Here is a 57,671-nt window from a genome sequence, read left to right on the forward strand (position 1 = left end):
CCGAATCCCGAATCCCGAATCCCGAATCCCGAATCCCGAATCCCGAATCCCGAATTTATTTCTTCTGCATCTCTTTCCACCATGATTCGTCAGCCACGATTTGGCCTTCGTCATCAAGTTGTGGATATTCTAGCCCTTTGCGCTTCGCTACCTTTGCTAAGACTGGATGGCCTCGCTCAAACAGAATGCGGTTGATGGTCTCTTTTGGTAGGGCGCTTTCCTCACGTTCGTACATACCAGCGGCTTCACGCTGACGCTGCGCTTCATAAAGAATCACCGCACTGGCGACTGAGACATTCAAAGACTGCACCATACCGATCATTGGAATAATGATGTCTTGGTCTGCGAGTTTCTTTGCTTGCTCTGAAGCGCCAATTTTTTCGCTACCAAGAATGATCGCCGTTGGCTTGGTGTAGTCGATTTCACGAAAGTCGACCGCGGTGTCTGAAAGGTTGGTGACCAGAACTTGCATGCCTTGTGCTTTGAGTTCGGTAATCGCAGTTTCAATCGAATCGTGAGTATCCACTTCAACCCAGTTGCGTGCCCCTGCTGAGGTGTGGGTCAGTGTGCGCATTTTGTCGGGCCAAATCGCATGAACTTTGTGTAAGCCTGTTGCGTCAGCGGTACGGATCACTGCAGAAACGTTGTTCGGCTTATGAACTTCTTCAAGGCACAGGGTGAGGTCGGTTTGGCGTGCTTTTAACACCTGATGGATGCGGTTGTAACGTTCTAAATTCATAATAAATAGGGATATAAAAAAATCGCCACCCAGAGTGTGGGTGGCGATAGAGTTTAGTTCTTTCTTCGTCTGACTCGAGTCGCCTGTGGCATGGTCTTAATCTTACGCATGATGCCAGCAAGGTGAACACGATCTTTGGTGGTTAGCAGAACGGTAACGGTGTACAAGCGACCGTCGCGTTCTTCGGTTGAAAGACCGTGAATGTTCGAACCGGTTTTCGAAATCACATTGGTCAATTCCGCTAACGCACCTTGGTTATTGAGCATATCGACTTTCAGTTCCGCGATGAACTCTTTGTCGTACTCTTCAGACCAAGCGACTGCCATGTATTTGTCCGGCTCTTTCTGGTATCCGCGAACGTTTGGACACGTTTCACGGTGAACCACAAGACCACGACCTGGTGATACGTGAGCAATGATGTGGTCATCCGGTATAGGGTGACAACAATTTGCGAAAGTCAGTAGCAGACCTTCTGCACCACGGATTGGCAGCTTCTTGTTAGATTCGTTTGGAATCGAGCTTGTGGTGGTTAATTCATCAGTGTCACCCAATAAGCGACGTGCGATGACGATACTCATCAATTCACCCAATCCAATGGCTGCTAGCAGATCATCGACGCTTTCTAGGCGCAGATCCGTCAGCACTTCTTGGATGTTTTCTGGGTAGATTGAATCAATCGAATGACGACCTAAAGCGTGATTCAGTAGACGACGGCCTAAGGTAATCGATTCTTCACGACGCATGGTCTTCAATACTTGACGAATCTTAGTGCGAGCGCGAGAAGTCACGACATAGTTCAACCAAGCTGCGTTTGGACGCGCACCTGGTGCACTGATGATTTCTACTGTCTGACCGTTCTTCAGTGCCTTACTTAGTGGGTAAGGGTTACGGTCAACACGAGCACCAACACAAGAGTTACCGACATCAGTATGTACGGCATAAGCAAAGTCGACAGCCGTTGCGCCTAATGGCAGTTCAACGATACGACCTTTTGGTGTGAAGACGTAAATCTCATCTGGGAAAAGATCCGATTTTACGTTTTCAATGAATTCGAATGAGTTACCAGCGCTTTGTTGTAGCTCAAGCAGGCTTTGCATCCAACGCTGAGCTTTCACTTGCGCTGTTGTACCAGACTTGTCGCCCTTGTCTTTGTATGACCAGTGCGCAGCGACACCTTTGTCCGCCATTTGATCCATATCTTCGGTACGGATCTGAACTTCAACTGGCACGCCATGTGGGCCAACCATAGAAGTATGTAGCGATTGGTAGCCGTTCGCTTTCGGTACCGCAATGTAATCTTTCATGCGACCAGGACGGGGCTTATACAAGCTGTGCACTTGGCCTAGAACGCGATAACAAGTATCGGCAGTATCAACAACCACTCGGAAAGCGTAGATATCCATGATGGTGTGGAAACGCTGTTCTTTGGTTTTCATCTTGTTATAGATGGAGAACAGGTTCTTTTCACGACCTAACACGCGCGCATTCAAGCCAACATCTTCGAGTCGACCTTCAATTTCGCTGTGAATACGTTGGATCATCTCTTTACGATTACCACGTGCCGCTCTTACCACTTCTTTTAGAACGCGGTAGCGGTTCGGGTAAAGCGCTTCGAAGCCAAGCTCCTCAAGCTCCGTTTTGATATTGTGAATACCAAGACGGTGAGCCAGTGGCGCGTAGATTTCCAGGGTTTCGCGAGCAATACGGCGTTTTTTATCGGGGCGCAGGGCACCTAACGTGCGCATGTTGTGCGTACGGTCAGCCAGTTTGATCAGGATAACGCGGATGTCTTGCACCATCGCCAGAACCATCTTACGGAAGTTCTCGGCTTGAGCCTCTTTCCTATCGCGGAATTTGAGTTTGTCCAGTTTAGATACACCATCAACCAGCTCAGCGACGGTATTGCCGAATTTCTCTTCGAGATCTTCTTTTGTAACGTCACAGTCTTCGATGACGTCATGCAGCAAAGCAGCTTGGAGGGTTTCGATATCGAGGCGCATTTCGGCCAAGATTCGAGCCACAGCGACTGGGTGGATGATGTATGGTTCACCGCTTGAGCGGGTTTGCCCTTCATGGGCATCTCTTGCTACCACATAAGATTGACGCAGAGCCTCAATTTGAGGCTCTGTTAGGTATTCTTGGGCAACGTCTTTGAGGCTATCGAATAGATACAAATTATAGGCCCGGGAGGTTGTTGAATTCTAAAGTCAGAATTAACGGTTGTGAGCGATGCTGCTTACTGCCGCTAGCTCTGCCGCTTCTTGCTCTTGCTGTTCTTGACGTTCACGAGCGTCTAGAACTTCTTTAGTAATTAAACCTTCTTCGATTTCGCGTAGAGCGATAACCGTTGGCTTATCGTTCTCTTCTGGCACTAGTGCATCTTTACCGCCAGTTTGCATTTGACGAGCGCGGCGAGCCGCAATCAGTACTAGGTCGAAACGGTTGCCAACTTTTTCAACAGCGTCTTGAACAGTTACGCGTGCCATGAGGACTCCAAATAGTTAACTAAATTTTGAATGACGAGAAAGTATACAGTCTCAGCGTAATATTTACTAGCGATAAGACGTGCAACAACAATGACTTTCTATATAAGCAATATAAGCTTCCTTACCGTAATAAAGAAGCGAAAATTTGTGTTTCAGTGCAGAATTACTCTGCTAGAAGCGCGTCAAGCATACCTTTATATTTAGCAGCTTGCTTTTCTTCCTTCAATCTTTCCGCACGTAGAATGGCTTTAAAGTCCATTAATGCAGTATCGAAATCGTCGTTTACGATTACGTAATCGTACTCGTTGTAGTGTGAGATTTCAGATTTTGCTTCTGCCATGCGTTTTGCGATCACTTCTTCGCTGTCTTGACCACGAGTGTTTAGACGGCGTTCTAGCTCACCATTTGATGGTGGTAGGATAAAGATGCTTTTCGCTTCTGACATTTGCTCACGGATTTGACGTGCGCCTTGCCAGTCGATGTCTAGGAAAACGTCGATGCCTTTGTTTAGCGTTTCTTCAATCCATACGCGTGATGTGCCGTAGTAGTTACCAAACACTTCTGCGTATTCTAGGAAGTCGCCTTGTGCAATCAGAGCTTCAAACTCTTCTTTTGCAACGAAATGGTAGTGGATACCGTTTTCTTCGCCAGGGCGCATGCCACGAGTAGTATGAGACACAGACACTTTCATTGCATATGTTGGGTTACGCTCCAACATTGCTGAGATCAAGCTAGATTTACCTGCGCCGCTAGGTGCAGATACGATATAGAGAGTACCTTTGCCCATTGTACTGTTCCACTTTTGGTTGGATTGAGTGAATGCCGAAAGAAGTCTCGACCTTGTTGTCATGCCAATGACGTTTATTCACGAGATTGGTATAACGATAGCACTGGCGTTGATGATTTCCTCATCAAACTGCTTGAGATTGGTGATAAACCCGCCAGAAAAATGGAGGCGAAGAGTATCATGATCTCCCTGAGGTTGCTAGCCGATCTTTTGGATCTTTGAGGTGTGGTATGAATTCGCCTTCTTTATACAGAAACGAAAAAAGGGGAAGCTTTCACTTCCCCAGGCGTGCGACTGACTCACACTTAATTTTCGGAGCAACCACAACCACTTTGGTTACTACTTTTCAGATGACGAGTGCCTATTAGCCTTGCGACTCTAGGTAGTTGATCCATGGACTCACTACTTGTCTCATCGAATCCGATTGTGCTGCTTTCTTCATTGATTTAAGCGCTTGAGTTGGCTGATTCAATTCAAAGAAAGCCATGCCGCGGATGTATTGCAATTCTGCGGCTTGCGAGCGCGATGCATCAGAGGCAGGCGTCGCAGCAAACTTAGAAGCGGCTTGGTATTGCTTCGCTTGAATCATCAAACGGGCAATTTTTAGCTGGCTTTTTGTCTTCGGGGCCAGTTGATAAGCGGTTTGATAGGTATCAATCGCATTATCAAGCTCTTTAGACTGCTGCCAAAATGACGCTAAACGCTCTAAGTTTTCTTGGTTTGTTTCGATATTACCGTTTGCCATTTCATCTTTTAGAATCTTTGCCGCGCGGTAAGGGATCTCTTGATAAGCAAGGAAGTTTACTAGACGTAAGTACTCTTTCTCTTCTTCAAACAAACCCAGTTTATAAGCCATTTCCAAAGCAGAAAGTGCATTCTTGTCTTGGTTCAGCTCCATATAAGTACCAGAAAGTTGCATCCAGTAGCGCTTTTTCTGTGGGTACTTGGTGGTTAGGATCTTAAGAACACTTGCAACGCTCTTCATTTGACCTAGCTCGTAATGAGAAGCCATCAGAAGCATGTACCACGATTCACTTGGATTCTTCGTCATTGCAATTGCTTTTTTAGTTGGTGCGATTGCTTTACGGTAGTCTTCCATTTGAACGTAAGCACTTGCTAGCGTGATGTAAGCGTGTGCTTGTGGCTTTTCTTTCGTTGTTTCAGCTACGGCAAACCACTTTTCCATGGTTTTAACCGATTTCTTAAACTGTTCTTCAGCAAGATATAGCTGAGCAAGGCTGTAACGAACTTGCTGTGCAACGGGTACTGGAAGAGCATCTAGAGAAAGCGCTTCTGCAAAGTACTTAGATGCCTTTACATAGTCGTCTCTCATTGAGTACAAGAAGCCCATCTGTTGCAGCAGTACTGCACGGTCATACTTCTTCGAAGTTTTGCCGAGTGCCTTGTTCAATCTTTCGATTGCATCAGAGTATTTCTCAGTCGCAATCAGTTCTTGAACTTTGTTAACGACTTTAAATGTTTTATCAGAAAGCTGTGGCGAATCTTTGGCAACAACAGGTGTGCTAAGCACACCCATTGTTAACGCAACAGAAGCCAGCAATGTCTTGAGTAATTTCATATTGTGACTCCCTAGTTGGTGGTGAACTCAATTTCTTGAGCCATGCGCGAGGCCACCGGTTGTCCATCAACCATCTTAGGTTTGAAAGTCCATTTTGATACGGTCTTTCTTGCTGCTTTACCCAAACCAAGTCGACGAGGTGTCTCTTTTACTACTTTGATGTCTTCAACCGCGCCGCGAGCGTTAACGGTGAATTCAATCAATACCACGCCTTTCTCTAGACCTGACTTCGCCGCTTTACGAGGCATTTGAGGTTGGAAAGTCGCCAATGGTACTGGACCACCCGATCCCGCTACTGAACCACCGCCCTGAGAGTAGTGACCAAGTACTGAACCACCCGTAACATTAACTGGTAGGTCAAGTTTCGGCATGTCCATTGGGATTTGATCCATCACCGGTTTGACCGTAGACGTCACCTTCATTTCAGGTGGCGGTGGCGGACGTTTCGGTGGTGGTGGTTTTGGTAGTTCGCGCTTTTTCTCCTGTATTTTTTCGTCCGGTTTAATGCGAATGAATTCAACCATACGGAGATCATCATTCGACACTAGCTCGTGGCGCTCTTTGTTTACTAGCTTGTCCATCCCCCAGAACAATCCGAGGGAGACAATGAGCGCCAGTGCAATTGAGGCCAGATACCGCATAGGCTTAATCCTTATTGGTTGCGGCAATGGAGATGCTTTCTACACCTGCCATCTTAATCTGGTCCATAACCTTCACGACTACACCAGCGTTAGCTTCAGTATCCGCTTGGATAACAACCGCACCGTCTGGGCTTTCTGCACGTAGACGTTCGATGTTGGCACGTACTGCATCTACTTCGATGCGACGTTTATCAACCCAAACATCACCCGCAGCGCCGATGGCAACCATGATGTTACCTTTCTTCACGGTTTGCGCTGAGCTTGCCGTAGGGCGATTTACTTCTAGACCGGCTTCTTTAACGAACGATGTTGTTACGATAAAGAAGATCAACATGATGAAGACGATGTCGAGCATCGGTGTCATATCGATAGCAGCTTCATCACTGCTGTCATTGCTATAGCGTCTCTTCATGACCTATACCTCTAATTCCGTTTACTCAGGCAATATGCTTTAGCTTGTCTTCAAGCTTCTGCGTGGTGACTTTGGCTAAATGATCAAGACGAGTACTAAAGAACAGTCCTGATAAAGAAGCCACCATTCCCGCTAATGTTGGGATTGTTGCCTTTGAGATCCCCGAGGCCATTGCTCGAGGGCTTCCTGTACCTGTAACCGCTAAGATATCGAATACTTGAATCATGCCGACAACGGTGCCGAGTAGACCAAGTAGGGGACAAAGTGCAATCAGTACTTTAACGATTGGTAGTCCCTTTTTATTCTCAATATCCTGACGAGAAACGATTTCTTGTCGGATCATCTTAGCGTTCCAGCTTTTATGTTCTGAGCGCTCTTCCCAAAAGCTAACGGCTTTTTTCATTGCTTTTGGAGCGACGGCAGCGAAGTAAAACCAACGTTCTAGCAATACTGCCCACAACATGAAGCTGAGGATAAAGATGACGACAAGCACGTCGCCACCCATTCCCAAGAAGCGCCTAATTGATTCAAGTTCTCCAACTAACCACCACATAACGCCTCCTTAGCTTTCGGCTTTATGCAGTTTTTCCTGATAGCGAGCGATGAAGCCTGCACTCTGTTCTTCAAGAGTTTGAACCAAACGACGACCTTTACTGTGTACGATGGTGTACAGGAACAGTAGAGGAATTGCGACAACCAGACCAAGCATCGTAGTAACAAGTGCTTCTGAGATACCGCCAGCCATTAGCTTCGGATCACCTGTACCAAATAGTGTGATGGCTTGGAACGTACCGATCATACCCATAACTGTACCTAGTAGACCAAGAAGTGGTGCTACAGAAGCGAACAGTTTGATTGAGCTGATAAAGCGTTCAATGCTCGGTGCGTTACGTAGGATGATTTCGTCCAGTTTCGCTTCAAGATCTTCAAGGTTGTCACCTTTATGTTCTTGGTAAGCTTGGATAACTTCACCTAGAGGGTTGCCAGGAATAACAGTGTCGGATTTCGCTTGCTTACGCATCTTGCCACCGATAACCAATAGGCGTAGGTAACAAGCGAGTGCGATCAGTGCACCAACTGCACCCATAGCTAGGATTACGTAGCCAACAATACCACCTTGGTCAATACGTTCCTGAACCGTAGGGCTTTGCACAAGTAGAGACAGAATCACACCACGAGATGGGTCGATAAACAGTGGTTCGTATGTGCCGTCTGCTGCTTCAAAACCGCCAACTAGGCGAGTGATGTTTTTGCTTGGTTGACGTGATAGCTCTTCGAACTTACCAGTTTGAGGTACGTAAGTTACGTATTTGCCATCTGCGATTGCGTTAAACTCACCCACTAGGGTTACGTCACGTACCGCTTCTTTACCTTCACCGTATACAACGGTTGCTTCAGCTGTCGTTGTATCACCTGATGCAACTACCTGTTGTAGGATGGTGTGCCAAAACGCTTCAAGTTCTTGCGTTGATGGCAGTTCTTTACTTTCTGCTAGTTTAGACAGCAGAGCATCACGCTCAGGGAAAAGAACGGCGTTTTGCGAAGCGGCAAATAGACCTTTAAACTCACCAGCATACTGGCGAACCACACCAAACATCTCACCTAAAGTACCTGAACGAACGCGCAGTGTTTCAGTCAGTTCAGTTAGCTGCTTGTCGTTTTCATCAAACGTGGCTTTTAGCTCATCACCAAGTGCTTGTTGCGCTGCAAGTTCTGCACGAGCTTTTTCAAGAAGTGCAGCTTGTTGGTCACGGTTGTTTTTGAACTCAGCTTCACGAGCTTTGTTCTCTTTTGATTCAACGATACTTTCTGATTTTACGTTTTTCAGTAGCTCAGATAGGTTCTGTGGCGCTTCAGCTTGTGCACCAGAAATCATGAATAAGCTCGCTAGCAAACCAGCGGCTAGAGTTTTGAATCCTTTCATTTCTTATTCCTCCCCAGCAAATACAGGCAGTTTGATCAGCGCTGGTGGCGCTTGTTTCTTAGCGATACGAAGGCCTTGCTGTACAGCGATACGGTAGTTTTCAGGTAGTGACTCCCATTGACGGGTTTGTTGATTCCACATACCTGTTTCACCGCCATCCGGAGATTGGAATAGAAGCGCAGTACGACCAATACGTAGGAAGTCGTAAGTCACGGTCTCGCCGTTGCGCTCTAGGCTAGCTTTGTAAGATTCAATCGAGCGAGAGAAGCCTTCTTCGATTTGATACGCTTCCATCACTTTACGGAATTTTTCTGAAGTCGTTACGTCTGCACGGTCCATTAGGTCGCGCAGTTCATTGACCCGCTTGGTACGCTCTTCTTTTTGGAAAGGAAGGTCAAGCACGACGAATTCATCTAGTGCATCGATCATTTTCAGCGTTAAAGGCACAACCTCAGTCGCTGTTTGGTCGATTTGAGCAATCTGGTTGTTTAATGAATCCAATTCGCCTTGTTGCGATTGAACCATACGATTGATTTGCTCGTTGTAGACTTTCATGCTGTCGATTTGGCGAAGCAAGCCTTTGTATTCAGCTAGCATGCTTTCCGCGCTTTCAGCATATCCGTCGATTTTTTGTTGAGAAACTTGTGCAGAGGTGTTGGTTTTTGCTTGAGTAGAAATTACCGAACCTGAATCTGCCGCTATAGAACTAGCACTTACAGACAGCAGTGCAGTGGTAATAGCACTCACGCCAAATCTCTTTAACGTCATAGTAGCATCCTTGTCAGTGTATAAAGTCAGTCGATAAGGGCGCGGGAAAGTCCCGCGCCAAAAAGGGTTTTAGAAGCCGTATTCAAGTTGTAGGTAGTAGAAACGGCCTGTGTTGTCGTGGAATGCGAAGTGGTAGCCTTCTGCTTCATTGTAGAATGGCGCCAATTCGTTAGTTACGTTACGGATACCAACAGCAACTGTTGCGTTTTCGATACCTGTGTACGCAAGCTGCGTGTCCCAAGTTGTAAGGGCATCAACTTCTGAGTGCTCTGCGGTTTCGTAACGAGTGTCGTAAGAGTGTGTGTAGTTCACGATGTTTGTGAACGCAAAATCTTCGTAACCGTAACCAAGCGTTGCTTTACCCTTGAAGCGAGGACCACCGTAGTAAGTACCGATGTAATCTTCTAGGTTGCCATCTGAATCGCTTTGCTTGTACTCGATGTTGTAAGTACCAGCTAGTTTCACTAGGAAGTCACCGTAGCTATCTGTTGATAGGTCGTATTTCACTTCACTATCGATGCCGCTTACTTGTTGCTTAGCAACGTTCACGTACTCATCTAGGATGTAGTCGATATCACCGTTTGCTTTACGAACAACGTTCGGGCTGTTTTCATCGATAAGCTTCTGTGCACCTAGTGTGTCGATCTTGTCATCATTCACGATGTAGAAGTAATCAACTTTTACAGATAGGTCTTCAAGTGGCTCAATAACAGTACCGATGTTAAATGACTGCGCAGTTTCTGCATCTAGGTCTTTGTTACCTTGGCTGATAACTTTGTATTGACCGCGAGTGTCAGTTTGCGGGTCGTAAAGTGTTTGGTAGCTTGTAGATGCGCCCGCGTTAACTTCAGGTAGAGTTGGCGCTTTAAAGCCGTGGCTGTATGAAGCACGGAATAGAACTTCATCCATTGGTTGGTAACGAACTGCCACTTTCGGGCTGAATGCTGAACCAAAGTCGCTGTAGTGCTCCGCACGACCAGCAAGCTGAACTTCAACCTCTTCGATAACCGGTGCAACAAGCTCTACGTAACCTGCAAATACAGTGCGGTCACCATCTGAACTCGTACCACCACTGCCGATGATTTCACCAGCTTCACCTAGCGGATCTGGTGTGTCTGAACCGCCTTCGTAACGGAACTCACCGCCTACAGCAACATAAGCATCACCACCTGATAGCTCGAATACTGGGAAAGATGCACCAGCATTGATAAAACCAAGTTTAGATTCACCCTTACGTTTTGTTTCAACGCGAGCACCATCTAGTGAAGATGATGGGTTATTGGTTACGAATGGGTTGTAAGCACCGCTATCGATCGCCGCTTGGTAGCCTGCGATTGTTAGGTAGTTCTTACCTACGTTTTCAGTTTCTGTGTAGTGGTAACCAGCATCGGCTGTCCAATCTACATCAGTATCAAACCAGTTTGCGTAACCTTCAGCACCAGCAACAATACGGATTGAGTCTGTTGTGATTTCGTTGATACGGTTACCAGCTTCTAGAATACGGTGACGCATAGTTACGTCTTCACCGTACGTGTTATTTGGGTTGTCTTTGGAGATAGTCACGTTTTGGAAGTCAGGCGTCGGTGCCGAGATAGTTTTTGATTCCACTCGGTTAAGACTTAGCTCCGCAAACAAGTTTGTATCTTCGTTTAGCTGGTGGTTAAGGCTAGTTAGGAAGTTGTAACGATCGCTTTCTGGGATCATTGCAATTTCTTCGTTGTAGTTGTAGTTACATTCTGCACTACCACCTGGACATAGTGATTCCCATGTTCCATCTTCTTTGTAAACACGACCTGGTGTACCAGCAGAGCTGCGCCAGTCATAACCACCTTGTGAAGAGTGGTCTGCATTCTTCGTGTTTGGACGATCTTTCATCATGATGTTGCCTTTTTGGACAACGTTTAGAGACGCCATGATGTTTGTTGCGTCATTAAATGTTTTACCGCCAGTTAGTGTAACGTCTAGGTCTTCACCATCGCTGTAAGAGGTTTGGCCGCCATTTAGACGAACATCAAAGCCTTCGTAATCACGCTTAAGGATTACGTTTACTACACCACCGATAGCATCTGAACCATAGATTGCTGATGCGCCATCTTTGAGAACGTCGATACGTTCAACAGCTGAAAGTGGGATTGAGTTTAGGTCAACGAAAGTGTCGTTTAGGTTTTGCGCAAACGCGTAGTTTGCTACACGGCGACCGTTAAGTAGAACTAGAGTACGGCTCGCACCAAGACCACGAAGAGAAACACCAGAAGTACCTGCAGCAAAACTGTTAGTAAATGAGCTGCCGTAGCTGCCTGCACCATTCTGTGTTAGTCCACGTAGGACATCATCCACGCTTACAGCACCCATCTTAGCGATGTCATCTGCTGTATATACGTCTACTGGGTTTGGACCTTCCATGTCCGTAGTGGAGATACGTGAACCTGTTACCTTCATCTTCTGAAGTTGTTCAACTTGCTGCTCTTCTGCCTGTGCTGCTAGAGGTGCCACTGCTGCGGTTCCCAGTGCAAGGCTGATCGCAACAGATAAAGCGGTTGTGTTTTTATACATCCTTGTTGCTCCGATTATTATTATTTCCTATGTGCGGTCATATAAAGACCAATTATGACGTTAATATTTCGTTAACGTTCTGGACATGTATAACCGAGATGAAAAAAGGAAGTCAAACCAGTGGTAAACAGAGATAAAGAAATGTAAAAAAGATGTAAAAAACCAAAAGTGATATGAATCGCAGCACATTTTGCTACGTGGCGTTTATAAACCGAGATCAAATTTTAATAAAACACCGTATTTTGTGTTTCTTGTAAAGATTAATGACTTATCTTGCCTATAGTTTTTAAGTGGGCGATTAGTACTGAAAGTTGGTGTATATGTAGAGAATTATTCTGTTATGAGGTTTTTATGGAATGCTCTGTATGTTAACTCGATCGCATGGGGTGGTATCAGAATATGATACCCACCGTAATAAAAGGGCTCACTCGTATTTTAGGGTCAAATGGAAGTTAGGTTGTTTTGTCTATTTATTCTTCATATTTGCATGTTTATATAGGGTTTTGGCTCTAGAGTGCCTAGATTGATATTCTGTGTGAATTGGTTTTGTGGTTTTTTATAATTATTTACAAAAACATTTCTATTTTTCGACATCGGAAGAAGTTTGTCATGTTTTGGATTCAAACACTTGAAGCTTACTCAGATTCAAGATAAATATGACGCTGAAATTATTGCAGTAGTGGAAAAAACTGGCTTTTGAAATTCAGGGAGTGTGTTTCAACAGCTTTAGTTACTACAGGATAGAAATGCACCATTTTGGGCCGGATTTTTCCTATCCAACCCCGCCTAATAATGGACAGTAGACAAGGAGCAAGTTGTATATGCTGTCGTACTTTTTACGCCGTTTAGCGCTGGTGATCCCAACGTTTCTCGGAATTACCATTCTTATCTTCGCGATCACTCGATTTGTTCCCGGTGGGCCAGTAGAGCGCATGCTGTCACAAATGCAAGCACAAGGTGATGGCGCCGCTTCAATGACCTCAGCTGGTGGTAACACCGCACTTTCTGATGAGCAAATCGCAGAACTTAATGCGTTTTACGGTTTAGATAAACCAGTCATGGAAGCGTATGTTGAGTGGTTAAGTCGCTTGGTTACGCTTGATTTGGGTGAATCTACCCGATACTACGAACCGGTATCTGACATGATTGCCGAGCGTTTACCAGTATCTCTGTTTTATGGCGGAATGACCTTTTTTATCAGTTACTTTATCTCAATTCCGCTTGGTTACTATAAAGCGTTGAAGCATGGCTCCGTGTTTGACTCCGCTTCTTCCATTCTTATCTTCGTTGGCTACGCCTTACCGGGTTATGTGGTTGGTGTTTTGCTGATTACGCTATTCAGTTATCACCTAGAATGGTTCCCAATGGGGGGCTTTGTTGGCGATGATTTTGATGATTACGAAACCTTCTTTGAGCGCGCTAAAGACATTATGTGGCATGCGGTATTGCCTCTGATCTGTTACTTGATTGGTGACTTTGCAACGCTGACGATGACGATGAAAAACAACCTGATGGAAAACTTATCGTCAGATTACATTCGTACTGCGATTGCTAAAGGTTTACCGTTTAAGAAAGCGGTACGTAAGCACGCTTTGCGCAATAGCTTGATTCCTATCGCTTCTCACTTTGGTAATTCACTTTTGTTCTTTATGACAGGTGCGTTCCTTATCGAAGTAATCTTTAACATTGATGGTATCGGTCTGCTTGGTTATGAATCCATCATGGAGCGTGACTACCCTGTAGTAATGGGCATCGTAGCTATCAACGCGGTATTACTGCTGATTGGTAATATCATTTCAGATATCTGTGTTGCTTTAGTCGACCCACGTGTGAAGTTTGGAGCGTAATATGATTAAAGTTAGCCCATTAACTCAAAAGAAAATCCGTCACTTTAAAGAAATCAAACGTGGCTACTGGTCGTTTTTGATCTTATCCACCATGTTGATCCTTTCTCTGTTTGCAGAGCTGTTGATCAACAGTAAAGCTTTAATGGTGAAGTACGATGGTAGTTACTATTTCCCAGTCGTCAGTGATGTACGTTTAGGTAGCGAGTTTGGCCAAGCTTCTTCGAGTGAAGCCGATTATCGAGAGCTGCAGAAAGTATTTGAAGCGGAAGGCGGCGATAACTTCGTGATTCTACCGATTGTTCCTTGGAACCCATACGAGCAAGACTTTAGTGGTGATTTCCCTCCAACGGCACCCGATGCTGAAAATAAACACTACCTAGGTACGGATGTAATCGGTCGTGATATTTTGGCTAGATTGGTTTACGGCTTCCGTACTGCGATGGGATTTGCGCTGCTAACAATGGCAATCTCTTACGCGATTGGTACTGCCGTTGGCTGTGCGATGGGCTTCTGGGGTGGTAAGTTCGACCTGTTTGTTCAACGCTTGATCGAAGTGTGGTCTATGGTGCCGTTCTTGTACGTCATCATGATCTTAGTATCCATTGTGCAACCCACCTTTACCTTGTTCGTCGCCATTAACGTACTGTTTGGTTGGATGGGGATGACTTGGTACATGCGTACCATGACCTATAAAGAATCGGCTCGCGAATATGTGATGGCAGCGCGTGCGCTAGGAGCATCAACAGGTCGTATTCTGTTTAATCATATCCTACCAAACACCATGGTGATGATCGTGACGCTTGCGCCATTTACTATCGCGGCCAATATCACGGCACTGACCGCGCTAGATTACCTAGGCCTTGGTCTGATGCCACCAACACCAAGTTGGGGTGAACTGCTGCAGCAAGGTAAGTCAAACCTAGACTCGCCATGGATTGTGTCTTCAGTAGTGACTTCAATTGTACTGGTACTGGTGATGGTGACCTTTATTGGTGAAGCGATTCGAGCAGCTTTCGACCCGAAAAAATTCACACGCTATGTTTAAGCAAGCATTGTGAGCAAAACATAAAAAAGGGAAGTTTTATGAAAAAATTATTTTTAGCGTCCACGCTGAGCGCCCTAAGTTTTGGTGCGATGTCAGCAACGCTACCGACTGACTTAAACTGGCAAACAAACTGGGATGAGCCGCAATATGGCTCGCCTGAAGCGAAACGTGGTGGTACTTATCGTACTTACATGTCGAGCTTTCCGCAGACACTACGTAGCGTCGGCCCGGATGCGAACTCTGGTTTGCGTTCGTTCATCTTGGACGAGACGCCAGGGTTGGTGGTTCGCCACCCAGACACCCTAGAATTTATCCCTGAACTGGCCAATGAGTGGGCACTAGCCGGTGATAATAAGACGGTTTATTTCAAACTGAACCCAGAAGCGAAATGGTCCGATGGCAAACCAGTCACGGCAGACGATTTTGTTTTCATGCTTAAGTTCTATCGTTCGAAAGACATTCTTGAGCCTTGGTATAACGACTACTACAACAAAACTGTCGCTGATGTGATTAAGTTTGATGATCATACGTTCGCCGTGAAGGCAGCGAAAGAACTTAATCCCGAAGAGTTGTTGTTAAGAATGGGGGCGCTGCGTCCTCGTCCTGCTCATTTCTATGCGAATCCAAAGAAAGATGAGAACGGTGATGGTATTCACGACAACTTTGTCCGCTATTACAATTTCAAGAGCGAGCCTACGACCAGTGCTTACTACCTAGACGATATCAAAAAAGGTAAAAGCGTAACCTTTAAGCACGTCGGTGAGGACTGGTGGGGTTACACCAATAAGTACTACGAGAACCGCTATAACGTAGACAAGATTCGCATCACGGTTATTCGTGATAACGACATCGCCAAGAAGCACTTTGAGAAAGGCAGTTTAGATGCGTTTGGCCTTGTGCTACCAAGTTTATGGCATGACAAGTCCAATACCGCACCTTATCAAAAAGGTTACATTCAGAAGTTTTGGGGTTACAACCAATACCCTGTTGGCGCTGGTGGCGTTTGGATGAACACCGCAATGCCATTATTGGATGATTTAAACATACGTAAGGGTATTACATACGCGATCGATTTTGATGGCATGATCGAAAACATCATGCGCGGTGATTACAGCCGTAAGCCAAACCCAACAGGCTATGGCCACGGTAAATACACACTACCAGATGCGAAAGCACCAAAGTTTGACCCAGAAAAAGCGGCTGAAGCATTTGCAGCAGCTGGTTTCGATAAGATTGGTTCCGATGGTATCCGTGTCAATGACAAAGGCCAGCGTTTGAGCTTTGAGTTGACCTACGCGACACCTGTTCATACGCCACGAATTGCCTTTGTGCGTGAGCAAGCCAAGTTAGCTGGTTTGGATATTGAACTTAAATTGATCGATGGCTCATCGATGTTCAAATATGTACGCGAGAAAAAGCACGATTTAGCGTTTTTAGATATGGGTACGTCTGAGATCCCAACATATTGGGAGTACTTCCACTCAGTAAATGCCAATAAGCCACAAACTAACTCGTTCACAAACTACAGCACACCAGAGCTAGATGAGAAAATCATCGAGTACCGTTTCAATATGGACATGGATAAGAAGATCCAATTGGGTCATGAAATCCAACGCGATATCATTGACGCGCACGTGATTGTTCCGGGTTATATGGTGCCATACGTTCGTTACGGCCACTGGAGCTGGTTGAAACTACCAGAGAAGCCAATGAACCGAATGACAGAAGCGTTGTTCAGTGGTGGCATTATTGGCGATGGTACTTACTGGATTGATAAGGACGCTAAGAAACAAACCCAAAAGGCGATGAAGTCGGGTAAAACCTTTGAACCGGTTGTTGTCGTTGATGACACGTATAAGCTGTAAGGATGTGTTATGGAAAACGATGTAATCCTGAGTGTTAAAGACCTAGAAGTCGAATTCACTACTGATGACGGCCCAGTGAAAGTACTGCATGGCGTGAATTTTGATGTTCGCGCCGGGCGTACCCTTGGCCTTGTAGGCGAATCGGGCAGTGGTAAGAGTGTGACCTCCATGTCCATCATGGGTTTGCTGCCGAAACCTTACGGTAATATCGTCAATGGTGAGGTTGATTACCGCGGTACAAACTTGGTGACACTGCCGGCAGAAGAAATGTATGCCATGCGCGGTGATCGCATTTCAATCATCTTCCAGGATCCAATGACGGCGCTTAACCCAGTGCACTCTATTGGTCGTCAGCTTTGTGAGGTGCTAGAGCTACACCGTCCTGAGTTGGATAAGAAAGAACGTGAAGCTTACGCCATTGAAATGTTGGCGAAAGTGAAAATCCCAATGCCAGAAAAGCGCTTGAATGAGTATCCACACAATCTGTCTGGCGGCATGCGTCAGCGTGTGATGATCGCCATGGCGTTGGCGTGTAAACCCGACATTCTGATCTGTGATGAGCCAACCACTGCACTGGATGTAACGGTACAGGCGTCTATTCTTGAACTAATGAACGAGCTGCAAGAAGAAACGGGCATGGCGATGATCTTCATTACCCACGATCTTGGTGTAGTTGCTGAAGTGTGTGATGACGTGGCGGTGATGTACGGTGGTCGTATTGTTGAAAAGGCGGAGATTTTCGAGCTATTTGACAATCCGCAACACCCATACACTGAGCGTTTGATGGGCTTGATGCCAAGCTTAGATAACGAGCCTAAGCAAATGATCGACATTAAACCGATCGATGCCAGCATGTTTGCTAGCTAACTGGTGCAAAGTGAACAAGTCATAAAAGAGGATGTTATGGCCAAAGAAGTATTAAGAATTGAAAATCTTAAGCAGCACTTTGTATCTGGTAAAGGACTGTTTAAGAAAGGCTACACCATCAAAGCGGTGGATGGTGTGTCGCTATCAGTAGGTGAGGGGGAAACCCTTGGCCTAGTAGGTGAGTCTGGTTGTGGTAAGAGTACCCTTGGTCGCACGATTCTCAAGTTGTACGAGCCAACGGAAGGCAAGATTTTCTTTGAAGGTAAAGACATAACCAAGTTTTCTGTCAAAGAAATGCGTTCATTGCGTAAAGACATGCAGATTGTCTTTCAAGACCCAATGGAATCACTCAACCAACGTCATACCATTGGCATGATTCTCGAAGAGCCGTACGTGATTCACAATATCGGTACTTCTGCAGAGCGTAAGCAGTGGGTGAAAGAGCTACTGGTTAAAGTTGGCTTGCCAGAAACTGCAGTGAACCGCTATCCGCATGAGTTTTCCGGTGGTCAGCGTCAGCGTATTGGTATCGCACGTGCGATTGCACTTAAGCCTAAGTTGCTGATTTGTGATGAATCGGTGTCGGCACTGGACGTATCGGTTCAGGCGCAAATCCTAAATTTACTGCTTCAACTGCAACAAGAGATGAATTTAGCAATTATCTTTATCTCTCATGATTTGTCTGTCGTGAAGCATGTCTCTGACAAAGTGGCGGTGATGTATTTTGGTAAGGTAGTCGAAGCGGGTAACGCGAAAGAAATCTACGCGAACCCTCAAAATGACTACACCAAGAAGCTCCTCTCTGCGATCCCAATTACTCATCCGAAGTATCGCAAGAAAAAGCGCTTAGCAGAAAAAAAGCAGCAAGTGGCGTAATGCCATCCGCCGAGTAAAATCATCATCGAAAACGCTCCACTTAGTTGGAGCGTTTTTATTATGAGCGTATTTTTATAACTGGAGGGGGGACGCGTCTTCAGCTTCTTTAAAAGAGCGTGCTACACTGCAAGCTTATTCCTTTGATTTGTTTGGATAGTTGACTATGCCGTCGCATTTACCTAAATCATTCAGTCGTCCATTTCTGAAGCTGTTTCACCTGCTTGAAGCCGTGCTTTTGGTTGCCATCACGATGGCGACGGTGTGGGCGATGGTTGAAGAGTTTGTCCATATATATGTGCAAAAGCGCGTGTCACTTGATGACATCTTATTGATGTTCATCTATCTGGAAGTGCTGGCCATGGTCGGGCAGTTTGTGATGAACGGTAAAATACCGGTTCGATACCCGATCTACATTGCCATGATGGCGATTGCTCGCTATATCACCTTAGGTATGAAAGAGCTCGATTCAGTAATGATCGTGTGGTTATCTTTAGCGGCATTTATTCTGGCGGCTGCAACCTTGGTTATTCGAGTTGGTCACCATTATTGGCCGTATATCGATAATCAAACCGCCGAAAAAGACGAATGATGTTAAGCCTCGCTTAGTGCGAGGCTTAATTTTTTGTGTGAAGGGGAATCACATCCTAATGGCATTGGGGTAAAAAAGTGTAAAGTCATCTCAAGCCATCTTGTTTCTTGTCTAATTGATGAGTATCTTCACAATAACCTTTTTACCTGTTCTGATGAGATATTGTGATGTTGGCGAAAAGCACATCGACAATTTATTTTCTGTTGAGTGTCTTGATTGCATTTGCGCTTTCAAGCGGTATCGCTCGTGCAGAAATATCATCAACAGTGAGCCACATCACGACGGCTGAGTCTCTGCATATTAGCTACTGTGATTTAACCTTTGGTTCAGCTAAACAGGACGAACCGGGTTGTTGTGAACCTGGCGGAACATGCTTTGAAAAGCAGTGTTGTTCTCATGGTCACGCATCGGGGACGGCTGTTGTTGAAACTCAGCCAAGATCTTATGAAGCACCTTACAGAGATGAACTGGCGATAAGCAAAATCGCGCTCTATACCAGTGCAGACATGCACTCTCACTATCGTCCTCCGATAGCTTAATTCCTATCTCGCAGCATTTCGCTGCCAACAATTTTACTGCACGTAATGCCGTGCGAATTTGTTACGCGTGTAAATAGCTCCCTATTTGCACCATCCTGTGATGGGAATGAAAAAATGAAAACCAATCTAATTGCTCGTACCGAGCATCTTGCTGCGCGCCTGCCACACCTTGTTACCAACGGAAAATCGGGAGGTCGTCATGACGCATAAGCATTTACCAATCATCTTATTTGTGTCTGTGTGTTTGATTTGGGGCACCACGTGGTTTGCGATGGAAGTGGCGGTGCAAACTATTCCGCCCATCTTTGCTACCGGTCTGCGCTTCCTGATCGCTGCGCCGCTATTAATCATGTTGGCGAAACACCTCAAACAACCTTTGTTCTTCCCGAAAGGGAAAGTGTTCTGGATGTTTGTGGTCGCGATTTTCTATTTCGCGATTCCGTTTACCTTGATGATTTTTGGTGAACAATATATTTCATCAGGCCTTGCCTCGATCATCTTCGCCAATATGCCCATTGCGGTGATGGTGACATCAAGCCTGTTCCTTGGGCTTAGGTTACGTAAATCTCAGATTGCTGGTCTTTTGGTGGCGGTTCTGAGCTTGGTTTTGATTCTGGCTAAAGAGATGAGTTTAGGTGGCGAGGATTATCTACTGGGCTTTCTCGCTTTAGGCGGCGCGGTCTCGATTCATGCGGTGATGTATGTGTTTGTTGAAAAGTTCTGTAAAGGCATTCCAGTGCTGACTTACAACGCCTTTCCAAGCTTTGTTGCCTCAGCGTTGCTCTTTATCACCTCACTGCTTGTTGAACGGCCAGACATTTCTCAGTTCTCGATGGATTCGATTACTGCTGTGATTTATCTCGGTATGTTTGCTAGCGTCGGTGGCATTGTGGCGTACTTTAAACTTGGACAGGTGTCGACGCCATTTACTGCCTCGATCTGTTTTCTGTTTTTCCCGTTGATTGCGCTTAGCCTTTCAACATGGATTGCGGGTAACAGTTTGTCGTTGGTTTCTCTTGCCCTGCTGCTGCCATTACTCGGGGGTATTTTTGTAACGAAAGCCGAGCCTGCTTTCTGGCAGCGCTTTCGCCTTAAATCTGCAGAGCCAAAGCCGGTGCTATGTGAGCATTGTATGAAGAATCTCAATGCCTAACACAGACTAAAGTTTATTAAAAAAGCCCTGCAATGCAGGGCTTTAGAAGATAAATCGAAAGGTCTGTTATTCGATGTTCTGAATTTGTTCACGCATTTGCTCAATCAGAACTTTCAGTTCAACACCTGATGCGGTGATGTCTGTGCTGATCGATTTTGACGCTAGCGTGTTCGACTCACGGTTGAACTCTTGCATCATGAAATCTAGACGACGGCCAACTGCGCCACCTTTCTTCAGGATGTTTGTGGTTTCTTTCACGTGAGAATCAAGACGATCTAGCTCTTCTGCTACGTCTGATTTCTGTGCCAGAAGGATAAGCTCTTGCTCAACGCGAGATGGGTCTAGCTCTACTTTCGCATCTTCAAACTTCGAGAACAGACGCTCACGTTGCCACTCGAGGATTTCTGGCATGCGTGCGCGCACTTTCACAACTTCTGATGTGATCGCTTCTAGGCGTTGCTCGATAAGGGCTTTCATGTTGTCGCCTTCACGACCACGCGCGTCGATGAACTCGCTGATTGCTTCGTCAAAAGCAGCAAGCAGTTCTTTGTTAACCTCATCCATGTTCTGCTCTGGCGTTTCCATCACACCTGGCCATTGCATTACTTGGAATGGGTTGATGCGGCTTAGCTCGCCAGTCATGTGCATCACTTGCTCAGCGGCTTTGATCACTTGGTTTGCCAGTGCTTCATTGATGCTTAGCTCCGCTTTTGCTGCTGGGTTAGCTTCAAAACGCAGGCTACATTCTACTTTGCCGCGTGCTAGGCGCTTGCGAAAACGCTCACGCAGTACTGGTTCAAGAGCACGGAACTGCTCTGGCATACGGAAGTAAGTTTCTAGGTAGCGTTGGTTTACACTGCGGATTTCCCACACTGCGCTGCCCCAATCGCCTTTCACTTCTTTACGCGCGTACGCTGTCATACTGTAAATCATTGAATTTTCCTGTCTTCTAATTTGCTGAAAATTACCCCGCAATAGTAGCACAGCAAGATGGCAGTGGCTTTGCTATTCTGAGCCGAGATTGTCCAGATAGCTTTATTTAATCGATTCCGTTATAATCTGCGCCCAACCAAATCGTCTTCTCCTCATTACTTAAGGTAGATGCCCATGCGTCCAAACGATCGCAAGGCGGATCAAGTTCGCCCAATCAAAATTACTCGTAACTACACAGCTTACGCTGAAGGCTCAGTGTTAGTTGAATTTGGTAACACCAAAGTGTTGTGTAATGCGACCGTTGAAGAATCTGTGCCTCGTTGGCTAAAAGGTCAAGGTAAAGGCTGGGTAACGGCTGAATACGGCATGCTACCTCGTGCGACTCACTCGCGTACTCGTCGTGAAGCAGCGAACGGTAAGCAAGGCGGTCGTACTATGGAAATCCAACGCTTGATCGCTCGTAGCCTACGCGCTGTAGTTGATCTACAAGCGATGGGTGAGTTTATGATCACAGTTGACTGTGATGTTATCCAAGCAGACGGCGGCACTCGCACTGCATCTATCAGCGGCGCAAGCGTTGCAATGGCAGACGCGTTCCAACACCTAGTGGATAGCGGCAAGCTAAAAGCAAACCCAATGAAAGGCCACGTAGCGGCAGTTTCTGTTGGTTTGTTAGGTGATGATGTTCTGTGTGACCTTGAGTACGTTGAAGATTCAGCGGCAGACACAGACATGAACGTTGTAATGACAGAAGAAGGCAAGATGATTGAAATTCAGGGCACCGCAGAAGGTGAACCGTTCAGTCATGAGCAGCTGATGGCTCTGTTAGAGTCGGCGAAAATCGGCATTACGGAAATTGTCGCAGCGCAGAAGGCGGCGTTAGCCAATTGATTTAGATAGCTCCCATTATGGGGGCTATTTTTTTACCTCGACAATAGAGAAATGAATGATTGTCGAGAAGAGACACAAGAAACCAAGGACATAGAGAGAAAATAATGAAAGCATACCAGCGTGAATTTATTGAGTTTGCACTTGAGAAAGAAGTTCTTAAGTTTGGTGAGTTTACTTTGAAATCTGGCCGTAAAAGCCCGTACTTCTTTAACGCTGGTCTTTTCAATACTGGTCGTGACCTAGCGCGTCTTGGTCGTTTTTACGCAGCAGCACTTGCAGATTCAGGCATTGAGTTTGATGTACTGTTTGGCCCTGCGTACAAAGGTATCCCAATCGCGACGACAACAGCAGTAGCGCTAGCGGACCACCACGATATCGACACACCTTACTGCTTCAACCGTAAAGAAGCAAAAGACCACGGCGAAGGTGGAAACCTTGTAGGCTCGGCGCTTGAAGGTCGTATCATGCTAGTAGATGATGTAATCACAGCAGGTACCGCGATTCGTGAATCAATGGAAATCATCCAAGCAAATGGTGCAGACCTTGCTGGTGTGTTAGTTGCGATTGACCGCCAAGAAAAAGGCAAAGGTGAGCTGTCTGCGATTCAAGAAGTGGAGCGTGACTTTGGTTGTGCAATCATCTCAATCGTAAGCCTGAGTGACCTTGTGACTTTCCTTGAAGAGAAAGGTACAGACAAAGAGCACCTAGAAGCAGTAAAAGCGTACCGCGCGGAATACGGCATTTAATTGTTCTTTCATCATTAAAGAAAAAGGGGCTGGTGGATATCCATCAGCCCCTTTCTTTTATCTTTATCACTTACTTGTAGCGAATGCCTTTTGGCGCACTTTCATCAGCCATGGTCTTGTAGCGTTTGTGTAGCCACATCCACTGCTCTGGTGCGCGTAGAATCACTTCTTCCACAAAAGTGTTCATGTAAGCCGCTGCCGCAACTTCGTCTTTTTTCGGGTAGTCGGCTTCAATGCACTTATCAGCGATGATTTCGTACTTGCCGTCTTCATTACGGAAGCCTGAGCCCGGAATAATCGAGCACTTAGACGTGTAAGCCAGAATGCTGGTGCCAGTTGTAGTACAAGCGTCTTCAACTGCGAAGAAAGGCACGAATACCGACTTGTTACGGCCGTAATCGTGGTCCGGTAAGTAGAACAAACGCTCACCGCTACGTAGAACACGAATCATCTGCTTAACGTCTTTACGATCAATCAGCTTGTTGCCGTTATGTGTGCGACCCCAATACTGAATGAAGTTGTATGCAGGGTTATTGTGTGGACGAAATGCGCCGTAACCCGCCACGCCAAGTACTGCAAAGGCACGCGCCGTGATTTCAAGATTGAGTGCGTGCACGCAGCACAGCAATACGCCTTTGCCTTCTGCATTTCTCTCATGCAGCGCGCCTAGGTCTTTCTCAACAATCAGAGTTTTGAAACGCCACGTTGGCCAGAACCAAGTGATACCGGTTTCGATCAGCGCCATACCGGTGTTCTTGAAGTTCTCTTCAACGATGTGTTGGATCTCTTCAGGCGTTTTATCTGGAAAAGCTAACTCAAGGTTACGTGTCGCAACATGGACGCGACCTTTGCCGTAACGCATACCAAGATGGCCAAGCGTGCGACCTAACGATAGTAGCATGCGATATGGAAGGATATTGACCACGATAGCCAAAAAGCCAAAGCCGAGCCAAACGCCCCAGTTACGAGGGTGGAGAAGGGAAAGAGAAAACTCCGGCTTAGTGAATTTGTCTTTACTCATAATCTCTACTTAATTTGTGCGCTAAGAAGTGCCCAATACTCGTCAAAGTTCGCGGTTGGTTGGTATTTGAAATCACTACGAACAAAGCGGTTCAAGCTGCCTTCAACTTGTCCTAGGATTTGAGCTGCCAAAATGCGCTCTTCCACTGGGAACGATTTGCCTTCACGGATCTTACGTTCACGAAGGATCTGACGAAGCTGTGTTTCGATACGTTCAAACAGTTGGTTGATGCGATCGCGTAGGCGCTCATTTTCAAACATTAGAGCATGGCCAGAAAGAATGCGTGTCAAACCTGGGTTACGTTCTGAGAATGCCAGAATAAGGTGCATGACCATGCGAATACGCTCTAGTGTGTCTTTCTCATCATCCAAAATGCGGTTGATGCGTGTCATGAGCGCTTCTTCGATGAACTCAATCAAGCCTTCAAACATGCGAGCTTTACTTGGGAAGTGGCGGTAAAGTGCCGCTTCTGAAACACCGACCTGTTTCGCCAATTTTGCCGTAGTAATGCGTGAAGCGCCTTCTGTAGATTCAAGCATCTGCGCGAGAGCTTGCAAGATTTCTTCACGACGATTGGATTTTTTACTGCCGGCCATTTAGTTACTTCCTTTCAAAATACAAAGTTGAGCGGAGGGGATTATAAGACGCTCTTTGGCATCAAACTAGACCAGTGAGGAGGTAATGGGAGCTTTAACACCCTCACTTGTCATGTTTGTACCAAATTTGTGCCAGTTTTCTATGAAAAGCGAATGGCAATTACATCAATTCGTGCATTTTTTCCAAAATTCTGAAACTTAGCGCTTCTTTGGATTCTAGTGCCAACGCCTGCTCGCCTTGTGGCCAGAATAAAGTGATGGCGTTGTCGTTACTGTTAAAACCTTGGCCTTCAACAGAAACATCGTTCGCACAAATCATATCGAGGTTTTTCTTTACCAATTTACCGCGAGCGTAGGTTTCTACGTCGTTGGTCTCAGCTGCAAAACCAACTGTGAATGGACGTTGCTCAGTCATATTGGCGACGGTCGCTACGATATCAGGATTCTTGACCATGTTGATGGTCATCTGATCGTTGTTTTCGGTCTTTTTCAACTTTTGAGACGCCACATTTTCTGGACGGTAATCAGCTACGGCGGCGCAGCTAATGAAAGCATCGTGGCTAGGCGCGTGAGCCATTACAGCATCATGCATCTCTTGTGCACTCGCAACATTGATACGCTCAACACCCGCTGGCGTATTCAAGCTGACAGGCCCACTGACTAGCGTGACTTTCGCACCTAGTTGCGCTGCTGCGTTTGCTAGTGCAAAGCCCATCTTTCCTGAGCTGTGGTTAGAAATGTAACGCACTGGGTCAATCGCTTCACGAGTTGGACCTGCGGTGATCAATACTGATTTTCCTGCCAATAGTTTCGGTTGGAAGAACTGCTCACACAGATGCACTAACTGCATTGGCTCTAGCATTCGACCAGGGCCAACATCGCCACATGCTTGCTCACCGGCCGCAGGGCCCCAGATGTGCATACCACGGCGTGCCAGTGTCGCGATGTTTTCTTGAGTTGCGACATTGCGGTACATCTGTTGATTCATCGCCGGAGATACCGCTACTGGTGAATCTGTCGCAAGTACTAACGTGGTGAGCAAATCATTACCCATGCCTGCCGACATACGTGCAATCAAATCTGCGGTTGCAGGTGCAAGAAGAACCAAATCTGCCCATTTTGCCAGTTCAATGTGACCCATCGACGCTTCTGCTGCTGGGTCTAACAAGCTGTCCGACACCGGACGCCCAGAGACTGCCTGCATAGTTAAGGGAGTAATGAACTCCTTCGCCGCTTTGGTCATCACTACTTGAACTTGCGCGCCTCTTTCTATTAGGCGACGGGTTAGCTCCGCACATTTATACGCGGCAATACCGCCACTGATGCCGAGTAGAATTTTCTTTCCTGCTAGTGTTTGCATGTGAGATCTCCAATTTTTCTGGCGACGAGTTTAGCACAACTGAATCTCTCATCGCCCAAGCAAATCTGATGAGAAGCTAATCCATATCAAACTACAGAATATTAATTGCTGAGCCTTATATAAAACTTTTGCTTACTTCACAGACAATCTTTGCCCGCTCTGCAAGATAGGAGGGGAAAAATAACAATAATGAGGTAGTGGAATAAGATGGTGCTGAAAAGTCGAAGTAAATTGCTGCTGGTGACTCTGATCCCTTTGTTGTTGATCACCACATTGATCTCGGTGGTCTATTACATCAACGGCAGTAATAGCTTAGAAGCAGAGTTAGCTCGAGATAGACAAGAGTTAATTGATACACGCAAAAAAGAGCTGCAAGCCTACATGATGATGGGTGTTACAGCGGTAAAGCCGCTTTACGATACGGACGTAAACGGCAATAACAAACAAGCAGCAAAAGAAATTCTCAAAGCCATGCGTTTTGAAAGTGACGGTTATTTCTTCGCTTATGATTCGAAAGGGGTCAACACGCTGCATGCGATTAAGCCGTCTCTAGAAGGTAAAAACCTTATCGGTTTGAAAGATGAAAATGGCGTAGCAGTGATTGGCGGGCTGATTGATGCATCTAAGAACGGCGATGGCTTCCTTTATTTCTCTTGGCATAAACCAACCATCGATGCGCAAGCTCCAAAATTAGGTTATGCCGAGTACTTGGCTAAGTGGGACTGGGTGCTGGGTACGGGCATCTATATTGATGATACTGATCAGCAAGTGGCGATGCAGCGTGAACTGCGCACACAAGAGTTGAATGAACATACGCTCTCTGCGGTAACCATCTCGGTCATTGGTCTTATTATCACTAGCGTGCTTACCAGTATTATCGTTTCTAAAGGTATCCAACCACTACAGCACATTGCGGCGTCCTTACAAGATGTGGCTGCGGGTGGCGGTGACTTGACGGCTCGTTTGAAAATCGAAAGTAAAGATGAAGTCGGTGAGGTGGCCTCGGCATTTAATGAGTTCATGGATAAGCTGCATCCGCTTATGCAGGACATCCAACGTTCTGCCGATACAGTACAAAGCGTCTCTGGACAATTGGATCAGCAAACCTCTCAAGCCAGTGCTCAAATGCAAAACCATTGTCTGGAAACCGATAAGGTGGTGACGGCCGTAACGCAAATGAGTATGACGGCAAAAGAAGTCGCGAGTAATACCAATGCAACGGCGCAGGCGATTGATGATGCGAACGGACAAGTGACCGAAGCGCAGCGCGAAGTCGATCAAGCGATTGATGGCATTAGCAAGTTAGTCGATGAAGTGAACAGTACCTCTGAGGCGATTGCAGAACTGAGTCAACAAACCGAGCAAATTACCAAGGTGCTCGATGTGATTGGAGAAATTGCCGAGCAGACCAACTTACTCGCATTGAATGCAGCGATAGAAGCTGCGCGTGCCGGTGAACAAGGTCGTGGTTTTGCGGTGGTAGCTGATGAGGTTCGCTCGTTAGCAAGTCGAACGCAGAACAGTACTCATGAAATTGGCGATATGCTCAAGCAGCTACAAACGGGCGTATCAAGAGCGGTCACTACCATGGCGGCGAGCCAAGAGCGTGGAGCGAAGACGGTTGAAGAGTCCTCTATGATTCAGCAATCGCTGTCTGGCGTGCATCATTCTATTGGTACAATTCGAGATATGGGTATCCAAACCGCTTCTGCGGCTGAAGAGCAAAGTGCGGTTGCTGAGGACATCAACCAGAATCTAGTGGCGATTCAACAAATCGTGAATCGTATTAATGACACGCTTCAGCACGCGGAAGGCATCAGTACTCAGTTGTCGCAGTCAGGATCTGAAATTCACGATCTGGTTGGAAACTTCAAGCTTTGATGGATCGCTCGGTTACATAGAAAAGTAGTGGTCAACGAAAAAAGCGAAAGTCAGGTTCGACTTTCGCTTTTTATTTTGTGCAATAGGCGCTCACTTATAAGAGAGAACCGCCTAATGACATTGAAAACCTTGCCCAACGAGTCCATGCCAAGAGAGAAATTGCTACAACGCGGACCACAAGCGTTGTCGGATGCCGAATTACTCGCTATTTTCCTACGCACTGGAACGCAAGGCATGAACGTCATCGAATTAGCCGACTTTCTGATCCAAGACTTTGGATCGCTTCGCCAGTTGTTTTCTGCCTCAGAGAAAGAGTTTTGCCAACATAAAGGGTTGGGGCAAGCGAAATACGTCCAGTTACAAGCCGTTTTGGAAATGACGCAACGTTATTTAGCCGAGACATTAAAACGTGGTGACGCGTTAACCAGCCCTGAACAAACCAAACTTTATCTTTCTTCTATATTAAGAGACCGTCAAAGAGAGGCTTTTTACATTCTTTTCTTAGATAACCAACATCGGGTGATAAAAGATGAGATTTTATTCGAAGGTACACTCGATGCTGCATCGGTTTACCCAAGAGAAGTGGTTAAACGCGCCTTACATCACAACGCTGCTGCATTGATTCTGGCCCACAACCACCCGTCAGGTGTGGCGGAGCCGAGCCAAGCAGACAGAAGGATTACCCGGCGTTTAATCGACGCTTTGGGCCTAGTAGATATTCGAATTTTGGACCATTTCGTTATCGGAGATGGGGAAAGCGTCTCTTTTGCCGAAAGAGGTTGGATATAACTGTGCGTTTTTTAGGTTGTTAGTTGCTAAAAATCTGCTATCATCCTCGCCACTAAATTTTTAACTGAATTCAGCTTGGACTGCTAGAAAAAACCTGCTGTCTAAAAAAAGATCACGAAAACCTGTAAAAAGGATCTGTTCGGGTCTTGAGCAATGCATATCAAGTTAGTATAATGCGCGACCTTTGATAGCCTTGTATGGATTTTCCATAGCGGTTCTTAACCTCTAACTTCTTTCCAAGAAATAGAGAGGTTCGGCCACCAAGGTTGATATCGAGCTGAAACGATTTTGGAGAAGACATTCATGTCACGAGTATGCCAAGTAACTGGTAAGCGTCCAGTAACGGGTAACAACCGTTCACACGCACGAAATGCTACTAAGCGTCGTTTTCTGCCGAACCTACAAACTCATCGTTTCTGGGTAGAGAGCGAAAAACGTTTTGTTAAACTACGCCTATCTGCAAAAGGTATGCGTATCATCGACAAGAAGGGTATTGATACTGTTCTTGCTGATATGCGTGCACGTGGCGAAAACGTTTAAGAGGAAATAGGCAATGGCAAAGAAAGGCGTTCGTGAGAAAATCCGTCTAGTATCTTCAGCAGGTACAGGCCACTTCTACACAACTGATAAGAACAAGCGTAACATGCCAGGCAAATTTGAGATCAAGAAATTTGATCCAGTTGTACGCCAGCACGTTATGTACAAAGAAGCTAAAATCAAATAATTGGTTTTGTCTCTTTGACGATTTGAAAAACCCAACTTTCGAGTTGGGTTTTTTATTACCTAAAATTCCTCCATCTCTCCTTCATTTCCATCCTCACCACGTTTACATACAGATGTTCTAGTCAAGATTGATGAGCTTTGATAGTTTGTTTCTAACTACTTGAGATTAGGAACCACTATGCGTGTAAGTCCGGCTCGCCGCCGCCGTTGGAACAACATTCTTATCCTAGGCATCATCGTATTTATGCTGATCCTCAATGCACCAACATGGATCAAATCTTACCTTATTGAAGAACCCGCGGATCCTTATCCAAACTTGCTGCGCTCCGATCATGACGTCAGTGCTATCTACTATGCAGGTTGGGAATTAGATAAGCAGAATGGCCAATGGCAATCGAACATTAAAGCCAATATTCCCGTACAAGAGCTTGTGACTCGTTGGCAGTCATTGGAAGGTACTGAGCTGACACCAGAGCAATACGAGCAGTTAAAGCCGCGTTTATCATCACCGGAAAGCATCGAAATTTGGTATCAAGGGCTTGAGGAGCCACAACGAGTGACTTTCTATCGCCTTGACGATTTTTGGTTGTTTAAAAACTGGCAAGGGAAATGGATTGCGATTTCTGTCGATGGTAACTACATAATGCCCAAGTAATTTAATAGCTAACTAGCTTGATACCAAGTGACGTTATGGGCAATAACCCTTTGCGTCACCAGTATTTGTCTTAGCTTTTTTCGATTATGCTAGCCACCCAGTATCAAAGTTCTTAGTGTTGTAAGGAGAATCAAATGCCTGAATTACCTGAAGTTGAAGTAAGCCGAATGGGCATCAGCCCACATATGATTGGCCAAACGATCAAGGCATTTGTATTTAGAGCCCCGAAACTGCGTTGGGATATCCCGCAAGAGCTTAAAAAGCTAGAAGGGCAGGTAATTCGGAATATCAGTCGCCGCGCTAAGTATCTGTTGATAGAAACGGACGAAGGAACTGCGATTGTTCACTTAGGCATGTCGGGTTCACTGCGTGTGTTAGATGCTGATTTTCCTCCAGCAAAGCACGATCATGTGGATCTCAAATTGAGCAATGGCAAAGTGTTGCGCTACAACGATCCACGTCGTTTTGGCGCATGGCTGTGGAGTGCGCCCAATGAGCCACATGCAGTTTTAGGTCATATGGGACCAGAGCCATTAACTGAAGAGTTCAACGCGGACTACGTAGCAGAGAAAGCCAAAGGTAAGCGCGTTGCGATTAAGCAGTTCATCATGGACAACAAAATCGTCGTCGGAGTCGGAAATATCTACGCCAACGAATCATTGTTTAAATCACGTATTCATCCCACTCGCCCTGCAGGAAAACTAACCAAGAAAGAGTGGCAATTGTTGGTAGAGAACATCAAAGCTACGCTAGAGATCGCCATCCAGCAAGGCGGAACCACACTGAAAGATTTTGCCCAAGCAGATGGCAAACCGGGTTACTTCGCACAAGAGTTATTAGTTTACGGAAAAGCCGGAGAGCCATGTCCAGAATGCGGCGAAGCTCTCCAAGAACAAAAGATAGGCCAACGTAATACCTTCTTCTGCGGGGAATGTCAGAGGTAAAGCTTAATAGAGGAAGGACAAGATTACATTTGTCCTGATTTCTCGAAGTACTTTTTTGCAACTAACAATGAAATTAAACGCTCGCGTTTTTGATCTCGGAACTGACCAACCCATGCGTGAGCGTTTTTGATGATGCTTTCAGCTTCTTCTGGATGAGCGATGTAGTACTCCATTTTCTCAATTAAATCAGAGTAGTCATCCGCAACTTCAACATAATGAATGCCCGCTTCGAGGCGACCCTCCATAAACCAAGTTTCGCAAGTTGGCTTCGACATGAGCACTAGTGAATTTGAAGACATTGCCCATTTAAGGTTGGTGGCAACGTCATTTCCTTCAATGGCCAAAAGGAACTTGTAAGTAAGTTGCTCTTCTATTGACATAAACTCTTTCTCCCATGGGTTTCCATCTAAAGGTCGAGTCTGGCCAATATTGCACATTGGATGATCATGAAATTTCTGTAACACAACCTGTCTACGTGGTTGGAATCCTACACCACGCCAAGCCACCATATTTTTCTTTGCTTCAAATGACAATTTATCGCGAACAAAGTAAAAGTGTCGAATTGCATTTAATTTTAATATTACTGAATTGCCATTATCGTCGCTAATGGGGCGACTTTTCACAAATGTCGGCTCATCTGGGACGTGTCGAACATCACCGTTGAGGTAATGAAAAGCGAAGTTTGACGGAAAGCCTTTAATGACTTTGAGTAAATCGAAGTAATATGTTGTCCCACTAGTTTTCTTAAAACTACCGACTTTAGTTCCTTTATTGCCTACTTCAAATTGCTCTATGATCTTGTTGTAATATTTGACTCTAGCTTGAATGTCACTTTGCTCATTCTCGTCGTATGCCTTTAGCTTTCTTTTGGCATACAGTCGAAAAAGCGAGGCGGGAATGAGCGATATTAATGAGTTGCTGGAATAGTATTTGAATTTAGTGAAGCTCATTTGGCTACCTTTGTTTTGATAGCTGTATGAACACATTTTGGCACAAACTGCTCGACATCACCGCCATGGATTGCTACTTCACGGACGATGGTAGAGGAGAGAAAAGCATACTCTTCTGCTGGTGTCAGGAACACGCTCTCAACACCTGGTAATAGTTTGCGGTACATGCTCGTCAGGCCAAATTCGTATTCAAAGTCGACAGTTGTTCTGAGGCCGCGCACCAGCACATTTGCTTCTTGCTCACGAGCAAAATCAACCAGTAAGCCACTAAAACCAGCGGTTGATACATTACTTAAGTGCGCTGTTGATTCTTCAACAAGTTTTACTCGTTCTTCTAGGCTAAACAGTGTTTGTTTTGAAGGGCTTGCTGCGACACCTATAATAATTTGATCAAACATGTTTGCGGCACGCGTAATGATATCTAGGTGACCGTTAGTGATTGGGTCAAACGTTCCTGGGTAAATGACTTTTTTCATCGTAAAACTTTCTCGTAAACATCTACGTATTGGTTAGCAGTGTAGTTGATATCAAATAACTTCAGTTTCTCTTGCCCATTGGCGATGAATTCTTGTTGAAGCTTTTCATCTTGAGCGATCTTCATTATTGCATTCGCCAGATCTTGTGCATTACCTGGTTCAACAAGTAAGCCGTTTGAGTTGTGGTCGATAATGTCAGGGATCCCACCTGCATTAGTACCTATAACAGGTAAACCAGAGCCCATACCTTCCAAAATGACAGAGCCCAGTCCCTCTGTGTAAGAAGGATGAACCTGCAAATCTGCCGCAGTAAACCAATCGCCCATATTGCTTTGTTTACCCTCGAAACTGATGTTAGTTAGGCCTTTTGCTTGTGACTCAAGTGCCTGCTTCTCTGAGCCATCACCTAGCAAACAAAAATGGATAAAGGGTGCGGACTTTTCTAATAGCCTTGCCGCGTCGACAGTGACATTGAAGCCTTTATGTTTCAGCATGTTTGCTCCATGTATCACTATAAATTTACCAGAGAAGCGGTCTTTAATCGCTTGTACCGTTTCAGCGTTAGCAGGGTATGTCACCGGTGAACTTGGGATCTTGTAGGTTACTGAAGTTGGGTAAGCGTCTTTCACTCTCTGAACTATTTCAGTACTTAAACCTACCACAGCGGAGGCTTTCGAATAGGCTAAGTTTGCCAACCATTTCTTTTTCAATGTGTTGTCGATTCGGCGAGTGACAATATATGGCTTGCCGTAGAGCATATGTTGGATCAGAGCCCAATAAATGGCACGTCCTTCATGTACATGGATCAGAGCACAATCCTTAGTGATAGATTTTGAGTGTGCTTTGGTAAAGTGGTTCGCTAATACCACTTTAACGCCTAATGCTTTTACCGCATTGACGAAAGGGCTCTTAGGATTTGCAACAACAGTCAGTTGATAGCCGAGCTTTACTTGCTGCTTAATGAGCTGCAGCGTCTGATTCTCGCCACCATGGTATCCAGAAGCTAAGTTAACGTGGCAAATGTTCATGTTATTGCTCTTTATTATGTTTTTTGACGTAATCACGCAGCCATAGGTCTGCATAGCGAGTAAAGGTTGTGTTTGCACTTAGTACGGCGAGTAAAAAGCCATGTCGACCATCTAAGAAGCCACGTTTAATAATATACATTTTGAAGAAACGGAAGAAACCATGGGTAAATGCACTAAAAAGTGAGGCTGACTTTTTACCTTCACGCTGGTCTGCCCAAGATTGCATGTACAGTTGGGTTTTTCGCGTGTACTCGCCAAGCTTTTCATAAGTAAAATGCTTCAAACGACCATTTAATGAAACAATTTTAAAGCCATCGGGAATAACAACGCTTTCATGAACGAGCGCGTCGTTATATTTCGTTTCTGATGTTTTGTATAAACGTACAACCCAATCAGGTGACCAGCCTGAGTAACGAATCTCTTTTGCAAAGGCTGTCGTCAGTCGGTTCACACGATAAATATTTTTATCGCAGTGTTGGCTGATTGCGTTGAGTATGTCTTCGCGTAATTCATCGGTAACACGCTCATCGGCATCCAACCAAAGCACGAAATCCGATTCCACATAGTCTTGAGCAAGCTGGCGTTGCTTGCCAAACCCAGGCCATTCTAAATTGGTATAAAACTTATCAGTATACTGCCTAGCGATCTCTTCAGTGGTGTCAGTACTACCTGAATCTAGAAGAACAATCTCATCGACCCAATCTTTTACTGTGTCTAGACAAGCTTTTAGATGCTTCTCTTCATTTTTAACGATCAACGCGACGGCTAAGGTAGGTTTAGACAAGGTAGTTTCCTTCTTAAACAATCTTCTACAGGTATATTTTACTGATATTGTGGATACAAATCTTCTACGACTTGGTCGAACATAGCGACGACACGGTCGCTTGTAATACGGTTCATTGCGGCTTCATCCTTTGCTCGGGTTCGCCAACTTAATTCTTGGCTAGTCTTTCCTGTTTCTGCAAGAATCACTTCTTCATATACAGATACGGCATACTTTAAAAAGCGATAAGGGCCTACTCGAATAGGATTGTGATGGGCATATAAACCAATAATCGGTGTGTTCATTGCACTCGCCATGTGGGCTGGGCCAGTATCTGGTGCTATCACCATCTGCACCTTATCAATTAAAGCTAGCATTTGCAGGATGGAACTTTCCCCTACTAAGTTTAAACAAGGTTCACGCAACAAAGCTTGAATCTCATTTGCTAGGTCAACTTCCACCTTTGCAGGACTGCCCGCTAGTATGACATTCCAGCCTTTCTCTCGCGCATGATTAATGACATCCACATAACCCTTCGCGTTCCAGTTCTTGTAGGCTTTACTTGCTCCGGGAACCAATAACAAGTTTGGTTGCACCGTATCTAGTTTTACCTTAGCCCAAGTACTATCCTCTTCTGAGTAAGATAAAGACCAAGATAGTTCCGATTGAGGTACTCCAATCTGATTGGCAAACGCCATTAGACCATCCGCAACATGCAAAGAGCTTGGTGAAGGGACTTTGACATTGGTGAACAAAGTTTGAAAGTCTTGGCTACGGTCAGAAGAGAAACCAAGTTTGTATTTCGCTTTAATACCCAACGTCGCCACGCTCGCTCGAATGGCATATTGCATATGAAGCAAAGCATCGAACTCGCGTCCTTTGAGTTGCTTCCACAGTGATTTGTAGCCATCAAGTCCTGCTTTTTTATCAAAAACAATCACCTCAACGTCATCTATCGCTTGCAGCAATTGAGCTTCAAGTTTGCCAGTAATCCAAGTGATATGGGTCTCAGGCCATTGTTTTTGAATCGCTTGAACCGTCGCGATAGTATTGCAAACGTCACCAATTGCAGATAAACGCAATATACAGAGTGAAGAAGGGGCAGAAGTGAACATAGTTATTGTCTGATCAGATAAATAGATGCAGGTAAATTATGCAGACATCCCCAATAAATGTAAAATACACCGCTTCTATACTGAGCACTGACGAGTCTTCGCAATGTCAAATAGCCAACAACATCAATCTCCAAATTCGGGTAAACCTGGAAACACTGGTTTAAAGCGCATCATCAAAGCGACGGGATACTCTGCGAAAGGCTTAAGGGCGGCGTTTAAACATGAAGCGGCGATTAGACAAGAGCTTGTGATGCTAGCCATTGCCATCGTTTTGGTCTGTGTTTTTGACTTGAGTGTCATAGAACGAATTTTGATGCTTGGTGTCGTCGTTCTTGTTCTGATTGTTGAGTTGATCAATTCCGCGATAGAGGCGGTAGTGGATCGCGTGGGTGTCGAGCATCATGAATTGAGTGGGCGAGCAAAAGATATCGGCTCAGCGGCGGTTATGGTGGCATTAGCGTTCGCTGGATTCACATGGCTGTATATCTTGCTTAGTCTGTATCTCTAAATCACTTTATCTGTGAGTATCAAAGATATGATTCAAACTTCACAACAAGGTAATTGCACGATTTGGTTTGATGATGAAATCATTTCAGACCCAACATTGCCATTGTTTGATGCCGGCTATTGGCAAGAACAAGGTAAAATCTTGGGCAGCGCTTCTGGTCGGGGAACAACCTGGTTTGTTCAACTCGACTCTATGCAAGCAGCCCTTCGACATTATCGCCGAGGTGGTCTATTCGGCAAACTTGTGAAAGACCAATACTGGTTTTCTGGTTGGGAACAAACTCGTAGTGCTCAGGAGTTAAATCTTTTGCAGATTTTGATAGATGCCGGCGTTAATGTTCCTCGCCCGATTGCCGCGCGAGCAGTTAAAACAGGTTTGACTTACCAAGCGGATCTGCTCAGCGAAAGAATCCCAAATGCCAGAGATTTGGTCAGTATTTTGCGAGAAAAACCATTACCGGAAGTGATGTACCAGAAGATTGGGCAAGAAATTGCCAAGATGCATAACGTTAATGTGAACCATACTGACTTAAATATTCATAACATCTTAATTGATGACCAAGACAAGGTCTGGATTATCGACTTTGATAAGTGCTTTTCATCTACAGATACTAAGGTTTCTAAAGAGAACTTAGAGCGACTATTGCGCTCATTTAATAAAGAAAAAGGTAAATGCGCGATTGCGTGGAGCCTCCAAGATTTTGACTGTTTGCTAAGCGGTTACCACCAAAGTAATAAAGGATAGAGAATGCGTACGTTTGTGATTAGTTTGGAAAGCGCAGTTGAGCGCCGCGCGCATATCGAAGCTCAATTTGCTGGTGTAGAGCAAGACTTTGAGTTTTTTGATGCAATAGATGGACGTAAAGGCGAGCATCCTCTGTTTAGCAAGTACAACGTTGAGAAAAGACTTAGAGTGAAAGGCTATGGAATGACACCAGGTGAATTGGGGTGCTTCGCCAGTCACTATTTGCTTTGGGAAAAGTGCCTAGAGTTAAATGAGCCGATTGTTGTCATTGAGGATGATGCTCAACTAGAAGAATGTTTTGATGATTCGATGAAAAACATCAACGAGCTCCAACCATATGGTTATGTTCGTTTATTTGTTAATGGACGCAAACGGCCATTCGTCAAAATTGGTTCATATAAATCTCATGATGTCGTCGAGTATTTACGAGGCCCAGGCGCAACTCGATCTTACTTCGTCACTCCAATGGCAGCAAAAAGGTTCATTGAATCTGCTCAAGAATGGCTACTGCCCGTTGATGATTACATGGACCAGTTTTGGTCAAATGAAGTTGCATGCCGAGGCATAGTGCCAGGTATCGTTAAGAATGAAACAGATTTTGATTCTAGTGTCGGTAAGCTCGAGAAGAGTAATAAAATGAATCGACTTACGCGCGAGTTGTACTCTATTCAGTGTGCTCTTTGGCGTAAGTGGCATTTATTTCGTAACCCACCGAAGAAGGTCAAATAGGATGCTTAAACTATTGATAAAATGGCTTTCTACGTCTGAACCCTCAAATAAGTTTCGCGCCGAATTAGATCTAATGTTTTGGGGGACGCAACACTCTCGTTTTATACGCAAGCGTTTTCAAAGACGTATTTTTTATGTTTACAACTGTGATGTTAGCCATTTAGCCGACATTCATCCAACAGTCTTGTTTCCTCACCCTTGTGGAATTGTGATCGGTTCGCAAGCAAAAGTGGAAAAGGGATGTCGAATTTATCAACAAGTCACGATTGGCAGCAACTTTGACTCCGATAACTCGATGGCTCACGTATCAGAAAATACTTACATTGGCAGTGGGGCAAAGATCATTGGTGGGATTTCAATTGGTAAGAATTGTTACGTTGGAGCAAATGCGGTCATCACAAAAAACGTGGCTGATAACAGCTCGATAGTGGGCAATAATAAAAGTATTACTAATAAAAAAGAAAGTTAAGCATAGAAAATGAATCGTAATGTTTTACTTAAATTAAAGTATGTAGATTGAACTTAAGGACATATTAATGATTGATGGAAAAAAGGTATTAGCGTTTATCCCTGCTCGAGGAGGGAGTAAACGGTTACCAAGAAAGAATATCTTGCCAATTGCAGGGAAGCCATTAATTGGTTGGTCTATTGATGCGGCGAAAGGTAGTGAGTATATTGATGATATATTTATAAGCACAGATGATCAGGAGATCGCTGATGTAGCTGCAGGTTTAGGGATTCCTGCACCTGAACTTCGTCCAGAGCACTTAGCTTCTGATACTGCATCGACAGCGAATGTCCTAACGTACACGTTGGAAAAATTTGGTACTGATTTTGATATAGTCATTTTACTCCAACCCACGTCGCCTTTGCGTACTTCACAGCATATCGATCAGGCTCTAGAGCTATTTATTGAGAAACAAGCTTTTTCTGTTGTATCTGTGACACCGTGTGAGCATCCTCCACTTTGGTCAAATACATTGCCAGACAATGGTTCAATGGAAAACTTTATTCGACCAGAAGCTCTAAAGCGTTCTCAAGATTTAGGGAGCTTTTATCGCTTCAATGGTGCGATTTATATATTTGATGTTGAAAAATTACTCGAATACCAAGAGATCTGCTATACAAGTGAGTCCTTTGCTTTTGTCATGGAAAACAAGGACTCATTCGATATTGATCAACAGTTTGATTTTGAATTAGCTGAATTCTTCCTTAATAAAAGAAGATTGTCATAAGTCTTGAAAGCTATTAATTTTCTTTACATTAATAGCTTTGAACTGTCTTCTTAGTTCTGCTCGAAACACTTTATCAGGGTAGTCATCGGATATCGTATAAATAGGCATATCTGGATATAGTAGTCTGCAAGTAAACATTACTGTTGAGTAAGTTCCTACGAATCCAGAGAGTTCAATACCTTTATCGATTAACTCTATTTCTAGAGGATATTCACTACGGTGGTATATAATGTAGCTTTTTCCCTGTAGTGCCTCTTTTACTTCATCTCGCTCTGTTCGGTGAGGGAAGTATATAATTTTTCGATTGCTAGACTTAGCGAGAGTATCAATCTCTTCAATGTATTCTGATACCGATTTTTGATACTTGTCACCAATAGCACCTTGTCCTATATAGCCAATTGGAGCATCTCTATTATATAGAGATGGGTTGCCATACTCCCCCTTTAATCTGCTCAAGGAATTCTTATGTACTTTATGTGCTATCGGGTTTAAGTTGAACATCGTAAAAACTTCTAGATTATCAGAAGGTTTTAAATGACCAATTGGTTTACATCCATTAAGGCGCACCACTAAATCTTGAAGGAACCTTGGGCGGTAAAAGTCTTTTTTAGGCAGTATATACTTCGGGTATTCCGACAGTGTAAGCGTACCATCATCAAAATAGATTTGTTTCTCTATATTGAGGTTTTTTAGTATTAGTTTTGTTCGCCAAGCATTAAATTCAGCATAGAAAAAACGTTGTATCGAACACCCATTTAGGGCTTTCTTGATCTCTTTGATTGCTTTAGGGACAGCAACACTACGGTTCCCCCTATCAATTGTGATGATATTTTGCCACTCTTTAGCATTAAAAAGTCGGTTTTGTTGCTCTAAACCAAGCGTACTTTTCTGGTTTACCAACAGTAAGATCGCTTCTTGGCTGTTAAAGAATGTTTTAGCCTCTAAGGCACAAACATACTGCATGGGTGATGTAACAACAAAAAGATCCATAGTTTATAAAGTTACCTTATCCAGAGTTTTTTGTAATGAGCCTTGGCTTGAGTTTACGACAGAAAGTAGGCTTACCTTGGTTTGATGGTAAGCTCTTTCATTTTGAATTAGCTCCTTTATTTCAATTGCAAGGGTGCTTGCGTTTGAAGTAATCGCTATCGCAGAAAAAGATACCATCTTGTCGACAATTTCTTGGAAATTAAAATAGCTCGGCCCTGTGATGATCGGCACACCCAAAGCTGCAGGTTCTAGGACATTATGCCCACCAACCTTATCGCCAATTAAACTACCGCCCGTAAAGCATATATCGGAAGCACCAATCAAGATCAGCATCTCACCCATGGTATCTCCAAGATAAACCTGGGTCGATGTTGTTACTTCTTCTTGGCTTGTACGGCGAGCAGTTTCAAAGCCTTGACCTTGGCAAAGCTCAAATACATCTTCGAATCGCTCTGGATGTCTTGGAACAAGGATTAAAAGAGCATTTGGGTGAGATTCCAAGATTTTTTTGTGAGCTTCTAATACCTGCTCGTCTTCCCCTTTATGAGTGCTGGCAGCAATCCAAATGGGGCGCTCTAATCCGAGTGCATTCCTCAGCGATTTAGCTTTTTCTTTTACGTCGTCTGATATCTGAACATCAAACTTTATCGAGCCAGTAACAAAAAGTTTGTTTTTCTCGATACCTAAACGTTCAAAGCGCTCAGCATCTGACTCCGTCTGGCAAAGGAGTTTATCTATGCATGGATGTAGGAGGTCAAACAGTGGCTGCACTTTTGCGTAGTTCCTACACGACTTTTCAGAGAGGCGAGCGTTGACCACTATGATAGGGATTCCTGCATTGTGGACATCGTTAAGCGTGTTTGGCCAAAGCTCGGTTTCGATTATCAACATTTGCTTTGGGCGCATTGTCTTTAGAAAGCCTTTCACGGCAAAACCGAAATCGATAGGCATATAGCGATGTTCAACTAAGTCGCCCAACTTAGCAATTTGTTCCGCACCAGTGCTGGTTGTGGTGGTGACCAAAATAGGTTGGGTTGGGTTTTGCTTTTTCAGCTCTTTAATGAGTGGGATAGCGGCGATGCTTTCACCGACCGAAACCGCATGAATCCAAATAGGGCGCTCAGTTGTCTCTAGCTTTGGAGTTCTACCAAAATGCTCTTTCCATCGTTGACCAAACTTTGGCTTGTTCGATTTACTTTTGTATAAACCAAACAATAGGAAAGGGGATGCGAGGGCAAGCAGCAATGTGTAAAAAATGCGAATTAGCATGAACTTACCGTTATCGCTTCAAGTTTTTGGATGCTATCTAGCACCTGTTTTGGTGATAACTCAGTTAAACACTTAAGGTGCTTAAACTCACACTCACGCTTAAAGCACGGACGGCAGTCAATATCGGTATGAACAATCTCTACCTTTTCCGCAAGCGGTGGAGTGTACTTTGGAGATGTTGAACCATAGACCGCAACGACGTTACAACCAACGGCAGCTGCCACGTGCATAAGACCCGAGTCATTTGCTACAACAGTCTGACATGCCGCCAGCAGATCAACTGCCTCAATCAAGCTAGTTTGTCCTGCCAAAACATGAATCTGGTGCTGATGTTCTTGAGGTACTAATTGTTTGATGTTGTTACAGGTCTCAAGGTCTTTTTGAGAACCAAATAGCCACACTTGCTTTCCTGCACTTGCCATAGCTGACGCGACTTCTGCGTAATGTGTTTCAGGCCATTTTTTAGCAGGGCCAAACTCTGCCCCTGGGCACAGGCCAACAACAGGCGCCTTTTGATTGAGGTTAAACTTAGTAATCGCTTCAGCTTGCTCTTTTTTATCAATAAACAGGCTAGGGCGAGGTAGGGTTTCTAAACCACCTAGAGAAGCAGAGTCGATCATCTCTTCTTGTGGGTAAGCTAATGCCACATAGCGTTCAACCATGAATTGAAAAGACTTCATGTTTGGTCGCAAGTCATTGAGCAGACCGTAACGCATCTCGCCTTTCCAACCTGTTCGAAGCGGAATGTTTGCGAACCAAGGGATAAGAGCTGATTTTGCAGACTTCGGCAGGATGTAGGCGTGGTCGTACTGTTTTTCTCGTAATGATTTACCGATTTCGCGACGACCAAGTAAGTTGAATTCACCATGACCAATAGGCATTTCAATGGCTTGGTGGATTTCTGGCATGCGCTCAAGAATTGGTTTACACCAACCTGGTGCAATCACATCAATTTGGCTTTCTGGATGAAGTTGCTTTAAGACAATATAAAGAGACTGCGACATCACCATATCGCCAACCCAAGAAGGGCCAATAATTAAGATTTTTTTCATTTGCTTATTTGCCAGTCAGTGTTGTATCTCGGTTTAAATAGGTTGTAATAGTTATTGCCGTCTTCTTGAGAATGCAGAAGTTGTAGCACCCACATGTATTGTTCTGGTTTATTTGCAACAAAGTACTCGATCGCTTGATTACAAGTGCGAGCGTCTTGTTCTTCGCCTTTATCTAGCTCAAACGCCGGTAAGATTTCGATATCAAACGTACCATCTTCTGTGTTCATAGAAGCAAACATAGGTAACACTTTAGCGCGTGATAGTTTAGCAATTTTACCTAAACCAGGAAGCGTTGCTTTTCTGGTCGCAAAGAAATCGACAAAAACGCTGTGTTCAGGGCCATGATCCTGATCGGGTAAGTAATAGCCAATGTAACCGTCACGAACTGATTTCAAAAACGGCTTAACACCACCAGAGCGTTCATAAACGCGACCGCCATATTGCACACGTTGTTCGTGCATTAGCCAATCAGCCACTTCATTTTTCTGCTTTTTTGCCATTGCAGAGACGGGCATCCCCATCGAGGCAAGCAACACCGCAGGAATATCAATTGCCCATGAGTGTGGAACCATCAAAATGACTTTCTCATCATTGTCGATGTGTTTTTGAAGGATTTCTAAACCTCGGATTTGGCAACGCTGCTGTAACCATTTAGATGAACGTAAGCTTAGTAAGCTGAAACGGAAAAAGAATAATGCTGCGGTATAAAGCGTTTTTTCAATCAGTGCTTCGCGCTCTTCAAATGATCTCTCTGGGAAGCACAGCTCAAAGTTGACACGAGCTCGGTGAGCCGGACCTTTGTGCGATTTAGCCAGTTTCTTCGCGATAGTTTTTGCCAGCCATTTCTGAACCCCTAAAGGTAATAAAGCAAGCGGCAAAGAAAGGACAACGCCTACCCATGTCCCCCAATACTTCGGCGCTAAAAAGTGGCGCTTAAATTCAGGGTTATAAGCTTTAGGATCGAAATCATCACGTTGATTAGTCATGAAGTTTTAAGTACCTATATTTTTTGGAGAGAGGCGAGTGGAGGTATGTAGAAATGATACTAGTAATAATACCAGAGTAAAGGTGGTAGAGAGTTAACTACCACCTTTGCGGGGAATTAACGGTTTTGAATCGCTAGGTATTCAGCAACACCCTCTGCTACCGTTTTGAATTCTACATCACAACCAGCTGCACGAAGCTTAGTTAGATCCGCTTGAGTGAATTCTTGGTAAGCGCCTTTCAGGTGCTCAGGGAACGGAATGGTTTGGATTTCACCTTTGTTGTGGTGCTTGATAACCGCTTTTGCTACTTCTTCAAAAGATTCTGCACGGCCAGTACCACAGTTGAAGATGCCAGAAACACCATTTTCAAAGAACCAAAGGTTTACTTTGCATACATCGCCAACATAAATAAAGTCACGCTTAAAGCTTTCGCTTCGCTCAAATAGTTTAGGGTTTTCGCCGGCATTGATTTGGTTATTTAGGTGGAAGGCAACTGATGCCATGCTTCCTTTGTGATCTTCACGTGGGCCGTATACATTGAAGTAACGGAAACCAGTGATTTGAGAAAGCTGTTCGCCATGCTCTTCTGCGTCTTTCCATAGGCGACGAACGTAGTTATCAAATTGCTGTTTCGAGTAGCCGTATACATTGAGTGCGCCTTCGTATTCACGCTCCTCAACAAACGTTTCTGTCTCACCGTATGTCGCAGCTGATGACGCGTATAGGAATGGAATTTCACGATCTAGACAGTAATGAAGCAACTCTTTTGAGTACTCATAGTTGTTTAGCATCATGTACTTGCCGTCCCACTCAGTTGTCGCAGAACAAGCACCTTCATGGAAGATGGCTTCGATAGGGCCGAAGTCATCACCTGCCATGATTTGGGTAAGGAAGTCATCACGATCCATGTAATCTGTGATATCAAGATCAACTAAGTTTTTAAACTTCTTGCCATTTTTTAGGTTGTCGACAACGAGAATATCGTTAATACCTGCTTCGTTCAGAGCTTTAACAATGTTGCTGCCGATCATGCCAGCACCACCAGTTACGATGATCATAAGACTTCCACCATAGATTAAAATTTTCTCAGGAAGTTTAGCAGAGTTAAGCCTTTAGGTGCTAGTACTAGGGGAAGTCGTTGTCATTAGGCAAACAAAAAGGAAGCCGAAGCTTCCTTTGTTTTAGTTAAGTCATCTAATCAGAACTAGATTATTTTTCGTCTGACGTATTTGGACGTTGGTACCAAGGGTTTCTGTGATCTGTTAGTTCGATCAAGTTGTATTTGCGACCGAGTTTCTGTCCGCCATCTCGAGTAAGAGGCTGCCAATTAAAGTTAGCACGGTTTTTACTTGGTTTTACAGTCATGATGTCAAATGGGATTGATATGTAGAAGCCCTTTGTGAAACTACCTTCTCCAAACTCTTCAGCTGAGAGGTCTGTGAAGGATGCATATGCACCTGCGATAACACCACTCTTGAACTGTTTCGATACATTCAATTGCGTTCCAACATCGCCAGCTAAGAACTGGCCGACGTCGACTTGAATCATCAAGTTTTGTAAGAAGTCCCATTGTGGGTAGTAGTAGCCGGACACAAAACCAGTAAAGCCCTGGTCTATAACTCGGAAATCTCTTCCATACCCCGGGACACGCTGCCATTCTTCATCATAGACACCGAAGTAACTTTGAGGATCTCGTTGTGAAATTAAATTAAAATCAGCACCAATCGCCCAGTTTGCGCCTTGTGGTCGGTATAAAAACTCAGTACCAACACCTGCAAACATACTTTCTAAGTAACCTGCATAGAACTGTTGGTCCATACTGTCGGAGTAGTTTTGGAACCAAGTAAGTTGCAAGTTAGTCATCGTCACATCGTGTTCATTAGTATAAGCCCTGAACATGGTTCGAACACGTGGAACACTCGTTCCATCTGGAGGAGTTATGTAGTTATACTTGTCATAGTTGTTATACCAATCCCAGTATAATGATCCACCAATCTCGAGATTGTCATTGAACCAGTAAGATGCGCTTCCTTTTAAACCGACACTAAATAGATAAAATTCTTCAGGGTTACCTAAAGTTTGTACTAGTTGAGGTGCAAATCCCCAATCAAACCTTTCAAAGCCATCGTAAACTTTAGTCTGTTTTTCATTAGCCAAACCAGGTGTTTCATCGAGTGCGTCTTCGATATTCGGGGCTATGTAATTTACATTGGCTACATCAACATAATCATTTGCTGATATCGTGGCTCGATGTCCTGATAAACCGTTGTTTCTTTCTTCAACTGTATAAGCGTCAATATCTTTTGGTAGTTGGTTATGAAGTATCGCACCTGCTTTTTCATAAGCCTTGTTTCTATCTCGATATTTGGTCTGCTCACCGACAATAGTCACTTCACTATCAGAGACATAAATTTGATTTGCCTCATATCCGGCGATCTGATCTAAATCTTCGCTCACTCGCTTCCAATCAACATCTGAGATCGTTTCTGGCTGCTCATCTTTTAATTCAGGTGTAGGAGTATCACGCCAAAACGATGGCATATTATTGAAGTTTGTATTTAAACTCACTCCTGCGACTAAAGTATCTCCCCGCTCATAGCTCAAGCGCAAATCGGCGATGCTACCTAAGCGATACAACACACCAAAGTTCCATGGGGTATGAGGAGTCATGTCTACCCCTCCTTGAACAACAGGGAAGTCTTCACTGTAATCGTTACTGTCATATTCAACTTTAAGGCGCAGTGGCGCATGAAGCGTTTGGTATTCTATACCACCAAACAACGCAGCTGGACCTTTGAAGAAACGATCGTAATTGGTTGTTCCACCTGTAAGCTGGTAATCATCAGGTCGTGTACAGAATCGGTCTGAAATTTCACAAGCTGGGTTAGAAATATTGTCTCTGGTACCCATTGAGCCCCAGCCAATACCCAAAGTAAAATCAAAAGTACCTAAGTTCTTATTAGAATACTGTTTGGTTGCAGCGAAGTACTCTGAGTCAAACAGTCCTGTACCTGCAAAATCCCTAACACCAAAGGACACCTCAGGTAAGTATTGACTTTCCTCTAATAGTCTAAACTTAAAATCGATACCTTTATCAGTATACTCATTGTCACCACAGAATCTTGGGTCTGTACAATATGGTAGCCCGTCGACAATCGTATATCTAATCGTAGCTTCGGCCCAAGGCATTACTTGTAGAGTGGCATTGTAGAAAAGGTATTCGTTGCTAGATGTAACGCTAAAGTTGAACTCTCCTTCAGGAGCCATTCGTCCAGTTGGCATCTGCATTAAACCAACGCCACCATAATCCATTTGAGATGGCTGTAATGGTGGTGCTTCGAAAGGAGTGCTTTGAGCCCACGTTAGTAGGGGACTCATTGTTGTTAAGACAAGAGTACTTTTAATGAGTTTCATGGATGAGTCTTCAATAAGGTAAGTAGCTCCACTATGCTCTTATCCAGTTCTGATGAGCGGAAGTCAGCAAATGGGAAATATACAATTGATAGCGGCGGCAAATAATAATATGTGCTTTTCCAATGACCTTTATGTGGCTCAACAACTTTGCCATCAGGATATATAATGACAGGATAAGGGTTACGACTATCATAAATATCGTTTAAGTTTGTAAGAATATCCGATAGTGGCAGGCCTTGTTGATTCTTTAGTATATTAACACTATCTAAGTTGCCTAAAAGTAGAATTCTATCGCTTCGGTCAGGTGTTATTAATGAATACTCACCTGAAATTAGAGGGTTTCTATCCTTTTTAAGGCGTAACTCATCAAGATCTAGGTCCGACAAAACTCTTTTAGAGAATGCGTTGTCTTGAATGAATTTATAAAACGGATGCGAGATAAGGTTCTTTTGCATTAGTTGATTTAATACAAAGGACTTAAGTGATGAGGCGTACTCTTTCGCTTCTTCTGATTCATCAAACAAAGTCGTGGCTAAAGGGTAGTCCATTGATGCGCCATGCTGTTGGCTAGCTTTCATGATCTCTACAAGCCTGACTTTTCCATCAAAGTTAAGAGATTTTTGTAAGCCAGTGAGCTCAACTGTGGTTTGAGGCGATGCTGCGTATATTGAGCTAGAGAGAACGCATAAGCTTAATGCTGACAATAATGATCTCATTTCTTCGCGTACCCTTTTAATACGACAAACTTAACGGGAAGCATGTCAGGTCCAAGGTATTGTAAGCTTTGTATTACTTCGCCTGAATCTGATACCCAGTAAGTATTAGTTAACTCAGAATCTAAAGTGGTAAATACAACTTTCTCTTTGTAAACAGTGGTATTGGTTGTACCCAAAGGGGTTACTACAGGTTCGCGTTGTAATTTGGTTCGCGTAATTTTTGCTGGAAAGGAGTAGCGGTAATTAGGAGTCCAATCGTAAACAGCGCCATATGCTACTGGAGTATCGCTTATGGCATCATATTGTGGCACTCGACTCTGAATACCAGCAAGGTTGTTAGACTGTAGCCCGAGAGTTTTCACAATTCGTCCATTCTCGGTGATGATCATCGCATTGTCTGCGCTGACCCATTTTAATCGAGTTATGCCTGTTTTTTTGTTTTCTTCAGCAAAAGCAAGAACGACAAAAACTTGTTTTTGTGAGCCGATAGTTAAATATGCACTTGCATATGGGACATCTCTGATCTCATCTGCTGTTAACTCAATATCGACATAATTACTATATGCTTCTTTGACTGTTGCAGACACATCATTGAACTTTTGAGTACACCCAATAGAGCCGATCAAAAACAGCACAAGCGAGAGTGCTTTGCAGCACTTTAAAGTAAGAGTTTGTTTCATTATTCCCTCATGCAAATAAAATCGCCCTGAATATTCAGGGCGATATGCATACAAACTACTTTTAAAACTTACTTAGCTGCTGAAGTAGAAGTAGAAGTAGAAGTAGAAGTAGAGTCACTGTCAGATGCTGCTACTGCAACAACTGTTACAGCTGCCGCAGCACCAACAGCAACTGCTGTTGTACCAGTTGCAGATGCAGATGCTGCTGCAGTGTTGCCTGCTTCCGCACCTGTATCGGCTGCGAAAGCTGTTGACGCGCTTAGAGCCATAAGAATAGCTAGAGCTGTGTTTTTCATTATTAATCCTTGTATTTCCGGTATTAAACATCGATGTTTGGTATTTGCACACCAATTCCTATTTTAGATAAAAATCATCCAACATGTAAATAGTTTCTTATTTTGGTTTAGCTATGAACATTAACTTTTACAATGCTCGGACAACTCTAAAGTCTTATATCTGAAACCAAGGTTCGTATCAGGGCTGACTTGCTGATCAATGTCAATCCGTGCATAATTTGCGAGCCCTTGGAAAGACACTAACGGAGTCATGTTCAAGGTTAAGGAAATCAAATTTATGACCATAGAATAATATCTAGCGTCAATTGAGTTAGTTAAACTGGCGAATAGTGGCTAGCGCAATGCCTCAGGGCGGTAGCGTGGGTTATATACGTTCAATTCCCAAAGCGCTAACTAAAAAGTATCGCGAGTTTAGTTTGTAGAGGGCACTTTCGTGACGAATAAAAAAAGAAGCTTAGGATTGGCTTGTCTAGTAACTGCGAGTTGCATCTCTTTCTCTGCGTCTGCAGATTTTTATACTGGAGCAGCCGTTAGTTATGCTAATGCAGAGCATCAATTCAATAACCAAGGCGCAATAGTCGAAGGCTCTCCTTTCGTCTTACAAGCGCAAGTTGGTTATTTTTTTAATGATTATGTTGCTTTAGAGGCACGATATGGCACCTCTATACAAAGAGATAGTGGCTTAGCTATCGATCAACTGGCTAGCGGCTTTTTAAAGCTAAATATGCCCGTCAGTGGGCGTGTTGCGATGTACGGGCTTGCTGGAGTATCAAGTGTAGAAGTCAACCAACAGGGGGTGGGTTCATCAAAAGAAAATGGATTCAGTTTCGGTTTAGGTCTTCATTACGCATTGGATAACAAGAACGCAGTGGTTTTTGAGTTTGTGGATAATGTTTCAGAAGAAAGTATACGCATGAATACAATGACGATAGGCTTCCAGCATAGATTTTAGTCTTGGCAGAAATGCAACATGAGACCAAATTTTATTGGATATAACTTTTAATAACTCTAACACGGCGAATTTACACGACATGTTCAAAGGATACCTTTCAGTTGCCGCTATAGTTTTGCTAGCAAGTAGCTTTACAGCAAGTGCGTTGGCCCAAAAACCAACACCAGAACAGATCAAAATGTTTCAAAACTTGCCTGCAGATCAGCAAAAATCGCTAGCAGACAAATATGGTTTCTCTGTCCCTTCTCAAAGTGCTAATCAAGGAAGTACTTTCCAAAACCCTCAGGTTATTCAGCCAAGAGATATGAATAACCTGACAGGTCAAAATGATGAGTCAGTAACTAAAACTAGAGGCGATGAAGAACTTAAGCGATTTGGCTTAGACCTATTTTCTGGTTCTCCTAGCACATTCGCACCTATTAGTGATGTTCCTGTACCAGCAAATTACACCGTTGGAGCAGGAGATGAGATCGTTGTTCAGTTATTTGGTAAAGACAACACTACGCACCGCTTACGAGTAAATAGGGCTGGTACGATTAATTTCCCATCGTTAGGCCCGATCCAAGTCGCAGGTTTGTCTTTTTCAGAAGTGAGAGACTCTCTAACCACAAGAGTAAAAGAACAAATAATTGGTGTTCGTAGTGATATCTCAATGGGTGAACTGCGAACTATGCAAGTTTTTGTCATGGGTGATGCATACAAGCCTGGAGCTTACAGTGTAAGTGCTCTAACTACAGTGTCTCAAGCGATCTATTACAGTGGTGGTTTTGGTGAGAGTGGTGCGTTAAGAAATGTCCAATTAAAGCGTGATGGAAAGGTAATTCGTAAGCTTGATCTGTATGATTTACTTTTAAAGGGTGATGCAAGTAATGATGTGCGCTTATTGCCTGGAGACGTTGTATTCATTGGTTCTGTAGGGCCAACAATTACCATTGATGGTGAAGTAAATAGACCTGCAATCTACGAGATGAAATCAGGTGAGAGTTACGACACCGCTATTCGTTTAGCTGGTGGCTTTACTGCTAATGCATATACCGAGCAAGTTGAAGTAAAACGGTATGCCTCAAAAGGTCATCGTGATGCCATTACATTGAACTTTAACAGTTCGACTGTGAAGAGTGCCAAGGTGCATTCTGGTGATGTGGTAGATGTGCAAAGAAAGAGCGAGGAACTTACCCGTTATATCCAAGTGGAAGGTGACGTTAAACACCCAGGTTACCTTGAATGGAAAAATGGTTTGAGAGTCGCGGATCTATTCAGCTCTGTAGATACGGCATTCAACTCAACTGCTGATGTAAATTACGCTGTTGTCGTTCGAGAAGTGAATGCTCAACGAGATATTGAAGTCCACCAAATAAACTTAGCTCAGGCTATCTTGGCACCGAATAGCTCTGATAACTTGAAGTTAATGTCTCGTGATAGAATTCTGGTTTTCAACCGCTTTAACAATGAAGATTTGGACTCTATTTCTGACTCGGAGACGACTAATAAAGTCAAGACCTTAGAGCAAGCACAAGAGCAAGCCCTTAATGAGAAGCGTAAAGAAGAGGCCGTTTTAGATTCTTCTGTAAGTTCTCAAGCAGTAAGTGCTGGAGTATCACAAGTCAACAGTACTAAAGCTAATAGCAGTGAAATTCCTGGCAATTTAGCTCAAGAACAAGAGATAAAAATAATCTTTCGAGGTAAAGAAATCACACAAGATGATTTAGATACTCTCAAACAAAATACTCGCCGCTCTTTGCTAGCTCCGGTTTTACTGCAATTGCAACAGCAATCTCGCCTTGGGGCTGCTCCTGAAATCGCGGAAGTCTTTGGTGAGGTAAAACACCCGGGACGCTACCCAATAGAGGCCCGAACGACTACTTCAAAGCTTTTAGAGGCTGCCGGTGGGCTAACTTACAATGCATATACTATTAATGCAGAGTTGGCACGCACAGTTATCAATAGTGTTGATGAACGTGCTCGTATCGATGTAGAGAGAATAGACTTAAGAAAAGTTATTCAGGGAGATGTTTCTAGCGACGTCATTATTACAGCAAGAGACCGCCTCAACATTTTAGAAAAACCAAACATCAAACTACAAAGTACGGTCGTTTTACAGGGCGAGGTTCGTTTCCCTGGTACATATACAGTGCGTCAAGGGGAAACGTTAGGTGAACTATTGAAGCGCGCAGGTGGCTTAACCGAGTTTGCTCATCCACAAGGAGCAATCTTTACAAGGGAAGCGTTGCGTCTTCAAGAGCAAAAATTGCTTAATCAATACGCTGCTGATATGCGCGCTGAAACGGCTAAGAAAACGTTCCGAGCTGATAGTAACTTGGGATCAGTGATCTCTGATCCAGATAAGACTCTTTTGTTTGTTGAAGAAGCAAGCAAAAGTAAGGCTCTTGGTCGTATGGTTGTTCAACTAGACAGAGTGATTAAAGGCGATAAATCAGCAGACTTTATGCTTGAAGATGGTGACTTCCTCTTTATCCCTACATTCCGTAACACCGTATCTATTATGGGTGAGGTGCAGGTATCAATCACTTACCTTCTAGATAATAAGCTTGACGTAGATGATTACCTAAACAAAGCGGGCGGCGTTAAGAAGCAAGCTGATGAAGACCGTATCTTCGTTGTTAGAGCTGATGGGTCGGTTTACAAACCGAGTTCGGGTTACTGGTTTGGAAATGACAAAGAAGAGCTAAAAGCAGGTGATACGATTGTAGTGCCAATTGATACTGATTACCGCGATGCTCTAAGTACTTGGACTGCTGCAACACAGATCCTATACCAGACTGGTGTAGCGATTAACGCACTTCAGTAACAAAAACAGTCGTGAGTCTAGATGATATCTGGGCTCACGTTTTTTGTTTGTATATATCTGTATTTAATCAATGAGCAATAAGTTAATTGGCTAGGATAAAGTTAAATGAAATCTGAGCAATACCCAAACCTGCCCCCCTATCCTCATACCCATACTCCTGCCGAAGATGAGATAGACCTACGTGAATTACTCTCCGCGTTTTGGCAGGGAAAGTGGATCATTATTGTTACCACTGTCATTTTTGCTGTCGCAGCTGTGGCATTTGCGCTTTCAAAACCGAATATTTACAGAGCAGACGCTCTTTTATCTCCAGCTCAAGACTCCAATGCTAGTGGTCTAGCGGCTATGTCTGGTCAGCTTGGCGGATTGGCGTCACTTGCTGGAGTTAGCTTACCAAGCCAAAGCAATCAAACTGACTTAGCTGTTCAGGTAATTAAGTCTCGTCAGTTTATTGAATCTTTTGTAGAGAAGCATGACATTTTAGTTCCTCTTATGGGGAGTAAAGGTTGGGACATGGGTGCCAACAAATTGATATTAGATGATGAACTTTACGATGAAGGGAAACAAGTTTGGTTGAGAAAACCTCAAGGACTTAAGGGGGCTAAGCCAACAGCACAAGAAGCCTACCGTTTGTTCGTTACTGAGGTTTTGAGTATTGAGCCCGACAAAGAATCGGGTTTATTTAGACTATCGGTGAACCACTACTCACCATATGTAGCTCAACAATGGGTAAACTGGCTGATTGAAGATATTAACCAAGTAATGCGTGAGCGTACAATTCGAGATACCAATAAAAACCTAACTTACTTGAGTGAACAGCTTCAAAAAACGGCTGTGGCAGATATGCAATCTGCTTTTTACAAGTTAATTGAAGAGCAAACAAAAAATCTAATGCTTGCAGAAGCTCAAGAAGAATTCGTATTTAAAGTGATCGACCCTGCTGTAGTCCCAGAAGAAAAAGCATCACCTAAGAGAGCGCTTATCTGTATTGCAGGAACACTACTTGGCGGTATTCTTGGTGTTATGATTGTGCTAATTCGCTTTGTGTTTGCAAAAAGAGACCAATTGGAGTCTAGTGAGACATCGCTGAGTTAAGCGCAGAAACATACAACTAAAACGGTGCATGAACAAGGTTCATGCACCCATGAAAATTATTATTCAAGTTTTACATTAGGTCAGTAATGATGACAAAGAAAAGAGTACTTACGGTATTTGGTACCCGACCAGAAGCAATAAAGATGGCACCTTTGGTTCACGCTTTATCTTCTGATGAACGATTTGAAGCAAAGTGCTGTGTAACAGCTCAACATCGAGAGATGCTAGACCAAGTGCTTGAATTATTTGAAATCAAGCCAGATTATGACCTAGATTTAATGAGAGCAGGCCAGTCACTAAATGATGTGACTGCTCGCATCTTATTGGAATTAAAACCAGTATTGCAAGAGTTTAAACCTGATGTTGTTTTAGTTCATGGTGATACTGCAACTACATTTGCGGCGAGTCTTGCAGCATATTATGAGCAAATTGCAGTTGGTCATGTAGAGGCAGGTTTAAGGACTGGCAACATTTACTCTCCTTGGCCTGAGGAAGCAAATAGAAAGTTGACCGGGGCACTAACGCAATATCACTTTGCACCAACAGAGACATCTCAAAACAATTTGCTGAGAGAAAACTTTGATAAAGAGAACATTTCGGTGACAGGCAATACTGTTATTGATGCTCTTTTGATGATCAAAGAAAAAATCGATCATGATGAGGCTCTTCAACATAGCCTTTCTGAGCAATTTCCATTTCTCCATGAAGATAAAAAGCTAGTACTTGTTACAGGTCACAGAAGAGAAAGTTTTGGTGGCGGTTTTGAGCGTATTTGTGAAGCGTTAGCCTTTACTGCACAGAAGCATCCTGAAGCTCAAATCGTTTATCCAATGCACTTAAACCCTAATGTACGTGAACCTGTAAACCGAATTCTTGCGGGAATAAGCAATGTACATCTGATTGAGCCTCAACAATACTTGCCATTTATTTACTTAATGAATAGGTCTCATATTATTCTTACCGACTCGGGCGGCATTCAAGAAGAAGCGCCTTCTTTAGGTAAGCCCGTGTTGGTCATGAGAGATACAACAGAGCGCCCAGAAGCCGTAGAGGCTGGTACGGTCAAGTTGGTTGGTACTAATGTAGATCGTATCGTTACAGGTTTAACGACTTTGCTTCAAGACGAGCAGGCGTATAAGGAAATGAGCTTTGCACATAACCCTTATGGTGATGGAAAAGCATGCCAACGAATTCTAGATGTTCTAGCAAAATAATTTAATTTAACGAGAAGTATATATGTCTTTTGAAACAGTATCAGTTGTAGGTTTGGGCTATATTGGTCTGCCAACAGCAGCAATGTTCGCATCACGCAAGAAAAAGGTTGTTGGTGTTGATGTTAACCAACATGCTGTAGACACTATCAATCAAGGTAAAATTCATATCGTTGAGCCTGAGCTCGATATGATCGTAAATGCCGCTGTCAAAGAAGGCTACCTAAAAGCTGTGACAACTCCAGAAGCTGCGGATGCGTTTCTCATCGCTGTTCCAACTCCCTTCTTACCTTGTAAAGAAGGTGAAGTTCCTGCACCTGACCTTTCCTATATTGAAGCTGCAAGTAAAGCAATTGCTCCTGTCTTGAAGAAAGGTGACTTAGTTATACTAGAGTCAACCTCACCAGTTGGTGCAACAGAACAAATGGCTGAATGGTTGGCTCAAGCTCGTGCAGATCTTACATTCCCACAGACTCACGGTGAAGGTGCCGACATTAATATTGCTCATTGTCCAGAGCGTGTTTTGCCAGGTCATGTAGTGAGAGAATTAGTTGAAAATGACCGTGTTATTGGTGGCCTTACACCGAAGTGTTCACAACGCTCAGTTGAGTTATACCAAACATTCGTTCAAGGCGAATGTGTTATCACCAATGCACGCACTGCGGAAATGGCGAAGTTAACTGAAAACAGCTCTCGTGACGTTCAAATTGCATTTGCAAATGAGCTTTCTGTTATCTGTGATAAGTTAGATATCAATGTGTGGGAGTTGATCGCACTAGCAAACCGTCACCCTCGTGTGAACATCCTTCAACCGGGTCCTGGCGTCGGTGGCCACTGTATTGCTGTTGATCCATGGTTTATCGTTTCAAAAACGCCAGCAGAAGCTCAGATTATTCATACGGCACGTAAAGTTAATGACAGTAAGCCTGGTTGGGTCGTCGGTAAGACTAAAATGGCTATTGCAGACTTCCTGCAAGAGAATACTGATAAAACAGCCAAAGAGGTTAAAATTGCATGTTACGGCTTAGCTTTTAAGCCTGACATCGATGACTTACGTGAAAGCCCTGCAATGCAGATTGTAAAAGAAATTGCTTCTTTCCATATGGGGAATGTAATTGCAGTTGAACCTAATATTCATCAATTGCCAAGTTCATTGGAGCAAGTTGAGCTTCAGAGCTTTGACGCTGCAAAGTCGACGGCTGACATTCATGTCATGCTTGTTGACCACAAAGAATTTAAAGTTGAGTCAATAAACTCACCATACTTAGTAGATACCAAGGGGATTTGGTAATGAATGCTATTTTGCCTTTAATCGGTCGTACCGAAGCCTTATTCACACAAGATATTGAAAATTATGAAGCAGAGCTGTCACGTATTGTTTCTGCGTCAAGTTTCCTTGTTCTGGGCGGCGCTGGCTCAATCGGACAAGCCGTAACTAAAGAGATTTTCAAACGTAACCCTAAGAAGCTACATGTTGTCGACATTAGTGAAAACAATATGGTAGAGCTTGTTCGAGATATCCGTAGTTCATTTGGTTACATTGATGGTGACTTCCAAACATTTGCTTTGGACATTGGTTCTCTAGAGTACGACGCATTCATTAAAGCCGATGGTAAGTTCGATTATGTATTGAACCTATCTGCGCTTAAGCATGTTAGAAGTGAAAAAGATCCTTATACATTGATGCGCATGATCGATGTAAATGTTTTTAATACCGACAAAACAATTCAGCAGTCTATTGATGCTGGTGCGAAAAAGTACTTCTGTGTTTCAACAGATAAAGCTGCAAACCCTGTTAACATGATGGGGGCGTCAAAGCGCATTATGGAAATGTTCCTTATGCGTAAAAGTGAGCAAATGGCAATCTCAACTGCTCGCTTTGCAAATGTGGCATTCTCTGATGGCTCGCTGCTACACGGATTTAACCAACGTATCCAAAAGCGTCAACCTATCGTAGCCCCAAACGACATCAAGCGTTATTTTGTTACTCCTCAAGAGTCGGGTGAACTATGCTTAATGTCTTGTATCTTTGGTGAAAACCGTGACATTTTCTTCCCGAAACTGAGCGAAGCTCTGCATCTTATTTCGTTTGCAGATATTGCGGTGAAATACCTAGAGCAACTTGGTTTTGAACCTCACCTATGTGAGACAGAAGAAGAAGCACGCCAACTTGCACATACGCTGCCAGAGCAAGGTAAGTGGCCATGTTTATTTACTGCAAGTGATACAACAGGTGAAAAAGACTTCGAAGAGTTTTTTACAGATAAAGAAGAGCTGGATATGTCTCGATTCGAAAATCTGGGCATCATCAAAAATGAACCTCTTTATGAGCAAGAGCTTCTTACTTTGTTTGAAAGCAGCATCTCTGAGATGAAAGGTGAGCGAGCTTGGACTAAAGAGCAGATTGTGAAACTGTTCTTTACCATGATCCCTGATTTTGGGCACAAAGAAACGGGTAAATACCTCGATAGCAAGATGTAAGTGGAGCATTCGATGAAAGCGACATCTATTGTTGAATTTGTGAGAGATACTTACAAAACAGACGAATTTATTCCCTTACATGCACCGACGTTCGATGGCAACGAAAAAGCGTACGTAATGGAAACGATTGAAAGTACATTTGTTTCTAGCGTCGGTAAATTTGTTGATGATTTTGAGAGAAAAATTGAAGCTTACACTGGTACGGCTAAAGCTGTAGCGACAGTGAATGGCACTGCAGCATTGCATGCTGCATTGTACATGGCTGATGTTCAAAGAGGTGACCTGGTTATTACGCAAGCTTTGACTTTTGTTGCAACCTGCAATGCTCTTTATCATATGGGGGCTGAGCCTATTTTTCTGGATGTATCTCCAGTGAGTTTAGGGTTGTGCCCTAAGGCTGTGGATACATTTTTAGAAGAGAATGCTGAAGTCACAGACGCGGGGTGTATCCATAAAAAAACAGGTAGAAGAATCAAAGCCGTTATACCAATGCACACGTTTGGTCACCCTGTAGAGCTTGATGAACTGGTTGCCGTTTGCTTGAAATGGAACATCACGTTGGTTGAAGATGCCGCAGAAAGCCTAGGCTCGTTCTATAAGGGCAAACACACCGGTACTATTGGTGATTTTGGTGCTGTCAGCTTCAATGGCAACAAGATCATCACCACAGGCGGTGGTGGCATGGTGTTATGTAAGACTCAAGAATTAGGTGTGCGTACTAAGCATGTCACGACGACAGCAAAAGTTCCTCATCCGTATGAATTCTTCCATGATGAACCTGGCTTTAACTACCGCATGCCTAACCTGAATGCTGCTCTGGGATGTGCACAGATGGAAGTTATCGAGCAGTATTTGAAGCAAAAGAGATTGCTTGCAGAACGCTATAAAAACTTCTTCAAAGGTACAGATTTTAAATTTGTCACTGAGCCAGAGTATGCGAAGTCAAACTATTGGTTAAATGCA

At 44.0% G+C, this 57,671-nt stretch carries 57 protein-coding genes (1 of these 57 running past the window's edge); 28 read left to right on the top strand and 29 right to left on the bottom strand.

The window, feature by feature from the left end; genetic code table 11:
• Positions 1 to 55: 55 nt before the first annotated feature.
• The 11 genes from trmH to GXP65_RS16385 all read right to left on the bottom strand — a co-directional run bounded on the left by trmH (position 56) and on the right by GXP65_RS16385 (position 11,889).
• Positions 56 to 739: a tRNA (guanosine(18)-2'-O)-methyltransferase TrmH gene (trmH, locus tag GXP65_RS16335; RefSeq protein ID WP_005430068.1), complete on the bottom strand. Its 684-nt coding sequence runs from the start codon at positions 737 to 739 to the stop codon at positions 56 to 58.
• Positions 740 to 792: 53 nt separating this feature from the next.
• Positions 793 to 2,913 carry a bifunctional GTP diphosphokinase/guanosine-3',5'-bis pyrophosphate 3'-pyrophosphohydrolase gene (gene spoT / locus GXP65_RS16340; RefSeq protein WP_005434453.1) on the bottom strand — a complete coding sequence of 707 codons (2,121 nt, stop codon included), beginning with the start codon at positions 2,911 to 2,913 and terminating at the stop codon, positions 793 to 795.
• Between the two features lie 39 nt (positions 2,914 to 2,952).
• The gene (gene rpoZ / locus GXP65_RS16345) at positions 2,953 to 3,225 is read right to left on the bottom strand and encodes a DNA-directed RNA polymerase subunit omega (RefSeq protein ID WP_005379346.1); all 273 of its coding nucleotides are present in this window, start codon (positions 3,223 to 3,225) and stop codon (positions 2,953 to 2,955) included.
• Positions 3,226 to 3,388: 163 nt separating this feature from the next.
• Positions 3,389 to 4,012, bottom strand: a complete 624-nt coding sequence (gene gmk / locus GXP65_RS16350; RefSeq protein WP_005430186.1) for a guanylate kinase — start codon at positions 4,010 to 4,012, stop codon at positions 3,389 to 3,391.
• 364 nt (positions 4,013 to 4,376) lie between these two features.
• Positions 4,377 to 5,591, bottom strand: a complete 1,215-nt coding sequence (locus GXP65_RS16355; RefSeq protein WP_005448461.1) for a hypothetical protein — start codon at positions 5,589 to 5,591, stop codon at positions 4,377 to 4,379.
• Between the two features lie 11 nt (positions 5,592 to 5,602).
• A complete protein-coding gene (locus GXP65_RS16360) occupies positions 5,603 to 6,232 on the bottom strand; it encodes an energy transducer TonB (protein WP_005430078.1) in 630 nt (209 codons plus the stop codon).
• Between the two features lie 4 nt (positions 6,233 to 6,236).
• On the bottom strand, positions 6,237 to 6,644 hold the full coding sequence (locus GXP65_RS16365) for a biopolymer transporter ExbD (RefSeq protein ID WP_005430119.1): 408 nt from the start codon (positions 6,642 to 6,644) through the stop codon (positions 6,237 to 6,239).
• Positions 6,645 to 6,669: 25 nt separating this feature from the next.
• Positions 6,670 to 7,197: a MotA/TolQ/ExbB proton channel family protein gene (locus GXP65_RS16370; RefSeq protein ID WP_005430146.1), complete on the bottom strand. Its 528-nt coding sequence runs from the start codon at positions 7,195 to 7,197 to the stop codon at positions 6,670 to 6,672.
• A 9-nt stretch (positions 7,198 to 7,206) separates the two neighbouring features.
• Complete coding sequence (locus GXP65_RS16375) at positions 7,207 to 8,568, bottom strand: MotA/TolQ/ExbB proton channel family protein (protein WP_045420059.1); 1,362 nt, start codon at positions 8,566 to 8,568, stop codon at positions 7,207 to 7,209.
• A gap of 3 nt (positions 8,569 to 8,571) precedes the next feature.
• A complete protein-coding gene (locus GXP65_RS16380; protein ID WP_012126803.1) occupies positions 8,572 to 9,336 on the bottom strand; it encodes a DUF3450 domain-containing protein in 765 nt (254 codons plus the stop codon).
• Positions 9,337 to 9,405: 69 nt separating this feature from the next.
• Positions 9,406 to 11,889, bottom strand: coding sequence for a TonB-dependent receptor (locus tag GXP65_RS16385; protein ID WP_005430143.1), 2,484 nt, complete (start codon positions 11,887 to 11,889; stop codon positions 9,406 to 9,408).
• Between the two features lie 821 nt (positions 11,890 to 12,710).
• On the opposite strand from GXP65_RS16385, the gene GXP65_RS16390 reads away from it, so the two are divergent.
• From GXP65_RS16390 to GXP65_RS16425, 8 genes are all read left to right on the top strand, one after another.
• Complete coding sequence (locus tag GXP65_RS16390) at positions 12,711 to 13,736, top strand: ABC transporter permease subunit (protein WP_005430070.1); 1,026 nt, start codon at positions 12,711 to 12,713, stop codon at positions 13,734 to 13,736.
• A gap of 1 nt (position 13,737) precedes the next feature.
• Positions 13,738 to 14,781 (top strand): ABC transporter permease subunit, encoded by a 1,044-nt coding sequence (locus GXP65_RS16395; protein ID WP_005430115.1) that lies wholly within the window; start codon positions 13,738 to 13,740, stop codon positions 14,779 to 14,781.
• 38 nt (positions 14,782 to 14,819) lie between these two features.
• Positions 14,820 to 16,646 carry an extracellular solute-binding protein gene (locus GXP65_RS16400; RefSeq protein WP_045368218.1) on the top strand — a complete coding sequence of 609 codons (1,827 nt, stop codon included), beginning with the start codon at positions 14,820 to 14,822 and terminating at the stop codon, positions 16,644 to 16,646.
• 9 nt (positions 16,647 to 16,655) lie between these two features.
• Complete coding sequence (locus GXP65_RS16405; RefSeq protein WP_005430191.1) at positions 16,656 to 17,513, top strand: ABC transporter ATP-binding protein; 858 nt, start codon at positions 16,656 to 16,658, stop codon at positions 17,511 to 17,513.
• Positions 17,514 to 17,549: 36 nt separating this feature from the next.
• Positions 17,550 to 18,389, top strand: a complete 840-nt coding sequence (locus tag GXP65_RS16410) for an ABC transporter ATP-binding protein (RefSeq protein ID WP_005529144.1) — start codon at positions 17,550 to 17,552, stop codon at positions 18,387 to 18,389.
• Positions 18,390 to 18,552: 163 nt separating this feature from the next.
• A complete protein-coding gene (locus GXP65_RS16415) occupies positions 18,553 to 18,978 on the top strand; it encodes a phosphate-starvation-inducible PsiE family protein (RefSeq protein WP_005430195.1) in 426 nt (141 codons plus the stop codon).
• A 167-nt stretch (positions 18,979 to 19,145) separates the two neighbouring features.
• A complete protein-coding gene (locus tag GXP65_RS16420) occupies positions 19,146 to 19,517 on the top strand; it encodes a hypothetical protein (RefSeq protein ID WP_162093323.1) in 372 nt (123 codons plus the stop codon).
• Between the two features lie 199 nt (positions 19,518 to 19,716).
• A complete protein-coding gene (locus tag GXP65_RS16425; RefSeq protein ID WP_162093277.1) occupies positions 19,717 to 20,670 on the top strand; it encodes a DMT family transporter in 954 nt (317 codons plus the stop codon).
• A gap of 66 nt (positions 20,671 to 20,736) precedes the next feature.
• On the opposite strand, the gene GXP65_RS16430 is transcribed toward GXP65_RS16425, so the two are convergent.
• A complete protein-coding gene (locus tag GXP65_RS16430; protein WP_005535311.1) occupies positions 20,737 to 21,603 on the bottom strand; it encodes a YicC/YloC family endoribonuclease in 867 nt (288 codons plus the stop codon).
• Positions 21,604 to 21,777: 174 nt separating this feature from the next.
• Between GXP65_RS16430 and rph the strand changes: the two genes are divergently transcribed.
• Positions 21,778 to 22,494, top strand: a complete 717-nt coding sequence (rph, locus tag GXP65_RS16435; protein WP_005535312.1) for a ribonuclease PH — start codon at positions 21,778 to 21,780, stop codon at positions 22,492 to 22,494.
• A 104-nt stretch (positions 22,495 to 22,598) separates the two neighbouring features.
• Positions 22,599 to 23,240, top strand: coding sequence for an orotate phosphoribosyltransferase (gene pyrE / locus GXP65_RS16440; RefSeq protein WP_162093278.1), 642 nt, complete (start codon positions 22,599 to 22,601; stop codon positions 23,238 to 23,240).
• 70 nt (positions 23,241 to 23,310) lie between these two features.
• Here the strand turns inward: pyrE and GXP65_RS16445 are convergent, their stop codons facing one another.
• The 3 genes from GXP65_RS16445 to coaBC form a co-directional block, all read right to left on the bottom strand.
• Positions 23,311 to 24,261 (bottom strand): Kdo(2)-lipid IV(A) acyltransferase, encoded by a 951-nt coding sequence (locus tag GXP65_RS16445; RefSeq protein ID WP_162093279.1) that lies wholly within the window; start codon positions 24,259 to 24,261, stop codon positions 23,311 to 23,313.
• A 5-nt stretch (positions 24,262 to 24,266) separates the two neighbouring features.
• A complete protein-coding gene (gene slmA, locus GXP65_RS16450; protein WP_005434407.1) occupies positions 24,267 to 24,857 on the bottom strand; it encodes a nucleoid occlusion factor SlmA in 591 nt (196 codons plus the stop codon).
• Between the two features lie 160 nt (positions 24,858 to 25,017).
• Positions 25,018 to 26,217, bottom strand: coding sequence for a bifunctional phosphopantothenoylcysteine decarboxylase/phosphopantothenate--cysteine ligase CoaBC (coaBC, locus tag GXP65_RS16455; protein WP_162093280.1), 1,200 nt, complete (start codon positions 26,215 to 26,217; stop codon positions 25,018 to 25,020).
• Positions 26,218 to 26,424: 207 nt separating this feature from the next.
• Between coaBC and GXP65_RS16460 the strand changes: the two genes are divergently transcribed.
• From GXP65_RS16460 to mutM, 6 genes are all read left to right on the top strand, one after another.
• Positions 26,425 to 28,098, top strand: coding sequence for a methyl-accepting chemotaxis protein (locus GXP65_RS16460; protein WP_162093281.1), 1,674 nt, complete (start codon positions 26,425 to 26,427; stop codon positions 28,096 to 28,098).
• A 114-nt stretch (positions 28,099 to 28,212) separates the two neighbouring features.
• Positions 28,213 to 28,887, top strand: a complete 675-nt coding sequence (gene radC / locus GXP65_RS16465; protein ID WP_162093282.1) for a DNA repair protein RadC — start codon at positions 28,213 to 28,215, stop codon at positions 28,885 to 28,887.
• Positions 28,888 to 29,190: 303 nt separating this feature from the next.
• Entirely contained in the window at positions 29,191 to 29,427 is a 237-nt protein-coding gene (gene rpmB / locus GXP65_RS16470) for a 50S ribosomal protein L28 (RefSeq protein ID WP_005384783.1), read from the top strand.
• Between the two features lie 13 nt (positions 29,428 to 29,440).
• Positions 29,441 to 29,611 carry a 50S ribosomal protein L33 gene (gene rpmG, locus GXP65_RS16475; protein ID WP_004410866.1) on the top strand — a complete coding sequence of 57 codons (171 nt, stop codon included), beginning with the start codon at positions 29,441 to 29,443 and terminating at the stop codon, positions 29,609 to 29,611.
• A gap of 177 nt (positions 29,612 to 29,788) precedes the next feature.
• Positions 29,789 to 30,265, top strand: coding sequence for a hypothetical protein (locus GXP65_RS16480; RefSeq protein ID WP_005434400.1), 477 nt, complete (start codon positions 29,789 to 29,791; stop codon positions 30,263 to 30,265).
• 134 nt (positions 30,266 to 30,399) lie between these two features.
• Positions 30,400 to 31,209 carry a bifunctional DNA-formamidopyrimidine glycosylase/DNA-(apurinic or apyrimidinic site) lyase gene (mutM, locus tag GXP65_RS16485; protein WP_162093283.1) on the top strand — a complete coding sequence of 270 codons (810 nt, stop codon included), beginning with the start codon at positions 30,400 to 30,402 and terminating at the stop codon, positions 31,207 to 31,209.
• A gap of 23 nt (positions 31,210 to 31,232) precedes the next feature.
• Here the strand turns inward: mutM and GXP65_RS16490 are convergent, their stop codons facing one another.
• Genes GXP65_RS16490 through GXP65_RS16510 form a run of 5 tightly spaced genes read right to left on the bottom strand, consistent with a single transcriptional unit; the run spans position 31,233 to position 35,541 of the window.
• Positions 31,233 to 32,159, bottom strand: a complete 927-nt coding sequence (locus GXP65_RS16490) for a glycosyl transferase family 90 (protein ID WP_162093284.1) — start codon at positions 32,157 to 32,159, stop codon at positions 31,233 to 31,235.
• Positions 32,156 to 32,635, bottom strand: coding sequence for a pantetheine-phosphate adenylyltransferase (coaD, locus tag GXP65_RS16495; protein WP_162093285.1), 480 nt, complete (start codon positions 32,633 to 32,635; stop codon positions 32,156 to 32,158). Before coaD ends, GXP65_RS16490 begins: the two co-directional genes overlap by 4 nt.
• Positions 32,632 to 33,663 carry a glycosyltransferase family 4 protein gene (locus GXP65_RS16500; RefSeq protein WP_162093286.1) on the bottom strand — a complete coding sequence of 344 codons (1,032 nt, stop codon included), beginning with the start codon at positions 33,661 to 33,663 and terminating at the stop codon, positions 32,632 to 32,634. Before GXP65_RS16500 ends, coaD begins: the two co-directional genes overlap by 4 nt.
• Position 33,664: 1 nt before the next feature.
• Positions 33,665 to 34,447 (bottom strand): glycosyltransferase family 2 protein, encoded by a 783-nt coding sequence (locus GXP65_RS16505; protein ID WP_162093287.1) that lies wholly within the window; start codon positions 34,445 to 34,447, stop codon positions 33,665 to 33,667.
• 38 nt (positions 34,448 to 34,485) lie between these two features.
• Positions 34,486 to 35,541: a glycosyltransferase family 9 protein gene (locus tag GXP65_RS16510; protein ID WP_162093288.1), complete on the bottom strand. Its 1,056-nt coding sequence runs from the start codon at positions 35,539 to 35,541 to the stop codon at positions 34,486 to 34,488.
• 103 nt (positions 35,542 to 35,644) lie between these two features.
• On the opposite strand from GXP65_RS16510, the gene GXP65_RS16515 reads away from it, so the two are divergent.
• The 5 genes from GXP65_RS16515 (at position 35,645) to GXP65_RS16535 (ending at position 38,757) form a co-directional block, all read left to right on the top strand.
• A complete protein-coding gene (locus GXP65_RS16515) occupies positions 35,645 to 36,049 on the top strand; it encodes a diacylglycerol kinase (RefSeq protein WP_020195869.1) in 405 nt (134 codons plus the stop codon).
• 27 nt (positions 36,050 to 36,076) lie between these two features.
• Positions 36,077 to 36,793, top strand: a complete 717-nt coding sequence (locus GXP65_RS16520) for a 3-deoxy-D-manno-octulosonic acid kinase (protein ID WP_162093289.1) — start codon at positions 36,077 to 36,079, stop codon at positions 36,791 to 36,793.
• 3 nt (positions 36,794 to 36,796) lie between these two features.
• On the top strand, positions 36,797 to 37,522 hold the full coding sequence (locus GXP65_RS16525) for a glycosyltransferase family 25 protein (protein WP_162093290.1): 726 nt from the start codon (positions 36,797 to 36,799) through the stop codon (positions 37,520 to 37,522).
• Between the two features lies 1 nt (position 37,523).
• Positions 37,524 to 37,991: a serine acetyltransferase gene (locus GXP65_RS16530; RefSeq protein ID WP_053316638.1), complete on the top strand. Its 468-nt coding sequence runs from the start codon at positions 37,524 to 37,526 to the stop codon at positions 37,989 to 37,991.
• 67 nt (positions 37,992 to 38,058) lie between these two features.
• Positions 38,059 to 38,757 carry an acylneuraminate cytidylyltransferase family protein gene (locus GXP65_RS16535; protein WP_009707930.1) on the top strand — a complete coding sequence of 233 codons (699 nt, stop codon included), beginning with the start codon at positions 38,059 to 38,061 and terminating at the stop codon, positions 38,755 to 38,757.
• Here GXP65_RS16535 and GXP65_RS16540 read toward each other — a convergent pair.
• The 9 genes from GXP65_RS16540 to GXP65_RS16580 all read right to left on the bottom strand — a co-directional run bounded on the left by GXP65_RS16540 (position 38,752) and on the right by GXP65_RS16580 (position 48,160).
• Positions 38,752 to 39,747, bottom strand: a complete 996-nt coding sequence (locus tag GXP65_RS16540; RefSeq protein ID WP_162093291.1) for a glycosyltransferase 52 family protein — start codon at positions 39,745 to 39,747, stop codon at positions 38,752 to 38,754. The genes GXP65_RS16535 and GXP65_RS16540 overlap by 6 nt on opposite strands.
• A 3-nt stretch (positions 39,748 to 39,750) precedes the next feature.
• On the bottom strand, positions 39,751 to 41,016 hold the full coding sequence (gene waaA, locus GXP65_RS16545) for a lipid IV(A) 3-deoxy-D-manno-octulosonic acid transferase (protein ID WP_162093292.1): 1,266 nt from the start codon (positions 41,014 to 41,016) through the stop codon (positions 39,751 to 39,753).
• Entirely contained in the window at positions 41,010 to 42,068 is a 1,059-nt protein-coding gene (gene waaF / locus GXP65_RS16550; protein WP_162093293.1) for a lipopolysaccharide heptosyltransferase II, read from the bottom strand. The genes waaA and waaF overlap by 7 nt, the downstream gene beginning before the upstream one ends.
• Positions 42,065 to 43,054, bottom strand: coding sequence for a lauroyl-Kdo(2)-lipid IV(A) myristoyltransferase (gene lpxM, locus GXP65_RS16555; protein WP_162093294.1), 990 nt, complete (start codon positions 43,052 to 43,054; stop codon positions 42,065 to 42,067). Before lpxM ends, waaF begins: the two co-directional genes overlap by 4 nt.
• A gap of 116 nt (positions 43,055 to 43,170) precedes the next feature.
• A complete protein-coding gene (gene rfaD, locus GXP65_RS16560; RefSeq protein WP_162093295.1) occupies positions 43,171 to 44,112 on the bottom strand; it encodes an ADP-glyceromanno-heptose 6-epimerase in 942 nt (313 codons plus the stop codon).
• A gap of 151 nt (positions 44,113 to 44,263) precedes the next feature.
• Positions 44,264 to 46,468, bottom strand: a complete 2,205-nt coding sequence (locus GXP65_RS16565; protein WP_009707924.1) for a YjbH domain-containing protein — start codon at positions 46,466 to 46,468, stop codon at positions 44,264 to 44,266.
• Complete coding sequence (locus GXP65_RS16570) at positions 46,465 to 47,172, bottom strand: capsule biosynthesis GfcC family protein (protein ID WP_240335010.1); 708 nt, start codon at positions 47,170 to 47,172, stop codon at positions 46,465 to 46,467. Before GXP65_RS16570 ends, GXP65_RS16565 begins: the two co-directional genes overlap by 4 nt.
• 8 nt (positions 47,173 to 47,180) lie before the next feature.
• Complete coding sequence (locus GXP65_RS16575; RefSeq protein WP_162093297.1) at positions 47,181 to 47,864, bottom strand: YjbF family lipoprotein; 684 nt, start codon at positions 47,862 to 47,864, stop codon at positions 47,181 to 47,183.
• Between the two features lie 68 nt (positions 47,865 to 47,932).
• Positions 47,933 to 48,160 carry a hypothetical protein gene (locus GXP65_RS16580; protein WP_162093298.1) on the bottom strand — a complete coding sequence of 76 codons (228 nt, stop codon included), beginning with the start codon at positions 48,158 to 48,160 and terminating at the stop codon, positions 47,933 to 47,935.
• Positions 48,161 to 48,593: 433 nt separating this feature from the next.
• Here GXP65_RS16580 and GXP65_RS16585 point away from each other — a divergent pair, with 433 nt between their 5' ends.
• The 7 genes from GXP65_RS16585 to GXP65_RS16615 all read left to right on the top strand — a co-directional run.
• Positions 48,594 to 49,112: an outer membrane beta-barrel protein gene (locus GXP65_RS16585; RefSeq protein ID WP_346265909.1), complete on the top strand. Its 519-nt coding sequence runs from the start codon at positions 48,594 to 48,596 to the stop codon at positions 49,110 to 49,112.
• A gap of 79 nt (positions 49,113 to 49,191) precedes the next feature.
• Entirely contained in the window at positions 49,192 to 51,921 is a 2,730-nt protein-coding gene (locus GXP65_RS16590) for an SLBB domain-containing protein (protein ID WP_162093299.1), read from the top strand.
• Between the two features lie 105 nt (positions 51,922 to 52,026).
• Positions 52,027 to 53,016: a Wzz/FepE/Etk N-terminal domain-containing protein gene (locus tag GXP65_RS16595; protein ID WP_162093300.1), complete on the top strand. Its 990-nt coding sequence runs from the start codon at positions 52,027 to 52,029 to the stop codon at positions 53,014 to 53,016.
• A gap of 89 nt (positions 53,017 to 53,105) precedes the next feature.
• Positions 53,106 to 54,230, top strand: a complete 1,125-nt coding sequence (wecB, locus tag GXP65_RS16600) for a UDP-N-acetylglucosamine 2-epimerase (non-hydrolyzing) (RefSeq protein ID WP_162093325.1) — start codon at positions 53,106 to 53,108, stop codon at positions 54,228 to 54,230.
• 22 nt (positions 54,231 to 54,252) lie between these two features.
• A complete protein-coding gene (wecC, locus tag GXP65_RS16605) occupies positions 54,253 to 55,518 on the top strand; it encodes a UDP-N-acetyl-D-mannosamine dehydrogenase (RefSeq protein ID WP_162093301.1) in 1,266 nt (421 codons plus the stop codon).
• A complete protein-coding gene (locus GXP65_RS16610; protein ID WP_162093302.1) occupies positions 55,518 to 56,708 on the top strand; it encodes a UDP-N-acetylglucosamine 4,6-dehydratase in 1,191 nt (396 codons plus the stop codon). The genes wecC and GXP65_RS16610 overlap by 1 nt, the downstream gene beginning before the upstream one ends.
• A gap of 12 nt (positions 56,709 to 56,720) precedes the next feature.
• A protein-coding gene (locus GXP65_RS16615; RefSeq protein WP_162093303.1) for a LegC family aminotransferase crosses the window boundary here: on the top strand, positions 56,721 to 57,671 show its 5' portion. 201 nt of this gene lie beyond the right edge of the window; only the first 951 of its 1,152 coding nucleotides appear in the window; its start codon is at positions 56,721 to 56,723; the stop codon falls past the right edge of the window.

Origin of the sequence: Vibrio sp. LB10LO1 (assembly GCF_010092875.1) — a bacterium.
GTDB lineage: Bacteria > Pseudomonadota > Gammaproteobacteria > Enterobacterales > Vibrionaceae > Vibrio > Vibrio campbellii.

Coding starts and splice junctions, on each gene's coding strand:
- trmH (WP_005430068.1), bottom strand. CDS start 739: ATGAATTTAGAACGTTACAACCGCATCCATCAGGTGTTAAAAGCACGC.
- rpoZ (WP_005379346.1), bottom strand. CDS start 3,225: ATGGCACGCGTAACTGTTCAAGACGCTGTTGAAAAAGTTGGCAACCGT.
- gmk (WP_005430186.1), bottom strand. CDS start 4,012: ATGGGCAAAGGTACTCTCTATATCGTATCTGCACCTAGCGGCGCAGGT.
- GXP65_RS16355 (WP_005448461.1), bottom strand. CDS start 5,591: ATGAAATTACTCAAGACATTGCTGGCTTCTGTTGCGTTAACAATGGGT.
- GXP65_RS16360 (WP_005430078.1), bottom strand. CDS start 6,232: ATGCGGTATCTGGCCTCAATTGCACTGGCGCTCATTGTCTCCCTCGGA.
- GXP65_RS16365 (WP_005430119.1), bottom strand. CDS start 6,644: ATGAAGAGACGCTATAGCAATGACAGCAGTGATGAAGCTGCTATCGAT.
- GXP65_RS16370 (WP_005430146.1), bottom strand. CDS start 7,197: ATGTGGTGGTTAGTTGGAGAACTTGAATCAATTAGGCGCTTCTTGGGA.
- GXP65_RS16375 (WP_045420059.1), bottom strand. CDS start 8,568: ATGAAAGGATTCAAAACTCTAGCCGCTGGTTTGCTAGCGAGCTTATTC.
- GXP65_RS16380 (WP_012126803.1), bottom strand. CDS start 9,336: ATGACGTTAAAGAGATTTGGCGTGAGTGCTATTACCACTGCACTGCTG.
- GXP65_RS16385 (WP_005430143.1), bottom strand. CDS start 11,889: ATGTATAAAAACACAACCGCTTTATCTGTTGCGATCAGCCTTGCACTG.
- GXP65_RS16390 (WP_005430070.1), top strand. CDS start 12,711: ATGCTGTCGTACTTTTTACGCCGTTTAGCGCTGGTGATCCCAACGTTT.
- GXP65_RS16395 (WP_005430115.1), top strand. CDS start 13,738: ATGATTAAAGTTAGCCCATTAACTCAAAAGAAAATCCGTCACTTTAAA.
- GXP65_RS16400 (WP_045368218.1), top strand. CDS start 14,820: ATGAAAAAATTATTTTTAGCGTCCACGCTGAGCGCCCTAAGTTTTGGT.
- GXP65_RS16405 (WP_005430191.1), top strand. CDS start 16,656: ATGGAAAACGATGTAATCCTGAGTGTTAAAGACCTAGAAGTCGAATTC.
- GXP65_RS16410 (WP_005529144.1), top strand. CDS start 17,550: ATGGCCAAAGAAGTATTAAGAATTGAAAATCTTAAGCAGCACTTTGTA.
- GXP65_RS16415 (WP_005430195.1), top strand. CDS start 18,553: ATGCCGTCGCATTTACCTAAATCATTCAGTCGTCCATTTCTGAAGCTG.
- GXP65_RS16420 (WP_162093323.1), top strand. CDS start 19,146: ATGTTGGCGAAAAGCACATCGACAATTTATTTTCTGTTGAGTGTCTTG.
- GXP65_RS16425 (WP_162093277.1), top strand. CDS start 19,717: ATGACGCATAAGCATTTACCAATCATCTTATTTGTGTCTGTGTGTTTG.
- GXP65_RS16430 (WP_005535311.1), bottom strand. CDS start 21,603: ATGATTTACAGTATGACAGCGTACGCGCGTAAAGAAGTGAAAGGCGAT.
- rph (WP_005535312.1), top strand. CDS start 21,778: ATGCGTCCAAACGATCGCAAGGCGGATCAAGTTCGCCCAATCAAAATT.
- pyrE (WP_162093278.1), top strand. CDS start 22,599: ATGAAAGCATACCAGCGTGAATTTATTGAGTTTGCACTTGAGAAAGAA.
- GXP65_RS16445 (WP_162093279.1), bottom strand. CDS start 24,261: ATGAGTAAAGACAAATTCACTAAGCCGGAGTTTTCTCTTTCCCTTCTC.
- slmA (WP_005434407.1), bottom strand. CDS start 24,857: ATGGCCGGCAGTAAAAAATCCAATCGTCGTGAAGAAATCTTGCAAGCT.
- coaBC (WP_162093280.1), bottom strand. CDS start 26,217: ATGCAAACACTAGCAGGAAAGAAAATTCTACTCGGCATCAGTGGCGGT.
- GXP65_RS16460 (WP_162093281.1), top strand. CDS start 26,425: ATGGTGCTGAAAAGTCGAAGTAAATTGCTGCTGGTGACTCTGATCCCT.
- radC (WP_162093282.1), top strand. CDS start 28,213: ATGACATTGAAAACCTTGCCCAACGAGTCCATGCCAAGAGAGAAATTG.
- rpmB (WP_005384783.1), top strand. CDS start 29,191: ATGTCACGAGTATGCCAAGTAACTGGTAAGCGTCCAGTAACGGGTAAC.
- rpmG (WP_004410866.1), top strand. CDS start 29,441: ATGGCAAAGAAAGGCGTTCGTGAGAAAATCCGTCTAGTATCTTCAGCA.
- GXP65_RS16480 (WP_005434400.1), top strand. CDS start 29,789: ATGCGTGTAAGTCCGGCTCGCCGCCGCCGTTGGAACAACATTCTTATC.
- mutM (WP_162093283.1), top strand. CDS start 30,400: ATGCCTGAATTACCTGAAGTTGAAGTAAGCCGAATGGGCATCAGCCCA.
- GXP65_RS16490 (WP_162093284.1), bottom strand. CDS start 32,159: ATGAGCTTCACTAAATTCAAATACTATTCCAGCAACTCATTAATATCG.
- coaD (WP_162093285.1), bottom strand. CDS start 32,635: ATGAAAAAAGTCATTTACCCAGGAACGTTTGACCCAATCACTAACGGT.
- GXP65_RS16500 (WP_162093286.1), bottom strand. CDS start 33,663: ATGAACATTTGCCACGTTAACTTAGCTTCTGGATACCATGGTGGCGAG.
- GXP65_RS16510 (WP_162093288.1), bottom strand. CDS start 35,541: ATGTTCACTTCTGCCCCTTCTTCACTCTGTATATTGCGTTTATCTGCA.
- GXP65_RS16515 (WP_020195869.1), top strand. CDS start 35,645: ATGTCAAATAGCCAACAACATCAATCTCCAAATTCGGGTAAACCTGGA.
- GXP65_RS16520 (WP_162093289.1), top strand. CDS start 36,077: ATGATTCAAACTTCACAACAAGGTAATTGCACGATTTGGTTTGATGAT.
- GXP65_RS16525 (WP_162093290.1), top strand. CDS start 36,797: ATGCGTACGTTTGTGATTAGTTTGGAAAGCGCAGTTGAGCGCCGCGCG.
- GXP65_RS16530 (WP_053316638.1), top strand. CDS start 37,524: ATGCTTAAACTATTGATAAAATGGCTTTCTACGTCTGAACCCTCAAAT.
- GXP65_RS16535 (WP_009707930.1), top strand. CDS start 38,059: ATGATTGATGGAAAAAAGGTATTAGCGTTTATCCCTGCTCGAGGAGGG.
- GXP65_RS16540 (WP_162093291.1), bottom strand. CDS start 39,747: ATGGATCTTTTTGTTGTTACATCACCCATGCAGTATGTTTGTGCCTTA.
- waaA (WP_162093292.1), bottom strand. CDS start 41,016: ATGCTAATTCGCATTTTTTACACATTGCTGCTTGCCCTCGCATCCCCT.
- waaF (WP_162093293.1), bottom strand. CDS start 42,068: ATGAAAAAAATCTTAATTATTGGCCCTTCTTGGGTTGGCGATATGGTG.
- lpxM (WP_162093294.1), bottom strand. CDS start 43,054: ATGACTAATCAACGTGATGATTTCGATCCTAAAGCTTATAACCCTGAA.
- rfaD (WP_162093295.1), bottom strand. CDS start 44,112: ATGATCATCGTAACTGGTGGTGCTGGCATGATCGGCAGCAACATTGTT.
- GXP65_RS16565 (WP_009707924.1), bottom strand. CDS start 46,468: ATGAAACTCATTAAAAGTACTCTTGTCTTAACAACAATGAGTCCCCTA.
- GXP65_RS16575 (WP_162093297.1), bottom strand. CDS start 47,864: ATGAAACAAACTCTTACTTTAAAGTGCTGCAAAGCACTCTCGCTTGTG.
- GXP65_RS16580 (WP_162093298.1), bottom strand. CDS start 48,160: ATGAAAAACACAGCTCTAGCTATTCTTATGGCTCTAAGCGCGTCAACA.
- GXP65_RS16590 (WP_162093299.1), top strand. CDS start 49,192: ATGTTCAAAGGATACCTTTCAGTTGCCGCTATAGTTTTGCTAGCAAGT.
- GXP65_RS16595 (WP_162093300.1), top strand. CDS start 52,027: ATGAAATCTGAGCAATACCCAAACCTGCCCCCCTATCCTCATACCCAT.
- wecB (WP_162093325.1), top strand. CDS start 53,106: ATGACAAAGAAAAGAGTACTTACGGTATTTGGTACCCGACCAGAAGCA.
- wecC (WP_162093301.1), top strand. CDS start 54,253: ATGTCTTTTGAAACAGTATCAGTTGTAGGTTTGGGCTATATTGGTCTG.
- GXP65_RS16610 (WP_162093302.1), top strand. CDS start 55,518: ATGAATGCTATTTTGCCTTTAATCGGTCGTACCGAAGCCTTATTCACA.